The following is a 57671-nucleotide window of genomic DNA, read 5'->3' on the forward strand; positions in this document are numbered from 1 at the left end:
AAAATACGGAAGCAAAAATAGCGGACATTGGTGTTCTTGCTCCTGCTTGGTGATTAACACCAGACCTTGTAAACGATCCTGAACCAGCATAACTCGAGAAAAAACTAGCCACCATATTTGATAAACCCTGACCTATAAACTCTTGATTTCCGTCAATTTTTTGATGTGTATGTAACGCTATAGCTCTGCCAATAGCAACAGCTTCAATTAAACCTAACAAGGCTAAAACCATTGCGCCAGAACTCAATAACTTTATATTATTTAAAGTAAAATTTGGGACTTGAAATGGAGGTAAATTTGAAGGTATATTTCCAACAGTTTCAATTCCATTTGTATCACCTCCTAAAAAAATTGCCAAAGCACTCCCTAAAACCATTGCTAATAACATGTAATATCTTGACAAAGGTTTTATAAATAACTTAATTATTAATGCAATTAGCAACGTTCCTGTTGCTACAATAAATACATACCAATTGGTATCAGAAATATGGCTTGCAATGTATGATACAATCTCAACAATTGAGCTTCCTTGAGGGATTTCTATTCCAAAAACATGCTTTAACTGTTTAAAAGCTATGAGTATTCCTGCGCCAGCTGTAAAGCCAATGATTACAGAATGTGATACAAAATTTACCAATTTTCCCATTCGTAATAAACCCATTACAAACTGAAAAAAACCTGCAAGGAACGTTAACACTAATGCTAAAGACACAAAACCTTCTAAGTCCGTTTCTGGATTTACAAACTTTATTAATGTAGAATATACAACTATTGAAATAGCTGTGGTTGGTCCAGAAATTAAATGGTACGAAGATCCAAATAATGCTGCAATAATTGGAGTAATCATGGCTGTGTAAAAACCATAAATTGGTGGCAAACCAGCAATCATAGCAAATGCAACAGCTTGTGGAATAACGATTATAGTTCCTGTTATACCTGCTATTATATCGTCCTTTAGTGTGTGTTTTGCAGTTGGCAACCAAGTAAGAAATGGAAAAACTTTCTTAAGCATATATTAATTTATATTAATTATTTTCTAAAAAACACAATTCCCGCAAAAGCGGGAATGTTGTTTAATTTACTTTTCTTCTTTTGGGATGTAATAACATCCTCCTTCAGATTTGTCTGGTGTAAAGGCTCTATTAAACCATAATGGTCTTCTTTCTCCATTTGGTCCAGGAGCTGGTCTTGTCATAGCCAACCACTCTTTATATACTTCGTGAGATTTATTAGTATCTACGTAAATATCGCCATATTTTTCATCTTTTCCTGGTACTTCGATTCTAACACGTTGATGCCAACAATGCATACCACTAATTGGGTCAGGATGTACAGCGTGTGTGATATTTTGGTGTACACCTCCATCTTTCCAGAAAATTCGTTTAGAATCACTATCGCTAGATTCAAAAGGTTTTACTCCAGAAATAGTGTTCATTTTCCAACCTCCATTTCCATCGTTTTCAATATTTACTGTATTGGTTGCCCAACGATTTCCTATTTTATCCTGTGGGCGTCTCCATCGTCCTATATGGTGTGAACAAGCCACAACTCCCGGTTTCATAGATTGTGTAACCCATACTTTATCGATAAAATAACCAATATCTGTATTCATTTTAACTAAATCTCCAGTTTTAAATCCCCATTTTGCAGCATCATCAGGATGCATCCAAATTGGGTTTCTATTTGAAATTTCTACTAGCCACTTAGCATTTCCAGAACGCGAGTGAATTAAAGTTGGCAACCTAAATGTTGGAACTAACACATATTCACCTTTAGATTTATCTAGTACTTCATTGTGAATATGACTTTTAATATAGGTAGGTGTTGCATATTCAGGCCATTTCCAATCTACCATGGTTTGCGAGTAAAACTCATTTTTACGAGATGGTGTTGGAAATCCCACACAAGCTTTTCCGTTAACCATTACACCAATAGCTTTACCATCTTTAGTAATGACATCGGTTTCTGGATCTACTTTAGAGCCTTTCAGCTGTTCTTCTGTCAATTCATTTTCGTTGACTTTATATGATTCTCCCTTTTCAATTTCGAAAGCTCCATATTTTTTCATGTATTCTAGTTCAGCAAACTGTCCTGTAAATCCATCAGCTTTAGCTGCTTCTGGTAAGCCTTTTACACGTTCAAAAATATACTGATAATATTCGTCTATAGTAATTTTTTCTCCAGGTCTATATGGCGATTCAAACGTTTTTCTAATTCCCATACTTCCGTCAGGATCTATTCTCCAGCTTAATTCAATCCAGAATTCGTCTTCTTCCCAAACTTCTCCTGGGTTAGCCTGATACGTGAATTCAACAGGTTTACCGTTGCGTCGTGCTGCTTCTCTTAAAACTGGCTGACGGAATGCTACCCATGTTCCTCCATGAGTTGCATAACTATTCAAGTCATGTCTTTCTGAAGCCAACCCCATTGGCAATACAAAATCTGCATAAAAAGCTGTTTCATTCCATGTAGGTGTTAAGGCTGCATGTATGCCGAATTTAGATTCATCTGCCAAGGTTTCCATCCACGTAAATCCGTCAGGATAAGTCCAAACTGGATTAAACACTCTTGAAAAATACACGTCCATTTTACCTCTTCCTTCCTTTAAGAAATGTGGTAATAACTGACTCATTTCAAAAAATGCTAAAGGATATTCTTTAGGAAAATGTAACTCGTTCCATTTTTTTTGAGGTGCTGGCGGATTAGGCTGTGTTGGCTTAAATTTATTCCATGAATTAGGCGATGTTCCTCCTTTTGCTCCAACTGCTCCAGTTAAAACTGTTAAGAAGTGTAACGCTCTAGCCACACACCAACCACCAAGGTTAGATGCACCAGCTGCTCTCCAGTTGTGTGATGCAAAGCGTTCGCCTGCTTCACCAATTTGACGAGCAATGTCTATAATCATATCTGCTTTTACACCTGATTCTTTCTCTGCAAATTCAGGAGTGAATTCCTTATATTCTTCAATCATTGCAGCTATATAATTCTCGAAAGTAATCTCTTTATCAGAATGTCTTGCTTTAAGGTATTCTTTCCAATTTGTCCAGTTTTCAAGATATTCTCTATTATATAAACCTTCCTGAAGAATAATTAAAGCCATTGCTAATAACACAGCTGCTTCTGTACCAGGATACGATGGTAACCAATAATCTGACATGGACGCTGTATTAGATAAACGAGGATCCATGGTAGCTAACTTAGCCCCTTTCATTTTTCCTTCAATAATACGTTGTGCATGTGGATTGAAATAATGTCCAGATTCTAAATGAGCTGACACCAATAAAATGAATTTTGCATTAGAATGGTCTGGTGATGGTCGGTCGTAACCGTACCACAAATTATAACCAAATCGTGCTCCAGATGAGCAAATATTAGTATGTGAGTTATGTCCATCTATTCCCCAACCTTGAAGAATCCAGTTCATAAATTTTTCGTGACCAGGTCGTCCTACATGATAAGCAATTTCGTTATGCCTATCTTCTTTTATCGCTTTTCTGATTCTAGCTGCAATGATATCTAAAACCTCATCCCAAGAAACGCGCTCCCATTCGCCATCCCCTCTTTTTCCTTTTCGTTTAAGTGGAAATAATATTCTATCAGGGTCTGTAATTTGATTAATAGTAGCTGGTCCTTTTGCACAATTTCGCCCTCTACTTCCTGGATGTTGTGGGTTTCCTTCAAACTTTTTTACTTCACCACTTTCTTTATCAATAAACGCTGTAAGACCACATGCGCTTTCACAATTAAAGCATGTTGTTGGTACAATTTGATACGTTGTTTTTTCCTTTTTAGGCCAAGCTTTAGGATTATATTCTACCCAATTATCCCATTTTTCAGGAGGTGGAAAATTCTCATACATTTGCGCAACTTCTTCATCAGAAAAATGTCGCATATCGTCTTGAAACTCTTGATAGTTTTCTTTGTGCAGGTTTGGAATTATTCCTAATTTTTCTGCTATATTCTCTATAAAAGATGGCTTTTTATATCCCATGATTTTTTCTTTTAAATTAAGCTAACGGAATGCGTTGTGGCGCTTCTACCCAAATTTTTTCGGTTATATATATTCCTATTAATACCAGAATTGCAGAAACAGTTAACATAGTTGCACTTGATGCAAAAAGTAATAACGCTAATGGTATTACATTTCCAACCAACACTACTCCAATCCAGAATAAGTTTTTATATCTACCTTTTATAATCATTTCTACAACTGTATGAGCTGCTGTACTAGGATGCGTAATTGTAAGCTCAGTAACCATAGAAAATAAATTTACTGCTAAAGAAACTATTAATGTTATTTTTAACATTGACATCCAATTTTCGTTACCGAAAATTAGTGATGCTAACACGAAAATAGCAACACCAGCCATAATACTGTGCACTAGCATATGTAATGGTAACGTTGGGCTTTGCCAAAAATCGCGACCTTTTGCTTGTGCGAATAAAAATGCTGTATAAATTGCTAATAATACACTAAAGACTGCTGTAACCCATAATAATGGTGTTTCAGGAATACCTAAATTAAACCATGTGTTAGCTCCCCAAAGGGTTATTAACAACCCAAATATTGTGATGGTATATCCACCTTTTACCAACCATGAATTCCATTGTGGACGTAACAGTACATTTAAAAACCTGTCTGGTCTGTCTAAATCCATTACTAAGAACAGTCCTGTTAGTGCTAAACCAACTAATGAAATTCCTGCTGACCATAATTTTGCTGTTGGTGACACATCGTATCCTAAAATAATTGCCAAGAATGGAATTAAAAATGCGCCTGCTGCTATTGCTTTAGTAAATACATATGCTGATACTTCCCAACCCCAAAGAATTCCTTTATCTGGTGTATCGTAAACACGTCTTGCTTTTCCACTTAGCACATCAATATAATTGGGGTTTTCGTTATCTTTTCTTTGATATGCTGCTTGCATTTCATTATCGATGCTCATTTGTAATAAATCGACATCATCATTTGTATGCAACATTTTTTCGGCAGCTTTTGCATAATGACCTACACCACGAGCTTGTGAATTCCATAAACCTGGTCCAGATTTAGCAGTTGCTTCTGGGTTTAGTGATGATTCGTCACCATCTATATAAAATAAATTAGGGTTAGTTCCTTTTTCTGGTTTACGTACTTTTACTGCTTGTCGTGCTAATAATTGAGAAATTTCGGTGTTAGGATTATGCATATCTCCAGCAATAATGGCATGTTCTGGACATACAGTAACACAAGCTGGCTCACGACCAACTTCTACTCTGTGCGCACAATAATTACATTTTGCTGCGGTATGTGTTTCTGGGTCGATATATAATGCATCATAAGGGCACCCTTGCATACATGATTTACAACCTATACAACGGTTGTTGTCAAAATCTACAATACCGTCTTCACGAATATATAATGCTTCAACTGGACAAATCTCCACACAAGGAGCATCTGTACAATGGTTACAACGCATTACGGAAAATATTCTTCTAGTATTTGGGAATTCTCCTTTTTCAACTTGTTTAACGTATGTTCTGTTAACTCCTACTGCGACATCATGTTCTGATTTACAGGCAGTGGTACAAGCGTGACAACCAATACATTTTCGGTTATCAATTATAAAGCCATACTTCATATTATTAAAAATTGGATAGTTTAGTGTTTAAGCTTACCTACCAAAGTTAACTAACTTTAAGTAAAATAACTGTAACAATGGTTACTTAACTATTCAATTTAAAATCATTTTAAGTTAGTGTGGTAACTTATGCTTAATAATGTGATACAATAAAACTCCAAGAAGGCCTCCAAAGATGACAATTAAAATAGACAGTACTCCTCTACCTAGCAATATAAACATTGGCCCTGGACATGCGCCTATTAAACCCCATCCTAAACCAAAAATAATACCTCCAATAATGGTTCTATAAAAGCCTTTTTTCTTTGGTTCTATTTCTATTTTATCTCCTAAGTAATTTTTAATGGTTCCTTTTTTAAAGAAGGAAAACAAAATAATTCCTAAAACTACTGCTGACCCAATAATTCCGTACATATGGAATGATTGAAATTTAAACATTTCGTAGATGCGATACCACGAAATAACTTCGGCTTTACTTAATATAATTCCGAAAAGAATACCTAAAATAATAAATCTAATATTTTTCATAATGTTCGAAATTAGAATAGTAATGGTAAAATTAGCCACGTCATGATTAATCCTCCAATAAAGAAACCTATAACAGCTATTAAAGAAGGGAGTTCTAGGTTACTTAAACCTGTAATTGCATGGCCTGAAGTACAACCTCCAGCATATCTAGCACCAAAGCCAACCAAAATACCAGCAATAACTAATATTGCACCACCTTTTAGGGATAGTAACGCATCAAGCCCAAATAATTCTTCTGGTAAATATTGTGCGCCTGCATTTTGGAAACCAATATCTGCTAAATCAGTAACTGTTTCAGGGTTTAGTAGTATTGCCTGGTCTGGAGTCATGAATTTAAAAGCTATAAAACCTCCTATAACTGTTCCTACAATAAACATAAGGTTCCAGCTATTTTTTTTCCAATCGAATGCAAAAAATTCATGTAGTTTTCCTGCACCACCCATGGCACAAATTGATTCAAGATTTGATGAGATTCCAAACTTCTTTCCAAAATAATAAAGAAAAAACATGATTAATGTTATGAGAGGTCCTCCAACATACCATGGCCAAGGTTCTAATATAAAATCCATTTTAAAATTTTTGTCAAAATAAGTAATTAAATATTTCTTAACGTAACAAATGTTACTGTAAAAAAAAAAAAAAAATAGAACTACAAATCGATTATTTTAATACTATTTCTATGTAGTTTTATTTTATTCTCTTTTTCAAGCTTTTTTAATAGTCTAGATACCACTACTCTTGATGTATGCAAATCTTGAGCAATTTCTTGATGTGTGGTTTTTATAAGGTCATCTCTATTAACCATAGCTTTATCTCTAAGATATTTATAGAGACGCTCATCCATCTTTAAAAACGCAATAGTATCTATAGCTTCTAGAAGTTCTTTCATTCGCTCATGATAGCTTTGAAGAATAAAGCTTTGCCAACTAGGGTATTTATGCATCCACTCTTGCATTTTTTCTATTGGAATCATTATGATTCTAGTATCTGTTTCTGCTACAGCTCTAATTTCGCTCTTGGTTTCCCCCATGCAACAGGTTATAGTCATAGCACATGTATCGCCTTGTTCAACAAAATACAGTATAAGGTCGTCTCCGTTTTCATCTTCACGCATTACTTTAATAGCACCACTTAATATTAACGGCATGCTTTTAATATTATCACCTATATCAATTAATGTAAACCCTTCAGGAACTTTTTTATAAGAACCAATCTCACTAATCTCTTTTAAAAGTGCATCTTCAAATAAATAGGAATAATGTCTTTGCAATCCTTCAATCATAAATACTAAACTTTAACTGTTAATCGTTTGTGTAAAAATAATAACAATCTACTTAATTATTGCTATGGAATAATTTTTGTTAAGGTAACTATAAATTATTATAAAGTATCGTTAATCTCTTTTTGGATTGAGAAAATAACAATCAAATATATATCTTTAACCCCAAGCATTATTTAATGCTAAAAAGCTATGAAATTTTATTTAACTATAATATTTATTTTTTGTTTTACACTAGCCGCCATGGCACAAGTTAATGATTATCAACGTGGTTTTACAATTAACCCTGTTGATAGTACTACGCAGGTTGATTTAAAATTATCATTTAAGCTTTCTCCTATAAAAGGGCTTACAAATAAGAATGTGAGATACACCTTAAATTATAACTCTTTACCTGAGTTAAACAAAAAAAAATATACGGTAGATATGACCCGAAAAAGTACTTTAACTGATAAAGAGTGGGTTATTACACAACGCTTTAATGAAGATAGAAGTAATTTAGATCAATTTGCCAAGGATTATTATTTAGGCGACTTAAAAACAAGATCGAGAACTGTTATCATTAGATGTCGTGACCATGAATATGTTGATGGCGATAAAATAAAGCTCATGGTTAATAATGCAGTTGTACATCCAAACCTAGTCTTAAGGGGTGATTTTTATAGTATAGATATCGATCTAAAAGATGGTTTTAATACCATTAATTTTATTGCTTTAAACGAAGGCGAGTCTTCGCCAAATACAGCACAGGTGCAAGTGCTTGATCCAGATGGAAATATTTTAGCCTCAAATAGATGGCTTATTAGAACTGGCTACAAAGCAAGTTTGGTAATAATAAAAGAGCAATAAAAATTTCTCATTTAATGCTTATATCTGTCCACATTGAAAATAGATAATTAATTTAGGTTTTCTAGCTCCTGAGTTAATACTAACTGTAACTCTTTAGACCATAAAATTGAATAATGACCATAATTATTCAATTCAATCATTTTACTTTGTGTGAAGGACTGATTAACCTCTCTTGCTCCTTCTACAGGCAATACTTTATCTGTTACTGAATGTACAATTAATGCCTTTTCTACATTGTTAAGCTGGCTACAATAGGTAATCATATTTAAATCATTAATATTTTCATTAACATCAGCTTCAATTTTAGTGCTTACTTTTTTAATAACCGCATTATTTAAATCAAACTTAAAAGCTATTTCTTTAATTCTGCTTTTAAAGTTATTAGGTGTAGTTACCAAGAGCCATAATTTAACGTCTATTTCTGGATATAGTTTTAAAACCCGTGCAACATTAACACTTCCAAAGGAATGGCTAATTACTAATTCTGGCATTTCTTTTTTAAACTCAAGAGTTAACATATTTGAAAACTCAAACATATTGGTTTTTCCTATTGAACTCTTACCATGTGATGGCGCATCAAAAGAAACAATCTTGTAATTGGCTTTTAATAAAATTGGTATTAAAGATGCGAAATTGCCTGTTTGTCCTTCCCATCCATGAACAAGAAAAACTGTTTTGTTCTTTTGATTTCCCCATTCGTAACGCATTAATAAAAAATTTTTATACGTAACAACTTCGGTTTTAGCTAAACTCATAACCTTCTCTTCGGAGTCTCTTAAGCTTCTAACTTTAGGTTGAGACATATACTTATAGACCTTATTAGCCACGATGTTTGGAAACAGATGTTGAATATATTTTACCATTTTTGTTTGCTAATTAAAATGCATTTTCATGCCTTCGTGAGACTCTATAAATCCAAGCTTTTTATAAAATTTTATAGCATCTGGTCTTTTTTTATCAGTGGTTAATTGTAACACATGAGCTTTTTTTTCTATTGCCCTGTTAATTGCCCACTCAAACATTTTGGTTCCTAAACCAGTTCCTCGTTGGTCTTTTTTAATCCTTACAGCTTCAATTTGAGCTCTAATGCCTCCTTGATAGGTTAAGTACTGAATAAATGATAATTGCATAGTACCAACAACCTCTAGCTTATCATTTTCAACAACGATAAGCTCTTGGTTGCTATCATTATTTATATTTTTAAACGCATCGTAGTATTTGCTTGGTAACGGAATTTTAAAATCTTCCCTTGTTTTACCTAGTTTATCATCAGCTATCATTTCTACAATTGCTGGAACATCGTTTTGTGTTGCTTGCCTGAATATCATAATAATTGTAATTGTTAGCTCTTTTTTATATTTTCTAAAAGTTCTTCTTTTAACTGAATAAAATCTACCCAATAAGATCTTCCTACCCAATACATACTTCCATCTTCTCTTGCCTTCCATTCTCCCCTCGAAAAAAATAGATATTTTCCATCGTGTGTCACATGTGCACCACTTTCCTGATGTTCTGTGTTTATCTTATCCCCCATATTCATTGCTGGTAGCCAAGAACCATCTCTCGCTCGAAAACTAATATAAATATCAGCTTGACCATAACCGTCTTCTCTTACAACATCCCAAATCAAATAGGATTCATCTGGAGCAATGTTGGGGTGTGCAATCCATGTTCCTGTATTAATTTCTTCGCCCATTTTTTGACGGGACTCATATTTGTCGTTTATGAGGCGTGAATAACTGATAGCACCAATGGTATCAGGTCTTTTAAATTGATCAAAGAAAAAAGTTCCCTTGTCAGAAACCGATATCCCCATGATATGCTTGTCTGTAAAAGGTGATCCCATACTTTTGAGTTCCGACCATCCAGTCTCAGTTCGATCCCTATATTTATTCCCATGGTAAATAATATTACCATCCATGGAGAATCTTGGAAATTCTATATGGGTCTCCGATTCGTTCCCCCAACTACCATTTTCATATCGAATAACAAAAAAAGTGCGTTTTTTATATTTTCCATTTTTCCTAGAAAAATAGAACTCTTTCATATCTGGTGAAAACGTGCCTTCTTCAAAAAGCCCATCTGGAGAAACAATTTCAGGAGCAAAAAGCTTAGGAATCAAACCTGGTGGCTTTTCGCCAAAATAAACAGTTTCTATAGTTGGTGAATCACTGTCTTTTACACTTTGTTTTTTAGTATTACACCCATTTAAAAATAGTGAGAATACAAGCATTAAAATATAATACGTGTTTTTCATTAGTTACTTATTGTGTTTACAATTTATAATTCCAAACCACCAGATGGCTCGTTCACTAAAAAGATCCACTAGATCTTTTTATACGTTCAGCCCTATTTGGGTCTGAGATTTTCAATAACCCGAGCATCCACCCAATAAGGGCTTCCTACCCAATAACTACTTCCATCTTCTCTAGCCTTTTTATCTCCTCTCCAAAAAAACAAATATTTCCCATCAGGTGTTACCCTTGGACGCTGTTCATAGGCTGCTGTGTTTATCTTATCTCCCATGTTAATTGCAGCTCCCCATGAACCATCCTTCTGACGAAAACTAACATAGATATCAGGAGTATTTTCACCTTCTTTCTCAGCATCCCACATTAAATAGGATTCATCCGGAGCTATAAAGGGATGAGCTTTATATAAGCCTGAGTTAATTTCGTTGTTCATTTTTTGAAGATCTTCATATTTGCCGTTTATAAGACGTGAATAACTCATATGACCTTTGCCATCTCTTTCTAAAAAATAAACGTAATAAGTTCTATTAGATGAGACTGTAAAACCCAAAATTGGAAGACCTTTGAAAGATTCAAGACTTTTGAACTCCAACCAATGAGGATCAAATCGCTCTCTATGTTTATCGATATCCGTTGACAAAACAGACGGCTCGCTCCATCTATTGTTTTTGTATTGCATAACAAGCAATGTGGTTTCTTTATATTTTCCACCAATCCTATTAAAATAGAACTCCTTCATGTCTGGTGTAAACGTAAATAGACTTTCTATATACTCATCTGTGGAAACAATACCAGGAGCAAATATTTCAGGTATTAAACCTGGTGTTTTTTGTCCAAAATAGCGATCTTCTAAATGTGGGAAGCTAAAGGCGTCTTCAATTTTTTCTTGAGCAAAGATAGTATTTAGTGAAATAACGAATGTCAGTATTAATAATTTAGTAGTTTTCATATTCTCTCCTTTTGTTAATATTATTGATAATGATAAATTGTATGAGTAGCCGCTAGCTCCTAATTTCATTCTCGATTCGCTCTTTTATTTGAATAAAATCTACCCAATAAATATCGCCATGTTCGTCGCCTCCTCTATGGAAAAATAAATACTTACCATCAGGCGATACACTTGCAGCCATTTCAGTTTGATCTGTATTTATTTTAGGTCCTAGGTTATAAGGTTTTGTCCATGTACCATTTTTATTAAAACTGATGTATAAATCGCTTTCACCAAACCCTAAGTCGCTTTTAAAATCATATATCATATAACTTTCGTCTGGTGCAATGTACGAATGGGCTATCCATTTGCCAGTAGAATTTATTTCATTCCCCATTCTATTGATACTTTTGTATTGACCATCTTCCATAACCGAGTTATAAATAACCCAATCTTCTGGGGCATCTCCTTTTTCACCAGTAGTGAAGTATAAATTACCATTTTCTGAAGACGTTAAGTACATTATTATAGATTTATCTACAAATGGCTTCTCCAACGGTATTGGTGTACTCCAGCCATTTGCTTCTCTCCTACTATACCATTGATAGAGACCTGGTGGCTTAAGTGTATCGTTAAGTGGTCTTATGCTTCCAAAATATAGCTTATCTCCTTTAGGACTGATATGAGGTTCGAAATCCCACCCTTCGGTTGCTGTAAAAAATGCTGGCTCTGGGTTTGACCACTTGCCATCAACTAACTTCATAGCATAAATTTCATTGTTCTCTTCTGGTTTTCTACGTGTAAAATATATTTCGTCCATTTCTGGAGTAAATGTAATGGCGAACTCGTAGCTATCAGTAGAAATAATCCCTTCCCCAAAAACCAAAGGCGTATCAGTTGGAATTTGGTCACCGAGTAAGGTGAGATTTGATTTTTTACTGTCTTGGCAAGACGTAATAAAGGCTAGAATAAAAGTAAGAATGAATAAGGTTTTTAGGTATTTCATATTCTATATTTTGAAGGTTTAAAAATTGTTGATTTTCTTTTTGTTTACAAAAACAGTAATTATTAATAGTGTAAAAGCAATTCCAAAACCCAATACACCTATGTTGATTCCCAATAGTGTTTTTTTACTTCCGTCTAAATAATATTCTTGTTTAAGAATTCTCAATTGTGATGCCCTCTTAAATGTGTTATCAATCCTTTTCTGAATTCTTCTTGACTACTTATAATTACATTGTACTTAATATACTCGTCAACAAAATCATCAGCAAAAATTGATAAAAATCCATCGACTTCCTTTGAATCACTGTTTGGTTATTGCATGGAGTTATAAGCGCTTATAAATGCCTCTGTTTTTTTAAGAAATTTTTGAGAAACTGTCTCTTATGCCGGAATGATATGTTGCTATAACTTATTATGTATTGTCTATTATGGCGTTTTTTTAATTATCTCTTACATTTTTCTATAATATTAGTTAATAAAGTATTTAAGAAAGCTTTATAATTTTCTGAATTATGCCCATTTGCTTTTACATAAATCGCTTCAGCTTCTTTATATTCAGACAAATCCCATCGAGTAATTAAGTTTTTATCTGGAATAAAAAGGTCATTGTCTTTTAAAAGTTGCTTGTATTCATTCGGAAATACTTTATAATATAGTCCCTCAAAAATTAATGACATAAATGGGTCTCTAGATGGCATTCTCCCATCATTATAACTTTTAGAAGATGAAGGAGAATTAAACATATTTCTAATAAGCAATAAAAATACCTGTCTGTAATGCTGAGAAGAATAGTTAAGAAGTTCTTGATATTTATCAGAACCATTTACAAAATAACAGTACACGCAATTTTGAACTAGGTTTTCTGCACTCTTAAACACATAATAATGTTCGTTAAACTCCTTTTCTATATTATTAGTTACCTGTCTTTCAATAAGCAACTCTATTCCATTTAATTGAGGGTAGAAGTCGTATGGATAGTTTGATGTTCCATCAGCCACCTTTTTTTCCATTCTTATTTGAGCCTTAGCAAAGCTAAAAACTAGAAAGCAAGAAATTAGTACTAACGTTTTTGTTTTCATTTAATTTTATTTATTAATTTTTTTAATTCCCCTTATATATTCCTTAAATTCTTAATTATGATGCCTGCGTAAATGAGTTATTAACCCTTTTTCGTCGTATTCAATTGACATAATTTGACTTGAAGTATGCTCTACAATTCTATCCATATGAAATGGCTTAACTTTAGCTTTAATAGTTACTTTTACAAAAGCCACATTTTTCCCTAACATAATATCATCAATAGATACTTTATGATAATATACCTTATTTTGAAGTTTGTCAATCATTCCCTTTCTGAACTCTTTTTTACTTGTAATGGTAACATTATACTTAACGTGTTCATCAACAAAATCATCAGCAAAAAAGGATAAGAATCGATCGACATCTTTTGAATTACTATTTGTTTGTTGCTTTGCACTATAAGCGTTTATAAAAGACTCTGTTTTTTTTAGCAATTTTTGAGAAACTACCTCTTGTGCCGAAATGGATAGTGTAAATAGCATGATGAAAGGAATGATTGCTTTGGATAACATAAATAATGATTTTTAAAATGAATTAACCTGCATTTAATAATTATAATTAGTTGATTTTAGGCTTTTGTTTAGTGGTTGTTAGGGTAAGTAATAGAAGTATAAATGCTATTCCAAATCCTAGTCCACCAATATTAATTCCTAAAAGTGTTTTTTCGCTTCCATCTAAATATTTCATTGAACCACCATAAAAATCTTGAAGTATGTAAGCCAATAAAAATCCTCCTGTGATTAGCAAACTTAAAATGACACTGATTTTGGTCTCTTTTTTAACCCAAACCAACCATAAACATAAAACACCAATGCTTGTGTTTGTAATAAGTTGCCATACTTCATGTATCCTTACATGTGGTGTCCAATCTGGATTAAATACATGAGTTGCATTTATTTCCAAAAAAGGAACTGCTATAGCGTAAAGAATAATACTAAATGTGATTATTGATTTTTTCATTTTTTTAATTCTTTTGGTATATTTTCTTTGTTGCCTTTTTTAGGTCAGCATTTGGCAAAAACTGATCTGCTATAGTTAAAATAGCATGTATGTTATCACGTAATCTGTCCAGTTTTATTTCTTCTAGACTCATAGACGTTTGTAACAAGTGAAGTGCCATATCTGCCAAAAGCAAACGTTGCTTTTCTAACCATTCATCATCATGTTTATTTGCAGGATGGTTTAAGTAACTAGTTTCAACTTTACCATGTAATTCCCAGCTTGTGTCTATTATTTTTTGTTGTTCTGCTTTTGTCATTTAATTGTGAATATTCATTAACGATATTCTAGTAGTTGAATATACTTTTTTTCTGAAAGTTCAGCTTTTTCAAATTCATTGATACTTTTATAGGCTTCAGAAAGCCTTTTATGAAGCGTTGCCGAATTAGGATAGTAATTTACTGATAGCTCTAGAAATTCAACCAGTTCTTTATAGCGTTTGTTACTTTTTAAACGACGTGATATACCAGATAGATTACCAACAAAATAGAAAGCATCTTCATTTGGAATAACATTGAATTCATAGCGTTTAGATAACTCATCATAAAACTGTTTTAAAGTTTTTGCAGGATTCTTTGCATTTCTAAACTCCTTATAAGGAATATTCCAAACATCTTTAGGGTAAATGGTTTCTAAACCATGTTGAATACCTGAAACAGCCATTCCATAATGATCTTCTTCTTCTAAAACTTCAATATTATATTTAAAATCTTTTAGATTTAGTTTCTTTAATGCTGTATTTAACGTTATATATGCCTCTGCTTCTTCTGGAGGTCTATTCAATAAATCTCTTGATGCTTTTCCTACATATAATGCGTTTCCTGAATGATTTCCAGATAACACTGAGGCTAAAATTTGTTCTTCAATAGATTTTCCGTTCTTTGTGTATTGTGCTAATTCAGATGCTAAAATTATATACCCCTTAAATAGTTTTGGATCATTCCAAAAAGCTTCTAATACAGGTCCAAATGTTGGAGACATTCCAATGATAGTACGATGTGAGTTTGCTCGATAGTTACTTTCAATAAATGGAAATACTTCATCCTTTAAAAACTTTACATGCTCTTTAGATTTACCTCCATAGCCTCCAAAAAATTCTCGACCATCTTTATTTTTTATAATAAGCGACATATCGTTTCTTTTACCTGTATTATTTACAATTCCAACAATAATACTTCGAGGCATATAATTTCTTTCTGCACGTATTTTTACTATTGACTGAGTTACATCAAACAAAAATTCGGCATCCAAAACATATATAACAGGATAATCATGAACACTATTATCATAATTTTTCGGAAGGGAAATAAGCAACTGCCTATCTTCATTTAGTACCGCTGACTTTATGAAAAGTTGCTTTCCAATGACGTAATCTGTATCTGCTACTTGAGCCATGCTATTACCTGTAAGCAAATAATAAATTAATATCCAGTATAATTTTATGTTTTTCATTTTTGACAATTGATTTATTGTGTTTTTACAGAATTATGCATCTATAGATTTTAAGCCCATAATCTAAAAGGGATTATATTCCAACATATTAAAACAATTATCCATTGTAAGGTGAATAGAATAGATAAAGTATCAATTACATAGGCTTTGTTTCTAACAGCTTTTATAAATCCAAAAATTATTGCTATTGGCAAAACACCAGTAACCAATGCTAACAAAATATTTTCAAATGTTAAATCCCCTAAGCTTAGAAAGGATTGATTCATAAGAAAAGGTAACGGTAAAAAAAGCAACATCATGGAAATAAAAGGAACAGTTAAAGCCTGTTTACCTGAAAATAATTGCTTTTTAATCAAAAAATAAAAGCCTCTAATAAGGATAATTATTACACCTAAAAGACCAAGAATTAAGTTTAGCCACATTAAAACTAGGTAAAGTACACTTACTTTTTCATAGGTCACTAGACCATCGCTAATAAGTTGTTTGTTGTTTTGCTCATATAAAACATGAGAAACCCTAACTCTATCTTGTTTTCTAAACAAGTTTTCACTAACTGGTAAAAGAGCATAACTGTTGTTTTGAATTGATTTGACAATTAGCTCATTATCTATTTTATTTACTTGTATTGAATTGAAGAGTAAATCTAAATAAGCAAATTTTTCAAATCTAACTGGGTTTAGTCTATAAAACCCTTCATAGACATCTATGTCACTATCTAAGCTAATATTTGATGTTGTTTTTAATTTTTTTTCGATTCCTAAATGTTCAATGAACACTTCGTTAAATTTTTGATAGTTTGCTGTTTCACTATCTGTATTAAAGCTGATAAAAAATGCTTTTTTCTCTTCAGGAAAAAGATAGAATATTGCCCTAAATCCAACTGTATTACCACGATGAAAGTACCCAACAACACCATACCTGTCTCTATAACTCAGTCCAAATTGATACCCAGAATTTAACCCTTCTTTATTAGATTCGATGGATACAGGTCTTCCCATTTGCTTTAATAATTCTGTTTTTACAAATGATTCTCCATTTATAGTTCCATCGCTCATTAAAAACTTTGCAAACAAAGCCATATCATTTGCAGTGGTTGTAAATTGTCCTGCAGGCCTTAAATACATTGGAATATTTTCTTGGGTTGTACCATCATCAAAATGTCCCATTATTAAATTTTCATCGGCATTTCTTCCTTTTTGACTAACAAATTTAAAGGTGCTATTGTTCATCCCTAAGGGCTTCAAAAGGTTGGTATTTAAATAATCTTCATACGACTCATGAGTGATTTTTTCAATAATTAAACCTAACATAGAATATCCCATATTAGAGTATGAAAATCTTGAACCTGGCTTTGTTCGAATTTTTAATACTGAAGGATCTTTAAGAAAGATTTTTTCAAGAGGTGAATTATAAGTTGGTTTTGTACTAAATACTTGCCAAAATCTAGCATCTTCTAAACCAGATGTATGATTTAATAAATCTCTAATCGTTACAGGGTTTGTATTCTTCCAAGGATTATCGAAGACAATATTGGGCAAAACTTTATTTACTGGCGAGTCAATATCAATCTTACCTTGACTTGATAATCGAAGCATACCAGTAGCAATAAGTACTTTTGCTAACGAACCAACTTGAACACTGTTTTTACTATTAATTAGTTTTTTTGAATTACTGTTTTTTAACCCTAGAGCTCCAGTTGTAATTATTTCATTATCAACAGTTGACCATACAGCACCTGTTAAATTTTCATCTATCAATATTCTTTTTAGCTTCTTTTCTAATAATTCTGACTTTTGTGCCATGGACATATTAGAAAAAAAGATGATAAAAAGTAAAAAAAGATATTTAATCATTTTTAAAGATTCATATTGATAGATAAAAATTTAAAATTACAAATAGAACGACACTTATTGTTTAGTAAACAGGTAAATATCCGCTACACCACTTTGCTCCAAGCCTAGTTGGTTTTTCTCAAGGTCAAAAATAAAGTTTGCTCCAATTTCCTCGTTAGTGAATTTATGATTTCCCTTATATATCAATGGTTCTTTCGGGAGCTCGTTTAATTGTGTGTACAAGATGTTATTTTCTTGGCTTATGGTAAATTTTCCGGATCCTTTTTCGGCTGCATATACTCCAACATACTTTTCAAGTTTGCTTGCTGTAATTTCAACACGCTCAAAATTGGGAAGCTCGAAAGGCTCATTAAAGTAACACTTTAATATATCTGTTAACAAATTATTTATGTTATAATCAATAGCATTGGATGAAATGGCAATGGCCAGTTTTTCCTGTGGAATGTATATGGAAATTGAATGAAAAGCATCTATATGTCCACCATGTCCAAACCCTTTTTTATCCTTATAGTTAAATGGCATTATACCCATGCCATGGTTATCCTTAACCGTGGTCATTATATCGAGCGTTTCATTAGAAACAATCTGCTCGTTAAAAAGTGCCTCAATAAAGGTGTTTAAATCGTTTGGATTCGAAACAATAGAACCACTTCCTAAAGCAATGGATAGGTTGGTTTCTGGGAATTCAGTCCATTTGTCCGAAAGGCTATATGAATAAGATTCATTATTACTTATAGTAATTTTTCCTCCCGAATACGTGTTTGTTAACCCTAACGGTTTAATGATTTTTTCTTGTAAAAGATCTACATAAGGCAAATTATATATCGTCTCCAAAATTTGGGATAATAAGAAATAATTTGAGTTACTATACTCGTTACTGCTATCTGGCTCAAAGTTGCTTTTGTAGCTGGTAATAATTTTTAGCATCTCTCCCCTAGATTTATGTTCGGTACGATAGTCAAAAAACGTTTTATCCTTCGTAAAGCTAGGGATACCGCTTCTATGGTTCAACAAATTGCCAACTGTTATTTTGCTCGCATTTTCAATTGCCGGGAAATACTTGTCTATAGTTTGATTGATGCTTAGCTTATTTTCATCTACAGCTTTAAAAACCATAGTTGCTGTAAACATTTTGGTGATTGACCCAACTCTGTATTTGGTTGCCCTTGTTGATGTTTTTTGATTGTCAATATCGTTATAACCCATTGTTTTTGAGTAGATAACATTTCCTTCATGTGAAAGGGACACTGTTCCCATAAACTTGTTGTTTTTATGGAGTACGTTAAAGAGTTCATCTAACTTATTAGAATAAGTTTTTTCATTAAAAGCTTTATCTGCTTTTTTTGAATTGCCTTCACTTTTATTGCCACAAGAACACAGTAAAGCTACAGTTATTAATAAGAGAATTGTTTTTTTCATTTTTTGATTGATTTTTGATTAATGATTTAATAATGCAAAATTATTATATAGAACCTTGCTATGCAAGGTACTTTGTATAAATTTAACTTTTTATTATAAAATTGTATTGTTTATATAAATAGCGTGAAGCTGCAAACCCCATGTTTTTATAATCGTGACCAACTTCTGGTATTATTTTAAGTTCCCAATTAAATGTTGTGTTTAGCTTTTTTGCCATTTCTTTAGCTTGTTCAAAAAAGTATGCTCCTCTCTCCAATCTATGATGCCCTTGTTGATTGGCGGTTTTAGATTCTAGAAAACTTCCTCTTGTTTCATTTTCATTATCAAGTTCTCCTAAAAAAACTACCAATTTTTTCTTAAAAGCATTTTTAAGAAAAACGTTATTAACTGGAGTATTTTTTAACCCAAAAGGAAAAGAGTTTTCAAAATTTGGCAACGTATAGAAACTTGCATTAGAAGCTAAAATATTCTTGGCTTTTGTGTGTTCTTGAAATAGTACAAATCTGTGTAAAATATGGCCTCCAGCTGAATGTCCAAAAAGATTATACGACGTTTGTTTTGATTGAAGCACATTAACAGCTACATCAAAAATACGGTCGAAATCATTGAAAAGCCACTCGTTTGCATTAGGGTTTAAATTGAACCTTAATTTATCTTCATTAAGCATAATTTTATTGGCCCCTTCTACTCTTTCAATACAATCGTACAGGTTAGAGTTTTTTATCACCCCTCCTAAATGGTATGCATCAAAATTGTAATGCTTTTCTGGGTACATTGGAGATAAAATTAGAATACTCTTTTTTTCTGATTCCTCTATCCAAGAATCTCTATAGGTATTACCATTTCTTCCTGCTCCAGGAATAACCAATAAGATTTCAGAATTAGCTGTAAAGTTTTCAGGCTTATGATAATACACTTGAATAGTGTTTTCTTTATTTCCTATGCCTCCTTCAATTAAAAAAGATCCTGAGCCAGTTTTAATTGTTACATCATTTAAAACTTGGCGTTCTTCTTTAATTATATTGTTATTCTTTATTAAGTCCATCTTGCAATGAGGACAAATTCCAGGTTCATAAAATGTTAATTCATCACATTTTAAATCACAAGGTGTACATACATAATTGCCTGTTCGGGAATTGCATGAAAATATTGTTATTGCAACCAATAACACAGTGTAAAACTGTATTTTTAATGATTGGAATCTTGATTTTAATGTTTTCATGATTACTGTTCTACAGCACATAAATACTAGTGCTTAATTATGGTTGTGGCTCAAAAATATAATGGAAGTTAGATTGAAATTGTTTCGAAAAGCAATAAAATTTGTTCGAAAAGGATTATTCTATATTTTTTCTTGTTTAGAATAACCCTTTATAGACAACCACCTCTACTTTTAATAACTTTTAGATGTGAATGATTTATGAATTATTTTCCACTCATCTTTAATTTTCAATAACAATAAATAATCAATGGCTATTCTATTACGGTCAGGCATTATAACCTGTACTTTGGCAAGACCTGCATTATTTTCATAATCCAATGATAAAATATTACCAATTCGGTTATTCTTTTTGCCTTCTTTAAAATTACCTATGTATTGCTTCCCTGATAAAACACTTAAATCTCCATTTTTTATATAATACAAATTGAAATCTTGATGAAATGCCCTTTTTAATTTTTGAGGTTCTCCGTTTGCTGTTCCATCTATGTAGTTTGACAAGGTTTCTTTAATTTCTTCTAACCCGTTTTTTTCAATAGATACCAAATCATCTATTTTTTCATAGTTTTTAAGATTTATAATCTTGTGTAATATTTTCCACTGTCCTTTTATTTTTAGAAGCAAAAGATAATCGGTTGCTATCCTTTTTGTGTCTGGAAAATATACTTCAACTTTTACAGAAGCGGCATCGTTTTCATGATCAATAGATACAATTCGTCCTTTTCTGTTATACTTTTTTCCTTTTTCAACTCTTTCAATATAGCCTTTCCCATCTATAACTCTTAATGTATCTCCCTGTACTATAAAAAGATTAAAATCTTGATGAAATGCCTCTCTTACTTTGTCGGGATTACCATTTGCTGTACCGTCTATATATTTCATTACAGTAGAATTAATTTGTTCTACTTCTGCTTGTGCATTTAGTTTTAATACTACAATAAAGTTAAGTGCAAGACATACTATTAATACTTTTTTCATTTTATTTTTTAATTGATGATTAGAAATTTGATTCTCTTTTAATTTTAAAGTTTTGTTGTTTATGAACAAAACTAATCTTCATCATCAATGTTGATTTGTTCAAAACGAATAACAATTTGTTCGAAACGGATTTTTAAGCTTAACTTGTTTTAAGGTTTAAGTTTGGCAAAAACACACAAGCTACACCAATTAAGGGAAGAAACGAGCACAATTGATACACAAAATAAATAGACGTATAATCTGCCAACAATCCAATTAAAGCTGAACCAATAGCAGCTACCCCAAAAGCAAAACCATAAAACATACCCGAAATTACGCCAAGTTTTGTAGGTAATAATTCTTGAGCATACGACATAATTGCTGGAAAAGCAGATGCCATTATCAACCCAATAATTATCATAAAAACATCGGTATAAAAAAGACCTACATAAGGCAATAATAAAATAAAAGGTGTTGCTCCTAACACAGAAAACCAGATAACATATAATCGTCCAAATTTATCGCCTAATGGACCACCAATAATGGTTCCCAACATGTATGCGAATAAATAAATAAAAAGATGCACTTGAGCTTGTTCTATGGAAAGATTAAATTTTTCAATTAAATAAAAACTGTAATAATTAGATAGACTCGCTGCATATATAAATTTTGAAAATATAATTACTAATAATATGCTTAAAATCAATTTTATTTTCTTTTTTGAAAAATCAACATTTGCTACAGGAGTAATACTCTTTTTTGAATAATTATCTTCTAAATATTTTTTGTACCACTTAGCAACTTGCTTTAATGCAAAAAACCCAAAAACTAATGGCAGTAAAAACATACTGATTAGTTTTTGAGAGTTGGGAAGTACAAATAGAGCAACCAATAAAGGCGCTATTGCTGTTCCCAAGTTACCTCCAATTTGAAATATTGATTGTGCTACTCCAATTTTTCCTCCAGAAGCTAAATTAGCAATCCTACTAGATTCTGGGTGAAAAACTGCTGATCCTATTCCAATTAAGATACAAGACATAGTTATTGAGCTAAAGCTATTTGCAAAAGACAAAAATAAAATCCCTAAGGCAGACATAAGTAACCCGTAAATTTGTGCATAAATTTTAGGTTTTTTGTCTGTATAATAACCTACCAAAGGTTGTAAAATGGAAGCACTAAATTGGAAAGCAAATGTAATTAAGCCAATTTGCACGAATGAAAGCTGGTAATTCTCTTTTAACAATGGATAAACTGAAGGAATAATACCTTGAATTAAATCGTTTATAAGATGAGAAAAACTTATAAAATATAGAATATAAAAGGTTGTTTTAGAATTATTGCTTTCCATGAGTAATAATCTTAATTAAATACCCTTCGTTTCCAAACAACTTCTGCTACAACAGATTTACCACCTTGCGTGGTATTTGTTACAATGTATTTAAGCACATCATTATTATAACTATAGGTTCTTTTTTGAACTTTGTTTTCCCAATTTGGAAAAGAAGCATGTAAAACATTAAATGAAATAGTTTTAGTGCCAGTATCAATAAAATAGTAGCCGTAATGTGCATTAAAACCCTTTACTATTTCAGCATTTTCTTCTGGTGTGCTTGTATTTTTATTACCTGAAGCTATTAAGGGTCTATTTTTCTTTAATATTTGAATAGCATAATTGCCATGTTCATCAAAAATGAGCAACCCATCAGGCTGCTCTCCATAAGGTTGAACTTTAGTTCCGTTTTGATATATGTTAGTGATTGACACCAATGACCATGAACCAATAAAACTATCAGTTTTTTTGACATTGTTTGTTTGAGCAAAACTTATTAAACTAAACAACATTACATTTAAAACAATTATTTTTTTCATCTCTACAATTTTTAAATTTTAATAATGCAGCAAAGTTCATTATAAATTGTAAATTTGTAAAACGCTATTTTTCGATATCATTAATCGATAAAACCGATTAGAAAATGGAACTAAGACAGCTAAAATATTTTATAAAAGCAAAAGAATTATTAAACTTTACAGCAGCCGCAGCTACTTTAAACATTAGTCAAAGCACCTTATCTCAACAAATAAAGCAATTAGAAATAGAGCTTGATGTTCCGTTATTTGAACGTATTGGAAAAAGAATAAAACTTACCGAAGCTGGAGATTTATTTTATAAATATGCGTTACAAAGCGTTAATAGTGCCAATAGTGGTTTTAATTTATTAAGAGATTTTAAAAATATTGAGACTGGAGAGTTAAAAATTGGTTCAACCTATGGATTGAGGCACGTGCTAACAAAATCTGTTAAACAGTTTGTAGAATTATATCCAAAGATTAAGATAAGCATTGTTTTTGGCACATCTGAAGCATTGATTGAAAAACTTGATAATTTTGAATTAGATTTTATTCTGTCGTTTCAAGAATATGAAACAGATAAAGCACATCGATACCAACTTTTATTTACCTCTGAAATGGTTTTAATTGGTGCTACAAACTCTAAATTAAAAGAGGTCAAGAATATAAAAATGAAAAATCTTGTGCACTTCTCTTTAGCTTTACCTTCAAGCGGATTTAATACACGGAAATATATAGATAAAGTTTGCAATAAAAAGAATTTAAGTCTGAATAGCTCTTTAGAAATTAATGATATACCAATGCTTTTAGATTTAGTTAAAACTGGTAAATACTATACTATCTTAGCTAAAACGACTATTCAAGATATAAACTCAATAATATCTGTACCAATAATACAACCTTCTATGAAACGAAAAGGGATGATAATTTCTTTGAATGAAGTCTATGAAAAAAAAGCTGTTAAAGCATTTTACAAAATTATTTATGATATTATAAATACCTCTGTCTAATATTTTTATAAAAACTTAATACTCACATTTTCTTTAATTAACAGCTTTTTTTTACTTTAGGTTTAATTGATATCTATGTACGTTAACCGTTTTTTATTTAGCTAATAATGGCTACTTCGGACTAACCAATTCAAATTTTCTTTCGACTACATCTTTTCCAAATGCATTGGTAGGCAATTCTTCTGTAAGTAAAAAACCGTGTTTATTATATATTGCCGCTGCTGCATCCAGTTCATCAGTAGTCCATAAATATGATGATGTATAAGTATTTTCTTTATAGAAATTCATATAAAAATTCATTAGTGTTTTCCCAAGACCTATGCCTCTATATTCTTTCTCTAAATAGAAATATCTTAACTGTGCGCTTTTATTTATTCTATGTTGAAGAAATAGGCTCCCAACTATTTTCCCATTATGTTCACAAAACCATACCCTATCTTTTGTTGAGTCGTAATTTTGGTAAAATTCACAAATGCCTTTAGCTACATACATCTCAAAAGAAACACCATGGTTGTATTCTTTTGCATACACAGCACCATGTCTATGAATTATATACCCAAGGTCACCGGGTTTTATATCTGTTCTAATAGTAATATCTTGTAGTGTAGTAACTGCTTTATTTGTCATTTTTTTATTTTAAGTGAATAATTATTCTATCTGCTATTTTTTTAGCCGATGTAACTTGAGATAGGTCTTCATATAATTCTCCGTTTTTCCCTGAATAATGACCATGACCAACGAGGTTCATTAGCTTATACGCATTTGAGTCAAAATCATTAGAAGAAATTTGAGCCTCATAAATTAATGAGGGTTGTCCAACTTGTCCAGAACCAGAATAAATTTTGTCGTTAGGATATCTATCTTTTGTATAATATTCATTCCAATCGTACGATTGATTTAATTCAACGAGTATTTTATAATTCCCTTTGGTTATTTCACTTTTTGAATTAATAATAAAGTTACCTGTTGGTGTTGCTCCAGAATATGCATCTATATCACTAGAATTCCCTAAAGGCATGTAAAGTCCGTCTGCTGCTTTAATACCACGCTTATGAGACCAATAAGGCAACGCTTCTGGACGTCTAACCGTTGCTGACTCCCAAGTACCATTTACTTTTTTACCAAAATCAAACTTGCTTGAAGAAATGACTCTCGAAATATATAAGGTTTGAATATAGTTTCCTTGAGCGTCTTCTATCCAAATGGCAAATAATGGGTATTGGAAGGCTTCTCCTTTTTTTAATTCAACACTAATTGTATGTTTTCCAATAGCTCTTTTTATATCTATGACTTCATAATCAAAATTTACTTCTTTTTTACCAAGTTGTTGGTTGCGAATTTGATTGCCAAATTCATAGAATGCACTAAACCCTGGTACTTGAAAGTATAAACTAACAACAACCAAAATAGCTATACTAAAAATTAAAGGTGCTTGTAGTTTTTTAAATTTGCTTTGCCTTTTTCCTGAAATATAATTAGTTAATGGTAATTTATTATTTATTAAATGAAAAATCATTCCTAAAACAAACAGCATACTAAAAAAAGTATGTAATGATGCAATGCCTTTATTAAACGGCATTAAATACATTAATACACCTGACCCAATAAGAATTACTAATACAACAATTAAAATATTACCTAATAATCTTCTATCCATTACAATTAATTTAAATATTAATTAGCATTAACTTTTGGATTCCATACTCCACTTGTAGCTGTTTCTTTAACATACTCTGAAAAATCTATAGGCTTTCTATTTAAAACCTTCTCAATATCATTGGTAATCTCTGAGTTTTTTGGGTCTCCAAGTACTTCTGAAAACAAGTATTCAATCAACCAGACATAATCTGCTGGTACACCTTGCTGCTTCATAACATTTACATAAGCTGGTAACGCTATTGGTGTAAAAACAATGTCTCGACCTGTGGTAGTAGCTATTTCTTCTACAACATCTTTAAAAGTTAATAACCTTGGGCCTGTTAATTGATAAATTTGTTCATTATGTTTATCATTTACCATTACTTCAACAACCACATCGGCAATATCCTGAGTATCTACATAAGGTACTTTTGCCTCAGCTTGTGGTAAAGCTACAAAGCCTTCTAATATTGGTTCTAAAAAGAAACTCTCGCTAAAATTTTGATTGAACCAGCTTGCACGAACGATTGTATAATCTAGCCCTGAATGAATGATAACTTGTTCACAAAGCTCTGCTTCTCTTTCACCTTTTCCAGATAACAACACTAACTTTTTTACTTTGCTTTTTTTAGCAAGCTTTGTTAATTCTTCAATAGCTTCTAATGCACCTGGAACAGCCAAATCTGGTTGAAAAGTTATATATACTTTATCCATTCCTCGTAATGCTTTTGGCCATGTTTTAGGTGCATCCCAATCAAATGGTGGTGTGGCTGATCTTGAACCAATTCTTACATTATGACCTAAATCGTTTAATTTAGAGGCTACTTTCCTACCTGTTTTTCCAGTGCCTCCAATGATTAAAATATTGCTTTTATTTTCCATTTTTATATTTTATTACTTGTTTTAAATATTATTTTTTGTTATTTGTAAAACACTAATTATCAGAATAATAAATGATGTTGCAGAAGAAATTGTTCTAACTAAATGAAGACGATTCCATTTTATTTCAAAATTATTTCTTAAAGTTTTTAAGTCGTAAACACTTGCATTAGCTAACTCTGTTTTATCTAACATTTCGTTTAATGGAACATTACCAAAAATTGTTACTAGCAAAACACCAAATACGTAGATTATTGCAGCTAATATTAAAAGCCATAATACTGAGCTAGGTTCATTTTTAAAAACATATAAATTAAAGAGACTTAAAAAGAAAGGTCCAAAGAACACAATAAAAAATAATGGATTCAATATTGTTCTGTTCATTTGCTGAAAAGATGCCAAATATTCAAAGTCATTTAGTCTCCCTATTCCTGATGTAATACTATTTGACCAAGTAAAACATAATCCTGCGGATAACCCAGTTAATAGTACAAGAGCGATAATTCCTATATGTTGAATAGTTATATCCATATTTTTATTTTTTTTGTGAAATTGTGTGTATATATATACTAAAGTACCAGTACAAAGCAGCTATCATTAAGAATTCAAAAGCAATAATCCAGAAACTTAAAGAAGTAAAAAAATGATAATGATTTCCTCCATTAGGTATTATAAATACTGGAACAGTTATTAACGCATCTAAAACTGCAGCTGTTAACAGCATAGTTAGTCCAACCTTAAGTCCATGAGCTTTGTTGTTGCTTTTGTAATAATAAGAACACCCTAGCCATACTAATGGCATAACCACAACAAATAATACAATATTTGCTTGGGTGTCGGCATTCTCTAAAACAGGAACATAGTAAGATGTCATATAAAAAAGTATAGCAACAATCCAAATCGCTATACCAATTAAAATGGCTCGTTTTGTTTTCATGTCTTTTTAATTTAAAAGTTACATGACAAAACTATTTATATAAAGAACGTTTGGGTTGTTTTAAAAGAATTAAGATTTGTTCGAGAAGTAGTTTACTTGATTTGGCTTGGTCTATACCCAAATTTTTTTGCAAAGGCGTTGGAAAACGAACTTAAGCTATCGTAACCAACATGCCATGCAGCTTCTTGTACAGTTGCTTCTTGGTTTCGTATCATATTATGTGCCTTAGTGAGGCGCTCGTTTTGAAGGTATTTAAAAACTGGTACACCAAACAGTTCCTTAAAGTCTTTTTTAAGTTTAAAAGTATTGAGTCCTATTTCCTTTGAAAGTTCTGTTAAAGATGGAGGAGTATCTAAATTTTCGGAAAGAATTGCTTTTGCTTTAATTAATTTTTCGCGCTCTGACGTTTTTATTTTTTCAGTTTTCATTGTTGCCAACTGACCAAAAAAGTGAGATAACAATCCTGTAACCTGACTTCTAAAAAACATCATCTTAGTTTTTCCTTCATACTGAATGTTAAATATGGAGTCAACTATATTTTGCATTTCTGGTGTCATGTAAAATGCTGGTCCTTCAACATAATGATCGGAAGGGTTTACCAATTCGTTAAGCATTTCCCCAAACAGTTCACCTTCATCATTTGGCAATGCTTCAATAGCACTAATAGATGTTGCCACTACTAAACATTCTAATGGTTTTTCACTATCGATAGTGTGAACAAATTCAACGTTTTCATCGGCATAAAAAGATAAAGCTAAGCCTTTGGTATAATTAAAAGCTTTGCTTTTACTTCCGTATTTTACTGTTAAGTCAACATTTCCTGAGCCATAAAAAGCTACTGCTATAATAGGTTCATCAAAAAAACAAGAATCAATAGTTACTTCACTTGCTTTAGCTTCTTCAACTAAAATGATAAAATCATTAATATTAATAACATCTCTAGTCATGATCTTGTTTTAAATTTACTCACAAAAGTAAAATTATAGTTTTCTACTTTTTAAAATAATCATGGTTATAATGTATATAATCACAATTGCAAATGGTATTGCTACAAATTTATGTTCTGGTAACATATACCAAAGTAATAATATAGAAACCGTTCTTAAAACCGCATGGAATATACCAACCCAATGCTTAATAATCCATGAAAAAGGAATCCACATGGTTCCGGTTAAAATACCAACGGTTAAAGGTAATGAAGAATAGTCTAAAATAAAAAAAGGTATGGCAATTGAATAGATTAAAACCGATTGCAATACTGTAAATAGAAACAAACCATCAAATACATTTTTTGGTTTATCTTTATCAACAAATCGTTCTCCAGTAAATTTTGAAATAAATATAGCTAAATACGCAATACTTCCTGTTCCTAAAAACAATACCCAAACGGTTGTTCTCACAGGAAAAAAAAGTCCAGATAATCCAATAATTAACCAAACTGCTAAACCTGCAATAGGTGTTGCTAGAAATGGTCTTTTTGTAAACTCTGTTCGTTGCTCTTCTAGTGTTCTTTTAATTTCCTCCATTATTTATTATTTATCAAACCATAATACATTAAATCTATAATCTTACCTGATGTAGTTTTATAATCCATTCTTATGATTCCTTCTAATTCAAAACCACACTTTTCCGCAAGGGTTTGTGCTGCTTTATTAGAGTGATGGGTGCGCAGGTATATTTTTTTAAATTTAAAGTGATTAAAACTATAATCCAGAAAGGTTTTTATAGCTTTTGTAGTGATGCCCTTACCTGAAATTTTTTTATCTGTAAAACAACCTATTTCAGTTTTAGGGATGGTCCAATCTATGTTTTTAAGGTCAATAAACGCCATCAATTTATTTGTTGTATTATCAACCACAACAAAGGCAAAATACTGCTTTGATTCTTGCTTTTTAATTACTTCTTTTAAAAATACTCTTGTAGCTTCAATATTTTTGGTTTTTGAAACTATTCCTGCAAAAAAATCGTTAAGCCGCTCTCTATTTGTTTCAATTAAATTAAAAAATTCATCCAAGTCTTCTAAAACAAGTGGTCGTATTATGTAATTTTCAAATTCTAACATCCTATTTATAAGTGGTGTACAAAATATATTCATTGAATTAAATTATAAAAATCCTCCTCAAATGTTTTATAAGTTTCTTCGTACCTATTATTGCTCAAAATTAATAAGTATTCATTACTATCTGGCAAATAAATTGCAGAAGTTTTATACCCTGACCAGCTTCCGTTATGATATACCCACTTTCCTTTGCTTTGTGTCTCATATATTGCAAAACCATAACCATATTTTGGTGAAATAGTATCTACCGAAAACATTTGTGTTTTACCCTGTTTAGTTATTAAGATATTGTTGCGTAAGGCTTTTTTCCATTTTTCTAAATCTAGTATTGATGCATAAATGCCACGATCTCCAATAACACCATTTAACCATTTTATATGTTTATGGTTCTTGTCATTTTCAACTTTTTGATAGTTCTTTCTTTTCTTATTGTAGGTATAACCTTTGGCTGTATTGTTTAAAGATGCTGTGTGTTTTTCAATATTAAATACTCTTGCTGTCTTCATTCCAGCTGGTTTAAAAATGTTATTTGTAACATACGTTTTATAAGATTGCTTGCTTGCAGTTTCTATGATTAGCGCTAAAACTACATAACCTGTATTGTCATAGTCGTATTTACTTCCTGGAGCAAACATTAAATCTGGTTTAAGTTTTGCCAATACATTTAATACATCTTGGTTGGTCGCCATTTTTTTTCTGTTCCATATTTTTTTATCGTAAAATAGTTTTTGATAATCGGGAAGCCCAGATTGATGACGCAACAAATGCTCAATTGTAATGTTTTTATAAGGAAATTTAGGAATGACTTTACTAACCTTAGTTTTATAATCAATAAGCCCTTTTTCTACTAATTGCACTATTGCTAAAGCTGTAAACTGCTTTGACAATGAAGCTAATTCAAAAACAGTAGAATCGTTAAGTGGCTTTTTTGATGAAAAATCACTAAAACCATAATTTCCAGTAAATACAATAGAATTATTTTTAGAATAAAGCACATTTCCATTAAAACCTTTAGAAGCATGTACTAAAGCCAAACTGTCTATTTGCTTAGCTATTTGAGCATTTACTATAATTGAAAACAAAGCGAAACTTATACATAGATACTTTGTTTTTAGTGTTTGATTAATAGTTTTTTTCATGATATAAATAATTTTACAAATTAATTTGTACTTAATTGTTCTCGCTTTATAAGGTTTCCATTTATAATGATGCCGCTTATATTATCATATGCTTCAATAGTTTTCAATGGTTTTTTATCAAGTATTATAAGGTTTGCTTGCAATTTTCTTTTTTTTATGGCTTCTATGGCATTCACTTTTTAATATTATTTAACTGGTCAATTTTTAACTATTTATATATTCTATACAATATTTAATTGGATTGTTTTTTCTAAGCATAGCGTTTACACCGCAATACTTTTCTTGTGATAATTCTATAGCCTTTTTTGCTTTTTCCTTATCAATGTTAGCTCCATAAAGTTTGTATATAATTCTTATATACGAATATACTTTTGGGTGTTCGTCTGTAAGATCTGCTTCTATGTCTATTTCAAAGTTTGTAAAATCTACGCGCATTTTGTTTAGAAGAGATACAACATCCATTCCTGTACAACCAGCTAACGCTGAAAGAAGTAGTTTTTTGGGACTTGGTCCAGAATCGTTTCCTAAGGGTTGTTTAGCATCTATTATAAATTTATGGCTGTCTATTTCACTTTCAAAAGCCATACTATCTTTCCAAATTGTTTTTACTTGATGTTTCATAATGTGATAGTTTTAGAATTGCTTATGTTTTTAATAATGGTTTCTAACTCATTTATTTTTTGATTTAAAGGCTGTGTTATTTTTTCAATATCTTCAGCTGTAAAACGTTGTTTTATATGTTGTCTGCAATTCATATCCCAAGCTTTTACCTTAAAGATTATGGCTCTTTCAACTCGTGCTTTATAAAAATTATCAGTAAGTAACTCTATAATGTTTCTATCATTGGAAATTTTAGCAGTTCCCCAAATTTTTATTCTGGATTGACTTGGGTAATGCATTAAAAAAATGGTAGCTTTATCATTCTCACTTAAATTACCTACAGATATGTATTGCATATTTCCAGAGAAATCTGCAAAGCCCAAATGTTCATCATCTATGGCCTTTAAAAATCCTTTATCTCCTCCACGGTGTTGTATATAGGGTTGTCCCTCGCTATTGGAAGTTCCAAAATAAAACGAATCAATTTTACTTAAAAACGCTTTTAAATCTGGTGTTACCTCTGTATTCCATGCTCCATATTTTTCCATTCTGGAGTAATTGTTACGAGAGCCTTTTTCTTTTTGAATTTTTTTTACAGAAGGTGTAAATACTATGTCGCTAGGATATTTCATTTGTCTTTTAATAATTTATATGTTTTTGAAAGGTTAAGGCATTCGTTTTCCATAACACCTCCTATTATTTCGGGTGCTTCTTTCCATGTAGGAATACTATTAGTCTCCAATATTTTAAAGCTTGAACTAAAGCCTCCAACGTATTTTGATTTTATACCATAAACAATAGTTTTAATACTGTGATGTCTTATAACATAAGAACACATTATACATGGCTCATGAGTTGTGTAAAGAGTAGCCTCGTTTAATGACTGATGATTAATTAAAGCGTCTTTAATGGCTTCAATCTCTGCATGTTTAGTTACATCGTTTGAGGATTTTCCTGCTTCTTTACCAATGCCAATAATAGTATTGTTTTTTACAACTATCGATCCAACTGGCGGATTACCACTAAGCATTGCCTCTTTACCTAAGTCAATACACTTTTTCATGAACTGTATATGTGTTCTCATATTATTCTCGCTATTAATTTACTTTACCTTTATAGTTTTTACTTGAGGGATACTAGCATGAATTAAAAATATCAATGGGACTGCAAATGCTAAATGCCTAAAAATGGTTATTAAAGGCATCATTGGAGACAACTTTGTTCCTGCAATACCTGCTCCTAAAAGTGGGAACATAAAAAGCCATACAACAACTATGGTTTGGCATATCATAAAAACAATTGGCCGCAACCATTTTGGTCCCCAAAGTGAAGGTGCTATTCCTGCAAACAATATTGCTAAGAATACTCCATTACTATAATGAACTAAAACACCATAGACTAAACCTAATCCAGTTTTTTCTCCTAAAATACTAGGAATATCCCACCATTTACCTGTAAAAAATAATCCTGCGATATCAAAAAAAACTGTTCCAATAATACCTGCTATTATTGCGTATTTCCAATTGATAGTTTTCATCTGTTCATGTATTAAACTCTATTAATACTTGAGGTTTGTCTTTTAAAATGCCTCCTCACTCTTTTACTTGCATTGGCTATTTCAAGTTTTCGATAGTTAAATGCATTTTTGTTGATTGTAATTGATGTTTTCATGTTTCTTGTTTTTTTATTTAGTCCTTGCTAAAGCTTCCCAATACCCAATAAAAGCTGTTGGTTTTCTATATTTTCTTTTAACTCTTCCAAAGCTGTTATCCCTGACAATTTTTAAAAAAGATGAAGCTGTTGTATTTGGATTATTTGTTTTCATAATTATTCTTTCATGATTATTAATGAGGCAAAGGTTGCTCACTAAAACATAATTAGCTTGTTGTCAAAGAATAAAGATTTGTTCGAGAAGGAATCCCTTTTTAAATTATGAAGTATAAAACTCGAACAAATCAAACCAACTAACTAAAAATTTATCTTTATAGCTCTTATTGTTGTATTGTTTTTTTAATTACCATTTAAATTTTCTTTGTGCTTCGTTTATTTTAACATCGTTGGCACTCATATCTCTTACTCTCATTAATCCATCATCATCAAATTCCCAATGTTCATTTCCATGAGTTCTATACCATTGATTTTGGTTTTGATCTAACCATTCGTATTCAAACCTAACAGATATTCTATTGTCGGTGAAAGACCATAAATACTTTTTTAGTTTATAGTTTTGTTCTGATTCCCATTTTTTTTCTAAAAATTCTTTAATGGCCTTTCTTCCAGTAAAAAATTGATCTCTATTTCGCCATTTCGAGTCTATAGAATATGCCATAGATACTTTTTCGGGATTCATGCTATTCCAAGCATCTTCTGCTGCTTGGACCTTAGCTTTGGCTGTTTCCAATGTAAAAGGAGGTGCTAATTTTTTCATGCTTACTATTTATGTACAGACAGGTCTGTTTGTTATTAATTAAAAAAATTAAGCTAATAATTTAGCACAGGCATTTTTTGCTACTTTTATAGGCCATTCATCTTTTTGTATTTGAGATAAAATAATAGCTCCTTCAATAAGTATTAAAACTTCGTCTCCTAATTGTTCGGCTTCAATGTCTGTGTATTCGTTTTCATCTTTTAATAGCTTATGAATCCAATCTCTAACATCGTTTTTATGATGCACAGCTTGATTTCTAACTTTTTCATGACTATCAGGTAAATCTGTAATAATATTTTGCCATCCACAGCCTCTAAAATTCACCTCTTTTAGCCATTCCATTAAGTAATCAAAACATCCTATTACCTTACCTTTTGGTGTATTTTGAATAGACACACATTCCTTTAGTTTTCCCATCCACATAGTGTGTCTTGCAGTTAAGTAAGCTACAGCGATATCTTCCTTAGATCTAAAGTGTTGATACATGCTTGCTTTTGCTACTCCAGCTTCTGATATAATTTGATTTATACCTGTTTGATTATATCCTTGGTTATAAAACAAATCTGAGGCTGTTGCAATTATTCTTTCTCTTACTCCTAATTTTTTCATACAGCAAATATATAATGAAATATTTAAAAACAGACAAGTCTGTATCTTTTTAATTTTTTATTAACATTTAGTTTTTTAAAAAAAAGTTTACTATAATCCTTAAGCGGAAAAATTGTTGTTGGATTTGGTGTTTTCATAGTACTAAAATATGCATTTATTTACAATCCTTATTAAGTGCCTAAACCAACACAACACCAGCATAAAAATCGCCTGCTCCATTACTACGTATATCTATATCCATTTGCTTATTTTGGTTTGAGCACCTCTATGAATTGTGCATCTACCCAGAATATATCTGCTTTGTCACCACCATAAGATCTATGAAAGAAAAAGTACTTTCCATCTGGTGATACACTTCCATAAGCATCTTCAAACTCGGTGTTTATTTTGTCACCCAAGTTAATTGAAGGTTCCCATGAATCATCCTCTTGACGAAAAGAAATGTACAAGTCAGAACTACCATATCCGTTTTCTCTTTGATCATCCCATATAATATAAGATTCGTCTGGAGCAATAAAAGGATGTGCGTTCCAATTACCAATGTCTTTAATTTCTACAGTTTTAGGTTTTTCATAGATGCCATTTATTAGTCTTGAATAACGAAGAGGACCTGTTTCGCTGGCTTCATCAAAATAATACGTTCCATTAGATGACGCTGTAAGACACATAATGCGAAAGTCTTTGAAAGGCGCATCAAGATGTTTCACCTCAGACCATCCAGAAGTGGTTCTTTGCCTATATGTTTTCCCTAAGTGCATCGTTTTGCCATCTGGCGAAATAAATGGCTCTCCTGATTTTGGCGCTATAATAGATTCTGTCCATCGGTCATTTTTGTATTGAACAACAACCAAGGTGTTATTTTTATAATCGCCTCCTCTTCTACGGAAATAAAACTCTTCTAGATTAGGTGCAAATGTTACTTCTGCTTCTCTATACTCTGTTTGAATAATATCTGGAGCAAATAATTCTGGGATTAAACCTGGAGGATTCTGGCTAAGATACGTTTCTTTTTTACTTAATGAGTCGTTAGTTTTTGTAGTATTTTCACTGATCTTACAAGCAATAAAAGAACATGCAAATACAATTATTAAAAAAATATTTTTTTTATTTTATTATTCGTTTTTAGTTAGTATTATGTTTTCTATTTTATTAAAATTTGTTGCATTTGGTACATGTTTAGAGCCTTCTAACAATATGACTTCTTCTAAAGAAGGAAATATCCGCTTTGCTCTTTTTATCATTTTTTTTCCTGGAAACATAATGTCTTTTACACAAGCAAAAATGGTGATTGGGGCTTTTATACTTTTTGCGCTATCCCTACTTATTATTGGTAACGGTGAAAAATCCATATCGCAATGCTGAAACGTAGCCGACATGTATGTTAGAGCAAAGTCATCATATTCAGAAAAAAGCGCATTCATTACTTTTTTAATATATGCTTGATTATTTGTTTTAATGAATTTTTTTAACGGTAAAAACATTTTGAATAAACCTACTAGAGGATTCCCATTAACAATATACACAGGTGCTATTAAGAATGCTTGCTTTATAGGTGTTTCATTAAACTCCAATGCTTTTAGACTAATAAAACCGCCAAATGAAAAACCTACGAGGGTTACTTCTTTGAGTCTTAGTTTTATAATGACTTCTATAAGCCATTTTCCATAATCTAAAGATTTCATATCTAATCTATTCTCAGCGCTTTTGTTAGGTTGTGCCAATACATCTATGGTATATACACAGTATTTTGAAGATAAGCTTGGAAACGATTCTAAAATTTGTGATGCACAACCTCCTGTGCCATGAATAAGCATAAGTGGTGGAAGTTTAGGGTCTCCTGTAATAACAAGATTAGTAGCTCCAAATTTTGTTTCGATTAGCTTTTCTGAATAATCAATACCCAGTGCTTTTAGTTTTTGATTGTAAAGTTTAAGGATTGTTTCCTTGCCCTCTTGTGTTTTAAAAAACATATAGTGTTCGTTTTTTGATTGATGATGATTTATGGATTGATGATTGCCAAATTGCCTATTTTATGGCCTGTTTCTAGGTATTTATGGGCGTCTGCTATATTCTCTAACTTGTAAGTTTTATCTATAATAGTAATTAGTTTCCCTTTTTTAAAAAATGTGGTTAACTCTGTTAGCAACCCTTTCAATTCTTCTTGCTTCCTGATGCCTGTGGCTGAAAACTTTACTTTTTTTGGCATTATAATAGAGCGCCATAATACCTTAAAACTTAACACAGGCGTTATAAAAACACCTTGATTGTACAATACCTTTTCACATTTTCTATAGGATGATTTACCAACCGAATCGTAAATTACATCATAGAAGTCTCCTTGCTTTGTAAAATCCTGCATCTTATAATCTATGACATGATCTGCTCCTAACGATGTTACTAAATCTATATTTTTGGTACTACAAACTCCAGTGACCTTTGCTCCCATTACTTTTGCTAGTTGCACTGCAGCTGTCCCTAAGCTACCTGAGGCTCCATTTACTAAAATATACTGCCCTTTTTTTAAGTTGCCAATATCTTTTAAAAAGCTATACGAGGTTAAAAATCCGTCACAAATTGGTGCTGCTTGCTCATGGGTTATGTTGTTTGGTTTTTTTTCGATAATACCATCCTCAGGCACACATATATATTCAGCATTAGTACCATTACTAAATAGTTTTTCTCCAAAAACTTCATCAGCTACTTTAAATTTTGTGATTTGTGAACCTATAGCCTCTACAACACCTGAAAACCCAGTACCCAAACTAGTGTTTTTAGGTTTTAAAAGTCCTAAAAACAATCTGCCAAACTTAGGTTTTCCTTGACGCATCATCGTTTCTGCCCTAGTTACTGATGATGCTTTAATTTTTACCAATACTTCATTAGGCTTTGGTGTTGGTTTTTTTATATCAATAACCTGAATAACATCTGGTGAACCATATTGTGTATAAACTGCCGCTTTCATAGTTGCTATTATTTACTGCAAAGTTGAAGATTATTGAGGTTTTAAACGTTCGAGTTTATAAAATAGAACTTATTAACAGATAATACGTGTAAACTATATATTCTCTTTAACTGCTTTCCTCCAATAGTAAATACCAAAGGCAAAAGTTACAATTGCAAACATAATTCCGTTTTCTCCCAACCAATGCTCACTTCCTTCAACTTGCTCCGTTAACGGTGGTAATATTTTCTGCACATACACATTACTAACAGCATGAAAAATAACAGCTGGCCACAAACTGTTGGACTTAAACGTATAATATGTCATAATAAATGACATAGAAATTATAACAATAAAGAACGTTATAAATTCCAATAGCACATTATTACTATAATAAACCAATAGCGGCCAATGCCATGCAGCCCAAATAATTCCGCTAAAAACAGACACGCCAGCAAAGGAAAGTACCTTTCTCAATTCATAGATAAAAAACCCTCGCCACCCAATTTCTTCGCCTAAGGTGGTTGCTGAGGCCCTTATTACTTCTACAGTGCCCAATAAAATAACACCTATAATGGTTATTGCCGTTGGATTTAAGGTCCCTATCCCAAACAAGCCAAGTTCTTTTCCCCAATCAGTGATGGTTTCGCTATTTGCTATATTTCCAAATCCTAATGCCCAAATAAGCACATAGGTAATAATGCCATATAAGGCAGGGATAACATACGACATTCGTATATATTTCCATTTTCCCCACTGCCAATTTAAAGATGATATTTTACGCCTTCTTAGTTTTAATGTAATAAATGCCGCTATTGCAGGACACCACATAATGGCTCCAACATAGATCCGTGAAGGATATAAGTTAACAATGGCATAATGTAAAGGAGATGTAAGGGCTATTATGAGTGCAAGAAATAAAAAAATTGATTTCCAAGCGTCTTTTTTATTTGGTATTGAATTACTCATAAAGTATTGTTTTAATTTATATTACACATATTGCAAACTCCTGTACATCAAAAATACTTGAAAGCTAAATAGCAAAGGTTCTATTTTCTAAATCAGAACTATTTTCAATTATGAAAAAAATCGTGATAAATGAATGTTGGTTTGAACAAACCAAATAGAAAATTAGCGAGTTGCAATGCTTAGGGATTTATAAAAAGCCTATAACTAACAATAAACAAAATCATTCAAGGTTAACAATAATTGTATTCATACTAGTCATTACCTAGCAATTCGTTTAATACTTTTTTAGATCCTTCACTACCTAATTCAACCGCTTTTGTATAACTCTTTATGGCATCTTGTTTTTGATTGTATTTTAAATACGCTTCACCCAATGAGTCCCATAAATTACCATCTTGAGGAAATAATTTTACATTAAGTTTAAACAGTTCTAATGCCCACCCAGGTTGGTCTTCTTTTTTTAACCTGCTGTATCCTAACCTGTTTAAAACAGCATGGTCACTGAACTCATTCTTAAGTTCTTTCTTTAAAAAATCTGGTAATTTTTCTGCATTTGTAGATGGATTGGTTTTCATGAATGCATGTATTAACTCATAAATATTTCTAGGAATTGGAGTTGCATTATAATTGGTGTCAAAAATCATCTTACCAATTTTTCTAGCCACGTTTTCTGATTCTGGTCCTAAAAACGCATTTGTAATGTATATAACGACCACATCATCGTCTGTAAATCTTACAAAATCTGCAAAATACAATCCGTTACTACCATTATGAGCAACTATTTTGGTGTCTCTATTACTTTTGGATATGGCCCATCCATAACCATAATACGATGTCATGTTATCATTTTCAGTCACATACGCGGTTTCTTGTATGTCTCTAGTTTTTGATGTTAACACAACGTTGTTTTTTAAAGCAACATGCCATTTGTATAAATCTTCAATAGTAGAGTGAATGTCGCCTTTGCCTATGCTATACCAATGATTGTCATTATAAGGTAGATGCTGTTGGGTTGTTCCCCAATCTGTCCATTTTTCATCATCTCTGTTATAATAGTATCCATGTGCGAGCCGCTCTGTATTAAAGGTGATGCTTTTATACCCTGTGCTTGTCATCTGTGCAGGTTCAAATAAATATTCCTTTAGAAAAGTATTATAGGTTTGTCCTGAAACCGACTCCAATATAACCGTTAACATAATGTAATTGGCATTTGCATATTGGTAGGTTGTGCCAGGTTTAGACTGCAATGTGGACTCGAAAAATTCTTTTAAAAACTGCTCCTTGCTGGCTTCATTGTATCTAAAACCTCCTGTTCTATTAGAAATTCCAGACGTGTGTGTTAGTAATTGATGAATGGTAATATCCTTTTTATCACTAGGTGTCTGAGTAAAATATGAACTGATTTTATCGGATGTTTTTATTTTACCTTGCTCCACAAGTTTTAAAACAGCGGATGCAGTAAATTGTTTGGTTATAGAACCAATATTAAAAACGGTTGCTGGGGAGTTAGGTATTTTATTTTCCCTATCTGCCCAACCGTATCCTTTAGATAAAATAACCGCTCCCTTTTTAGCAACTAAAACAACTCCAGAAAAGCCATTTGTTACACTTGCTTCTAAATAAGAGTCTATCTTATTGAAAAGTTTTTTATCGGTATTTTGAGAAAAAGCGCTTAACGTTGAAAACGCTATGAAAGTAAAAAATACTATTTTAATTGATGATTTCATTTTTTGATTGATTGATGTTAAATAAGTCTGTGTATTGTATAAAATGTTACAGTTTTTTAAATTATTGTCTTTAAACAATATACATATTTTAAAATTAGATTTTAGGATTTATTGTTGGTTGAACCATATTCTAAAGCTGCACCTATAGCAATTCCTAAAACAAACCACAATTGTATATTTGAGGTTACATAACCTACAATAGTCCCTAGTATAATTCCTATGCCTAATCTGACTCCCTTTTTATTTTTTTTTGTTTTCATTTTTTCCATTGTTGATATTATTAATTGATTTATGATAAAATTACAATAGCTACATATATTAAAAGTCCTATTTTATAAATCCGAACGACTTAATTGATATGCTCTAAAACCCAGCTCGAAATTTCTTTTAATGCTATTGGGGAAAATGTCTGTTCAATCTTTCTATACTCATCCATCTTTCCTGTGTCGCATTCTTGAAAAAAGTGGTTTAAGTTTTCTAATTCAAGTATTTTGTAATCTTTGTTGCCACCTTTAATCAAAGCTTGACGTATGCCATTTTGATTTATTTTGGCATTCACTTGCGTGTCTTTACTTCCATTTAAAGACAACACAGGAATTTGCAATTTTTCGATTTCATCAGCTGGGTTGTACTGTAAAAAATAACGAGACCAAGGTTTTATACTTGTGTTTACCTGATTATCTATAAACGCATTGATATTTTTTTCAGGCACGTTTAAATCTTTTAAAATGGGTCTTAAAAAATCATTATAGTGTGCTGTCAATTCTGTTTTAATTTCTTGTTCACTTTTATTAGAAGTAACAATAGCGATGGCTTTTCTTGCGTTTCCCTCATATGCTTTCTCATCTTTCACTGGAAACTGACGTAATGTTTTAGACTGCATTACCGATAATTCTGTCCCTGAAATTCCAGTAGAAGCAAGCAACACCATATAAGCAACATCGTTAGAGTTATTAGCTGCTAAGGGTGCAATAATACCACCTTCACTATGACCAATTAACCCAATATTCTTTTTATCTATATCTTTTCTAGTTTTTAAATAGGCGATGGCGCTCATTACATCTTTAGAAAAATCCTCTGTGGTTGCACTACCAAAGTCTCCTGTAGATGCTCCTTGACCACGATCATCAAAGCGCAATACACCAATGCCTTGTTTGGTTAGGTGATCTGCCAACACTAAAAAGGGCTTGTGTCCCATAAAGGTTTCATCTCGGTCTTGTGGACCACTTCCGCTAATTAAAATGACTACTGGAAATGTCCCGTTTTTATTGGGTAAGGTTAAGGTACCAGCTAAGGTTATATTGGCTTCCTTATTTGGGAATACAACCTCTTCTTCATAATAAGGATAAGGTTTTACAGGTTCTTGAGGTCTGCGTTGGTCTGCTATCTCCACAGCACCTTTTTTTAAATTTAGTGCCATTTCTATGCCTCCTTCTTTATACATTCCTTCAAATTGTTGCAATTCATTATTGAAGTCTGCCACATAAGACATCCCAACGTTTGAACCATCAATTTGTAACGTTCCGTTTGTAAATGTAGTTGCTGAAGGTTTTATACCCGAAATCCTAAAGGTAGGTACGTTCATTACCGCTGAATAGTTAGCACCTTCTTGTTTGATGTTAAACACAAACGTGATTTCCTTATCGCTTCTTTTGGCTTTTCCGCTCCAATCTCCTGAAATATTTTGAGAAAATAAGCTTACTATGGATAGTATAAATACAATTGTAAATGTTGAAATAGTTTTCATTTTAGGTTGTTTTTTTCTTGTCGAAAATGATTCGACTATTAAATTTTAAATAATATGGATTTGTTTGTAATTAAATAATGAATAGGATTACTCCTCTAATTCCTTTAGTATATCGTTAGCTGAATCTGCTGCTTTTTTATATTTTTTTAATACCCATACAGAGAAAATATATAAAACACCAATACCTGAAGGAACTAGCCAGTTGAGTTTTTCTGTCATTGTAAAAACATCGATGCCTTTCATAATTTTTCCAAATGTAATGACAGCAAGTATCAATACTATAAAGCTCGTATAAAAGCTTGTTTTTTGCAGACGCATAAACTTAGCTTTTTCTTTGGCGTAATTTACTAACGACTCTTTATAAGTGCTTTTGGAAACATCTATAGCCTTCATCTTTTTAATTGATTTTAATGAAAGTATAGGCAATAGTAAACAAGCAACTATTGTGAGTACTCCAGTAAGTTGTAAATACCAAACATCTAGTAAGTTAAAATTACTTATCAGGTAAATAACAGCAGCAAAACATATAAACGCACTTATGGTTTCTGGTATAGAGATACTACGCATTCTATTGTCATAACGTTCTTTAGTCATATCGAGAATTAGTTGGTCGGTCAATATTTTTTGTTGGTCAACTTTTTGACTCATATCTTCCCAAAGGGATTTCATTTCTTCTAGTTCCATTCTTGTTTTATTTCTTAATTTGAGATTTTAATTTTTGTTTAATTCTAGCTAAACGTGTTCCAATATTGGTTTTAGTAAACCCAGTAATTGCAGCTATGTCATCATAGTTTTTTCCTTCTAAATGAAGCAGTATGATTCCTTTTTCCACAATACTGAGTTTTTTTATTTGCGCATATAAAAATGTAATTCGCTCTTCCATCACGGTATCAACTGGATCTATTTTATTAAAAAGAACATTGTCTATAGATACTCGCGTTCCTTTTCTTTTTTCTTTTTTTAAATTGCTAATAGCCGTATTTAATGCAACACGATACATCCAAGTACTAATTTTTGAATTGGCTTTAAAAGAAGGGTACGATTTCCAAAGTTGATATACTATGTCTTGATATACATCTTTTTGATCTTCGGCACTATTGGTATAAAGCCTTGCAACTTTATAAATAATACCTTCGTTCTCCTTTATATGTTGAATAAATTCCTCTTTTGTATGCATTTAAAGATTAATTACATGCTATTAGTATTTGAAGTACTCAAAAAATCACAAAATAATGGTTTTTATTTTTAAAACCTATTTAAAATACTGATTATCAATGATTTATTTTATTTTTAAAAAACTAAAAACTAATACGCAAACAGTTTATTGTATTGATAATTCAATTTTATGAGGTAAAATTAATTGTAAACTCTAGAACAAAAATCCCATTTTATAAATCAGAACTAGTTCTTTCAGTTAGATTTAGATTTAAGGAAAGCATTAGGCGTTATGCCCTCTATTTTCTTGAAGAAGGTATTAAACACCGTTTTAGAATTAAAACCACTATCGTAAGCTACAGCCATAATGGTTAAGCCTTTATTTTCATCTAAAAGAACACGCTCTTTAAATTCCATAACCCTAAAGGTATTGACATATTCAGAGAAGTTTTTTTGAAAGCCTAGGTTTAATAATTGCGACACGTAATTGGTAGGCAGTTCGAGATAAGATGCCAAATCCTTTAGTGATAAATCAGGATTTAAGTACAATTTATAATCCATCATGATCTGTTCTAATTCTTTACTATACTTTTTAATTTCGCTAGGATCCAGTAAGGCTTGTTTGTACTTTTTTTTCTGCTTGTAATTTACATTATCTGTAATTGCCTTAAGCATAATGTCTTTAAAGCGTTTGTGGTTTTTTATTGGCTTTATAATGGGCTCAACATTTAACAATATAACTAAAGGCAAATGGTTTTTAAAAGCCTGTTCTACAAAATCTATTGCTTTATCGTAGTTACCCAATAATACGTTTACTAAAATTAAAAAGTTAAACGCCTTATCTATGTTATTTGATTGCAAATAGGTTTCAAGCTCAACCATTTTTTCATGGCATTTTTCAATAGCATTTGTTTTGGCATAGCACATTGCCAATCCACCCAATTGGGTTAAATCGCTTACCGGAACCCCCTTTAAACTTTTATAGTAATTAATGGCTGCTTCGTGTTTCCCTGTGAACAACAAACATTCGCCAATATATAATGGCGGAAAAGGTAAATCAGGATTTAACTCTAAAGCCTTTTGTAAGTATGGTATGGCTTTGTCATACTGTTCCTGTAGATAAAACAAAAACCCTCTATAATGATGATTCATAGCCGAAAAAGGGTCTAACTGTAAGGCTTTATCTAAATAATTATGCGCCGAATCCAATTTACCTTCAACCGTTAAATAATTGGAAATAGTCAAGTAAATATCATCGGCTGGTTGTATCTCTAAAGCATTATTTGCGTGTTCGTACGCTTTTTTTATATCCCAGTGTTGCCAGCATGCTATCCACGATAAATTTAATTGAACCCTAGATGAATTTAAATCGATTGCAATTGCCTTTTCAAGAAAAGGCTGTGCTTTCGTAAAGGCTTCATGAGCAGGCAACAAGCCTAATGTGCCCATATAGGCATAGCTTTGGTTAATATCTAAATATGGGTTGATGAAGTTAGGCACTTTTTCAATAACCGCTTTTAAAATAGCAATGCCTTTAAGTGAGTTATCAACATCCAACTTCATGATGTAATACCTCCCTTTTAGATAGTCTCTGTAAATAGGTATTGGTACATCAATAGGATCTACCAGCTTTTCTTCTATTTCAAGATGCCCAATATGCTCACGTAATTTTTCAGCAATAAAAAGGCTCACCTCATCTTGCACTTTAAAAATATCGTCAGGATTTCTATCAAACGTTTCGGACCAAAAGTGAAAATCGTCCAGCGTATCAATCATCTGTACCGTAATACGCATTGTATTTTTAGACACCCTTACACTGCCTTCAATAAAGGTCGCTACGTTTAGCTTTTCCCTTACCTCTTTGGCTGTTACCTTTTTGTTTTTAAAGTAAAACGACGAGGTACGCGAGGTTACCAATAACTCCTTAATTTTTGCAAGTGCATTGATAATTTCTTCGGTCAATCCATCACAAAAGTATTCGTTCTCTATACTAGAACTCATATTGACAAACGGAAGCACTGCTATGGATTTTGGTGAAAGTTGCAAGAATTAAATGTTATTTAATAGTATGACGCAATACTGACTTTTTTGTTTCAACGTTAAATATATAACTTCAATAAATCTTAACCAAAGTCAATGAAATTAAAATGATACCACCCTACTTTTGTTTTTATAATATGGACAGATGAAACGAATCGCAAAAACTTCCGGTATTGCTTATCTAATGATTTTTATAGCTGGGTTTTACGCCAATTTTTATGCCGTAGAAAGCTTGATTGACTTAGAGAATGCTAATGCGACCATTGCAAATTTAACTCAAAACTCATCGCAGTTTATGTATGGCATTATTGGGTTTGTTGTGATGTTGGTTTTTGATTTGTTATTAGTGTGGTCTTTACACATATTGCTAAAAAAAGTAAACAAGAACATCTCATTAACAGCTTCTACCCTACGGTTTATTAATGTGCTGTTTTTTTGTGCAGCACTTTTAAACTTATTTGAAGTATATCAAATAATGCATGACCAGAACTTAAACATACAAGCTATTGAAACGCAGCAAAACATCATGTCTCTGTTAAAAAACTTTAATCAAATATGGATTATCGGTTTAATGATTTTTGGAGTGCATCTCGCATTTTTAGGCTATTTAATTTTTAAATCCAATAACATTCCCAAATCTATAGGACTATTGTTATTTATTGCAGCATTAGGTTATGTAATTGATGGGATTGCAAATTTTATGATGCCTAACTATGCTGATTATAAAGACATTTTTGCCATAATCGTTATTATGCCAGCAGTTATTGGAGAGTTTTCTTTTACTATTTGGCTGTTGATTAAAGGGTTTAAAAAACAATTGGCATGATAAAATGCAAAAACCATGTAACCAAACCATAATCTTTACAGTCGTAATCATAATCAGGTTGGTTTTCTTAAGGTATCTTAAGATTATTAATAAGCTAACCAACTAATTTTGATTAAATAACAAGAACATCAAATTAAAAATCAATCAAAAAAACCGAAATCATGAAATTAATATTCTTAAAACAAAGCCTATCTTTTATCATCATCGCTTTGGTGATGCAATACACATATTCTCAAACTTTAGAGACTCAAATAGATAGTATCATAACCATCGTTTTTAATGATAAGGAAGGTCCTGGAGGGGTGTTTTTGGTTGCAAAACACGGAAAACCTATTTACAAAAAAGCTTTTGGCAAAGCCAATATGGAGCTAGGTGTTAACATGACCCCTGAAAACGTTTTTCAAATAGGGTCTATGACCAAGCAGTTTACATCTCTAGGTATTTTAATGCTTCAGGAACAAAACAAACTAGATGTTAATGATGCTATTGTTAAGTATATCCCTGACTATCCTAATGGTGAACACATTACCATTCATCACTTACTAACGCATACGTCTGGAATTAAAGATTTCACTAAAATGAAATCGATTATGAGTATTGCAAGAAAAGACTTGACACCTAAAGAGTTGGTAGATTTTTTTAAAGACGAACCTATAGACTTTCAACCTGGTGAAAAATTTGCTTATAACAATTCTGGTTATGTAGTATTAGGATATATTATAGAATTGGTTTCTGGAACCACTTATGAAGAATTTATAGAGCAGAATATTTTTAAAGCCATTGGAATGAATGATTCTCGCTATGCCAATGATAGAGAGATTGTTAAAAATAGAGCTTATGGTTACCATAATAGAGGAGCGTTTACAAACAAAATGTATGTGAGTTTAAGTATTCCGTATGCTTCTGGTTCTTTAATGTCAACGGTTGACGATATGTTGAAATGGCAAGAAGCTATTAATAATAATCTGTTAGTTTCTCAAAGTACAATTGATAAAGTATTTAGTAAAAATACATTAAACAATGGAGAGCAATTTACCTATGGGTATGGTTGGCATTTAAAGAATATTGATGAAGTACCAACAAGAGAACATGGTGGAAGCATTTTTGGTTTTAAATCGATGGGCGTTTATGTACCGAGTTTAGATATTTATGTAGTGGGCTTTAGCAATTGCGATTGTAATTCGCCAACTATAACTACAAAAAACATAGCAAAATTAATGATTGATACATTCAAAAAAAATTAAACATAAATTTAGAAGGTTATGTAAAAAAAGAAATGATGTACACTACTAAAAGGTCTTGTAGGTGTTAAGGTTATAATATAACTTAAAAAAACAGTGACTTCTTTTCGAACAAAGGTTTATCCGTTTGAAACAAAGAATATTTTTATCAATAACATAATTTTGTAACACACTAATGTTGTAATGTACTTATGGTACATCAATCAAAAATCAATCAAAATCATGAAAAAAATTTTATTTGCTACGGTTTTCTTTCTTCAATTGGTGTTAGGAACTACTATTGCAGTTGCTCAAAACACAACAACCAATAAACTAAAAACAAGAATTGACACCTACTTAACCAACAATGTCACCAACGGGTATTCGGCATCCGTATTGGTTGCAAAAAAAGGGAACATTATTTTATCGAAAGGTTATGGCTGGTCTGATCGGCAAAAAAAAATCCTCAATACACCCACAACCGTTTTTAATATAGGCTCTGTAACCAAGCAATTTACAGCTGCTGCCATTTTAAAGTTGATAGAACAAGGAAAACTAAACCTATCAGATAAAATAAGTGCATTTTATAAAGAGGTTCCTACTGATAAAAAAGATATTTCCATACATCAATTACTCACGCATACCTCAGGCGTTTCTGTAAGAACAGGTGGCTTTAGGTATGATGAAGCAAGTAAAGACCAGTTTTTAAAAGTGTTTTTTGAAGCTAAATTATGGGCTAAACCAGGAACAAAGCACCAATATGCGAATGCTAATTATATTTTACTTGCTGATATCATCGAAAAAGTGTCCAATAAAGATTATACTGCCTTTTTAAAGGAAACTTTTTGGGAACCACTTAAAATGAACCATACAGGCTATAAAAGCATTGCTTTTAACAGTGAGCAACTTGCTCATGGATTTTACTTTAATTATACCGATGGCATTTGGAAAGATTGGGGCACTACTCAAGAACACTTACCCAGTAACAACAACCATTGGTATAGTATAGGAAAAGGAGATATCCACGCAACGGTACAGGACCTTTATACATGGCACAGAGCGTTGCAAAACAACTCGGTGTTAAGTGCTAAATCCAAGGAACTATTAGAAACACCACATGTGGCTGAAAATGAATCAGGAAGTTCGCATTATGCGTACGGTTGGGCTACATTTAAAACCAAATCAGGTAAAAAAGTAGTGTGGCACAATGGTAGTAATGGTATTTATTTTTCAAACTTTGTACGCTTTACAGAAGATGATACTGTGATTATAGTATTATCAAACACTATTTTAAATAGTGATTCTGAGAATGTTGCCTGGGAAATTGGAAAAATGATATCTGACCCTGATTATACGCCTGAGCCTGTAACTAAGTTATCCTACGAGTTGGTTTATGATTTTATGAATAGTAATACACCTGATAAAGTAGAAAAACTGCCAGATTTTTTAAACGAACATTTGCGTACAAAATTTAGTGATAAAGCTGTTTTTAACCGAATTGGATTTAAACGTATAGCAAAAGAAAAAGAGCCATCTTGGGGATTGGAACTGCTAAAATTAAATACACAGCTATTTCCAACCGATGGTAATTTATGGGACTCTTTAGGTGAAGGTTATTTAACATATAACATAAAAGATAAAGCTATAAATGCTTTTAAAAAGGCATTAGAATTACAACCAGAAGATAATTGTCATTGGTGCAAAAACGCAACAGAAAAACTAAAATTGCTTAAACAGTAAGTAGCAACTAAAAATACGTCTAACTAATATATACATAATTATGCCACATTTTGTAATCGATTGCTCAGAGCAGATCATCAAATTAAAGACACCAGAACATATCATGCAAAACGTGTATGATATAGCAAAATCAACCGGATTATTTACTGCTGAAGATATAAAAGTAAGAATTAATCCTTTTCAATACTATAATACAGGGAATACTAAAGATGATTTTATCCATGTGTTTGCTAACATCATGCAAGGTCGAAATACCGAACAAAAATCAAACCTATCAAAACAAATTGTAACAGAGCTAAAAGCCATGTTTCCTCAAGTGCCAATTATATCAATAAACATAAGGGATTTCGAAAAAGCAACCTATTGTAATAAAACTATGGTTTAAACCCATAAGCAAGCATAAAAAAATACTAAATCAATAGAACATATTATAAATAATGCTTACAAAATAGCTGAATCATCAGGAATTTATATGGCATTAGATAAAAAGAATTGGACTCTCCCTAATAAAAACATATAACAAATTCACAATGAAAAAAACTATCCTTATTAGCATAATCAGCTGCTTTTTTATGCTTTATACCAATGCTCAAAATAACGTAACAAATAATACTGTAGGCACCAACCACGTTATTAAATCGGAGGTACTAAACGAAGATAGAAAAATACAAATCTACCTTCCTCCAAATTATAAAGATTCAAAAGAAACGTACCCTGTACTCTATGTATTGGATGGTCAACGCTTTTTTTTGTACGCTGTAAGTTTAAGTCAGTCTTTTAAGCAGTTTCAATTAACACCCGAATTTATTATTGTTGGAATTAATACCGATTACCCTAAACGATTTCAGCAATTAGGAGACGGAAAGGAAAGCTTTATTGAGTTTATACGTACTGAGCTTAGACCCTATATTGACAATACCTTTAGAACCAATGATGAAACCTTATTTTTTGGGTGGGAATATGGTGCGAGCTTGGTGTTTAACACAATGCTATCTCACCCAACATTATTCGATGCCCATATTATGGCAAGTGCCTTCCCTATCATGGATGCCATAGACAAGTTATACGATGTTTCAACATTACCAACAAACCTCTACTTTTCTGTAAGCCCAGACGAGTATGATGTAAAACACAGTGCTGTTAAATTAGATTCTTTATTATCTCAAAAGAATATAAATAAATTGCAATGGCACCACTTAAAACTAGATATAGAGCAACACCGTTCAACAGGTTACCCAACCTTATATCATGGGCTTAGAAATTATTTTAAATACTATCAAGAACTACAACCCAATAATCTTAAAAAGTTTATCAACGCAGGAGGTTTAGACTATGCGTATCAATATACCAAAGAAAGAGCGAAGAGACATGGGTTTTCTCCAGAGCTCTCTTTGTGGTCTAAGTTTACCATTGTTAGAAGTGCCATGAGAGCAGACAATTTTTATCACTTTGAAACACTTTTAAATGCATTGAACAAACAAGAGTTAATCCAAGGCTTAATGAATGATAATAGAGACTATGCCATATCTAACTTTGCTGCATTTTATGAAAAAAACAACCGCTACAAAGAGGCGATTGAGCTATATGATCTTTTGTTAAAAAAACATCCAGATTCTGAAAGGCTTTTAAGCAGAAAAAGGGATGCAATGAATGCTTTAGAAAATTAAATAAATGAATCACAAAATAGATTATATAGATAAATTTGAATATAAAGACGTTGTAAATGTATGGGAAGCTTCTGTAAGAGCAACGCATCATTTTTTAAAAGAAGAAGATATTGCTTATTTTAAACCTTTAATTCTAAGTACCTATCTAGACGCTGTTGAATTAAGATGTTGTAGAGACAAAAATCTTAAAATACTAGGTTTTGTAGGTGTATCTGATGGAAATTTAGAAATGCTATTTATTCACCCAAAGCATAGAGGCAAAAGCATCGGTAAATCCTTATTGGATTATGCTGTCAACCATTTAAATATAACCAAAGTTGATGTGAATGAACAGAATGAACAAGCTGTTGGATTTTACAAACATTGTGGCTTTGAAATCATTGGGCGATCTAAATTAGATGCTACTGGGAAGCCTTATCCAATTTTACACATGAAATTAATAACATAAAGACTAACAATGAACTCAAAAGAAATCATACTATTAAACTTTTCTGAAATTAGAAGACGTAGCATAAAGTTATGGCGTGGGATCCCTAGTGAATATCTTAATTGGAAACCGGATGAAGATGCCTTTTCTATTATTGAAATGATTAGGCACGTTTTGGAAGGCGAACACCTTTTTCATAAAATAATCGAGAATAGAGGCAATCTAGGGGATTACCAATCACCTTGGAATGAATTACCATATTTAGATGTAGAAAGCGAACTAAAGTTTTCTGAAACATACCGAGCAGATTTTTTAGAGATGATAAGCCAACTAAAAGACACCGATTTAGAAACTATAAGGATAGAGCGAAAAGAAGTCAATCAAAGTAAAACACTGGGAGACTACCTAAACCGAATTGCCTATCACGAATCTGTCCATACAGGACAATTACTGGACTATTTAAGAACAATTGGTGTTGAACGTCCGCAAATATGGGACTAAGCTAAATAAACATATTTATTGGCTATATCTTAAAACAGCAGTAGTTTTGAACTATACAAAAAGACTTTGAAAACTTTAAAATAATAACAAGATATGGAAATTAGAGAATCTCATAAAAGTGAATACACCATTTCAACAGATAAAAATAAATTGGATATTTCTGGTATCCATGAATTTCTTTCAAATGAAACCGACTGGAGTAAAGGAATACCACTAGATACATTGAAAGTATCTATTGAAAACTCTCTTAATTTTGGACTTTACTACAAAGGTAAACAAATAGGATATGCTCGAATAATTTCAGACTATTCAACTATTGCATATCTAGGAGATGTTTTCGTTCTAAAAGAATACAGAGGGAATGGATTAAGTAAATGGCTGATAAATGAAATAATTGAACATCCTAATCTTCAAGGATTAAGACGTTGGATTTTATTAACAGATACTGCTGAATGGCTTTATAAAAAATTTGGATTTAATCAGTTGCTTAACCCTGAATCTTACATGGAGAAACATAATCCGAATGTTTATCTAAATAAAGGAGTATGAAAATATTCTATAAACTTGATATAACTTTCACAAATATGGGACTAAACTAAGCAAGTTATATTTGCTTGCTATATCTAAAACTTGGTCTGAAAAGAGATGCTTATAATTCAATACTACTGTCCACAGTTTTTGGCTCTATAGATCTAAACCTATATTAATTGGGTCTATTAATAGAAATGAGAAAATGAGTAAAGTTTTTTAATAACAAGTGGGAAATACTTAACTTTAAAGAAAGTATAAACATCACCTTGAAATTGGAGTACTCTCATAAACTCATTATCGATAATGTAAGTAGGTTTATTGATTTAACCGAGCTTGAAAAACAGAAGTATATTTCTTTGCTTACAGAAATAAAAGTAAAGAAGAAAGCATTTTTAATGCAGGCAGGAGACATTACGAGGTTTGAGTACTTCATTACCAAAGGATGCTTAAAAGTATATACTTTAGATGTAGATGGTGCACCACATATTTCTATGTTTGCGGTTGAAGATTATTGGACAGGTGACATGGCAAGTTTTATAACCAAACAACCATCACGTTATTTTATTAAAGCTATTGAAGACTCAGAGTTATTAGGTATCTCTAGGGCTAATTATGATTTACTGTTTCAAGAAATACCAAAATTTGAACGGTTTTATCGCATATTATATCAAAAATCGCTTATAAGCTACATTAGGCGTTCTAACTATGGTATATCCTTAACGGCAGAAGAAAGATATATCGAGTTCAAAAAGAAATATCCACATATTGTCAATAGAATTACCCAAAAAGACTTAGCAGGTTATATTGGCATTACGCCAGAGTTTATGAGCAAAATTATCTCTAAAGTCAATAGAATGTAAAAGTCTTAAACTAGTTCATTTTTTTTCATGTGTTCCTATCGGAATTTTGAAGCATGAAAAAAACAATACTCTTCACATCGTTTTTAACAATTGGGTTTGTCAACTATTTGCAAGCGCAATTTACACAAGTAGAACTGTTTTCTGGTTTTGATAAAACAGATTTCACATTATACTCTAGTTATACAATTAATAAGAGTAAAGCTCTTAGCATCAACACCCTTGCTTTCTTTCAAAAATTTAGGGATGAACAAAACCAAGTCTTTGACGAAGCAGGTGTACAACCAACTTTACTCTGGAACCTTAATAAGCATATTGCCATTGGGCCATCTTTATATTACAACAGTTTTTCTGGATATTCTGAGCGTTTGTCAGCAACGTTCACACTAAAAAGTCCACGGTTACTATTTGTCATTATTCCTACCGTAGCCCATTCTGAACAAAAAAATGCTAGTTATGCCGAAGTCGTTGCACAGTTTCAAATCAACACACCCATCAACAACAAGGTATCTCTTTGGATAAACGGACAGTTTTTAACGGTTTGGGACGAGTTTAAAACGCATTCAAGGAGTTTTCAGCAATTGCGTACAGGAGTATCATTCAATGGTCATCAATTGGGCATTGGTTTAGATTTTGACCAGTATGGCCCTAACCCTATAGAACAAACATCTTTCGGTGTGTATTACCGAAACACCTTATAAACAATTTTAAATCTTAAATAGTATGAAAAATTTAGTAAAAACACTTTTAGCGACACATCCAAATATTGGATTTAGCATTGCACGATTAACACTTGGTTTAGTAATATTTCCGCATGGTGCACAAAAATTACTAGGACTATTTGGAGGCTATGGTTATACGGCAACCATGGAATCATTTACAACGCAAATGAGCTTACCTAGTATTATAGCATTTTCAATAATAATGATTGAGTTTTTTGGCTCTATTTCATTAATTCTAGGATTCTTTAGTAGGTTTTGGGCATTGTCACTTACAGGAATGTTTATGGGCATTATTTATACCACGCAGTTAGAACATGGTTTTTTTATGAATTGGTTTGGTAATCAGGCTGGTGAAGGCTACGAATATTCGCTTCTAATTATCGGTCTTGCCATAACCATATTAGTAAATGGTAGTGGAAAATGGTCAATAGATAATTTAATCTCTAAAAAGCAATAATCATGAGAAAAATAATCACAATAGCAGGGAGCAATAGTCAAAAATCTATCAACAAAAGTTTAATAAGCTATACCACTAATTTATTAGAAAAAGCAGACATTATTTCAATTGATTTAAATGATTATGTATTGCCAATTTATGGAGCCGATTTTGAAGTAGAAAATGGTATTCCAACTGCAATAAAAAGACTAAACGAGTTATTTGATACTGCCGATGGATTTATAGTATCTTTGGCAGAACATAATGGGTCTTATGCAGCGGTATTTAAAAATACTATAGACTGGTTATCTCGTGTAAATATGAAAATATGGAGAGAGAAACCTATGCTTTTAATGGCGGCCTCACCAGGAGAAAGAGGTGGTACAACTGTATTACAATCTGCAAGTGCCTACTTTCCATTTATGGGAGCTAATATTACAGATAGGTTTTCATTGCCTTCTTTTTATGATAATTTCAATAACGGTGAGATTAATGATGAACGTTTAAAAAAGGACATTCATACCAAGGTCAATAAATTTCAAATAACAATTAAATAAAAACCATCATATCACATTTTATAATAGACTGTTTAAAGTAAATTATAACAGTACTAAAAGCAATATTCAATTTTTCAAAAGATTAGTTCTTAACTAAAGTCAATGAAATTCATTTTATAAGCCTATAAATTTGCTTGTAAAATGTTAAAAAATCAAAATGAATGAAAGCCATGAATTTGATAACAGTTATAAAAACTTTATGTCATAAAAACTAATACTTGGAATTATTAAAGAAAAGAAAAATATGAAATACTTTATGTTATTGGCTCTTGTTATATCAAATCAGTTTTATGCACAAAACAAGATAGAACATTTTGATGTTGACTCGAAGTATCTACAAGAAACCCGAACAGTTTCTATTGCATTACCTAAAAATTATGAGCAATCTGCAAAAAGATATCCTTTAATCTTAACATTAGATCAAGGTTTGTTGTTCCATACTACAACGGCAATCGCAAATCATTTAAGTAGCTCATCACGTATGCCTGAATCTATTGTGGTTACTCTAAGTGCAGGAAGCAAGCACCGTAACTATTACGCTCCTAATCTATATAATAACCATCGAGACCGTCTATATAATTATGGAGACCATCAAGAAGAGCTTTTAAATTTTATTGAGTATGAATTGTTGCCCTTAATAGAGGAACAATTTAGGGTTGCTAAGTTTAGGATGCTAGTTGGGTTTTCACCATCATCGGTATTCTCGCTTTATACAGCATTGGTCAAACCCAATTTATTCCAAGCCTATATTTGTTTAGCCGCTGGAAATATAATTGGAGATGGTTATGCTAAAGATGAACGACTTATAGAAGCTTTGGAAAAGTTGTACAATGTTCAACAGCCAACACAACAATACCTTTACATTGTATCTGGAAGCAAAGATGCAGAAGGTCAGCCTTACATACATACAAACATTAAAGATTTCAATGCTAAATTATCAAAACATCATTCATCTGGTATGTATGCAAAAGCTGAGCTTATTGAAGGAGAGGGACATACCGATGTGGTTCTTCCTGGATTGATTTCCGCTTTCAATTTTATCTTTCCAAAAGAAAAATGGATAGTGGATTATTTGAATTTGATTGAAGAAAATGGCACAGCAAAAGAAAACATAGTAAAGTTTTACAATAATTTGTCAAAGGTATATGGTTTTCAGGTTTATCCAAATGCAGACCGATTATATAGTATGAGCTGTTTAAAAAACATAGGCAGACGATTATTAGGGACTAATAAGACCTCAGAAGCCATTGAACTTTATGAGTATTGGACAACATTATATCCACAATCTCATTTGGCATATTACTATTTAGGAATGTCCTATGAAAAACATAATGATTTGGATAATGCCATTAAGGCATATAACAAATCATATGCATTGGCTATGTCTCAAAACAGTAGTGAGGCTGAACAATACAAAAATGCTTTGAAAAACCTTAAACAGTAACAAAAAATAATTAACGAAAAAACATGAAACTAAAATCTATCGTCCTAATAGCGCTATTATTTAGTAGCCTTAATATAATTCAAGCACAGGAAAACAATTTAAATACTCATAAAGATTCGCTAAACCATGCACTAAACCAATATTATAAACTTAACCTAAAAGTATTTCAACAAAACTCAACCATAGAAGACATTGACAATATCTTTGCCCTATTTACAGACGATTTCACTTATGTGCACCCAAAATATGGTGGTGTTTATACAAGAGAAGATCTTTACAATGGCTACAAGCGCAATCAAAGTAATGGTGGTTACGACGGAAGTGTTATTGATATAAAAATCGAGAATAGTATTTATGGCTTAAATGCCATTACAGTAAGCAAACGCTTTATTAAAAAGGAAGACGGTAAAACGGTTAAAGGTGATGCGCAAATGGCTCTTTTTGAATTTAAGAATGGAAAGATTTTTATGATTAAAGAATATTGGTAGAATACGTACCTGTAAAATGATAACCATAAGAAAAGCAAGCCAGAAAGATGCAAAAGCGTTGTTCGGTTTAATTAAGGAACTTGCTAAATATGAAGGTCAACTACAATACCTTAAAACAGATTTAAATCAAATAACTGATTCAGGTTTTTCAAATGTTAAGCCTCCAAAATTCGAAGCTATCGTAGCAGAACACAAAAGTGTTTTAATAGGTTATGTTACTTATACATGGAACTATTCTATTTGGAATGGAAGTAAATATATGGCTATTGATGACGTGTTTGTATGCAAACAATTTAGAGGAAACAATATAGGACTAAAATTGCTGCAGTATGCAAAAGACATTTGTACTTCAAACAATATTGAACTCATAAAATGGGAAGTTGAAAGTAATAACGAAAAAGCGATTCGTTTTTATAAAAAATTAGGAGCTGAAATACATAATAAATCAATGGTAAAATGGCATATAACATAAAAAATAATGAAACTCATACCTAATATAAATTTAACTATTATAAAGACATACTCTGTGTTTCTTTTAACTATACCACTTTTTGCACAAGCTAAATATGATGTCAAAAAAGTAAATGAGAACGTCTATATTTTAACGGAACTATGGGAAGGTAATGCCAATGGAAATCTAGGTGTGGTTATAGGTAATGACCAAATGTTACTTATTAATTCTATGATGATGAATAGTGCATCATCTCTAGAACAGGAAATCCAGAAAATTACAGACTTGCCAATAACATACGTTATTAATAGTGATTCAGATCCATATAACCATCATGCCAATACCTATTTTGCAGATAAAGGTGCCACTATAGTATCGCATTACAATATGAAGTATTCAACAGCATATCACGACATCCTTTTTAAAGATTCTATATCTATTCCTATAGGAGATGAGGTGGTTACTGCATACCATACACCATCACATACCCTTGATCACATTGATGTTCATTTAGAAAAAAGCAATGTGTTGTTTATGAGCGATGGTTTTAAAACCAATTGGCTAACCTATACAGGTCCAAACGGATTAGAAGGTGTTGTGATAGGAATAGATAAGGCGATTTCATTGAGCGATG

The 57671-nt window shown here is 31.8% G+C and carries 67 protein-coding genes (2 of these 67 running past the window's edge); 18 read left to right on the top strand and 49 right to left on the bottom strand.

Annotated elements, in window-relative coordinates; genetic code table 11:
• From E5167_RS08605 to E5167_RS08630, 6 genes are all read right to left on the bottom strand, one after another.
• On the bottom strand, positions 1–1012 hold the 5' portion of the coding sequence (locus tag E5167_RS08605; RefSeq protein WP_136843085.1) for a SulP family inorganic anion transporter. Its footprint begins 707 nt before the window's first position; the window shows 1012 of its 1719 coding nt (coding positions 1–1012); the start codon lies at positions 1010–1012; its stop codon lies off the left edge, out of view.
• A 66-nt stretch (positions 1013–1078) separates the two neighbouring features.
• The gene (locus E5167_RS08610) at positions 1079–3991 is read right to left on the bottom strand and encodes a molybdopterin-dependent oxidoreductase (protein ID WP_136843087.1); all 2913 of its coding nucleotides are present in this window, start codon (positions 3989–3991) and stop codon (positions 1079–1081) included.
• A 16-nt stretch (positions 3992–4007) separates the two neighbouring features.
• Positions 4008–5624, bottom strand: a complete 1617-nt coding sequence (gene nrfD / locus E5167_RS08615; protein WP_136843090.1) for an NrfD/PsrC family molybdoenzyme membrane anchor subunit — start codon at positions 5622–5624, stop codon at positions 4008–4010.
• Between the two features lie 114 nt (positions 5625–5738).
• Positions 5739–6152, bottom strand: a complete 414-nt coding sequence (locus tag E5167_RS08620) for a DUF6691 family protein (RefSeq protein ID WP_136843092.1) — start codon at positions 6150–6152, stop codon at positions 5739–5741.
• A gap of 11 nt (positions 6153–6163) precedes the next feature.
• Entirely contained in the window at positions 6164–6721 is a 558-nt protein-coding gene (locus E5167_RS08625; protein WP_136843094.1) for a YeeE/YedE family protein, read from the bottom strand.
• 80 nt (positions 6722–6801) lie between these two features.
• The gene (locus tag E5167_RS08630) at positions 6802–7434 is read right to left on the bottom strand and encodes a Crp/Fnr family transcriptional regulator (protein WP_136843096.1); all 633 of its coding nucleotides are present in this window, start codon (positions 7432–7434) and stop codon (positions 6802–6804) included.
• Positions 7435–7674: 240 nt separating this feature from the next.
• Here E5167_RS08630 and E5167_RS08635 point away from each other — a divergent pair, with 240 nt between their 5' ends.
• A complete protein-coding gene (locus tag E5167_RS08635; RefSeq protein ID WP_136843098.1) occupies positions 7675–8280 on the top strand; it encodes a hypothetical protein in 606 nt (201 codons plus the stop codon).
• A 47-nt stretch (positions 8281–8327) separates the two neighbouring features.
• On the opposite strand, the gene E5167_RS08640 is transcribed toward E5167_RS08635, so the two are convergent.
• From E5167_RS08640 to E5167_RS08720, 16 genes are all read right to left on the bottom strand, one after another.
• Positions 8328–9143 carry an alpha/beta hydrolase gene (locus E5167_RS08640; RefSeq protein ID WP_136843100.1) on the bottom strand — a complete coding sequence of 272 codons (816 nt, stop codon included), beginning with the start codon at positions 9141–9143 and terminating at the stop codon, positions 8328–8330.
• A 9-nt stretch (positions 9144–9152) separates the two neighbouring features.
• Positions 9153–9608 (bottom strand): GNAT family N-acetyltransferase, encoded by a 456-nt coding sequence (locus E5167_RS08645; RefSeq protein ID WP_136843102.1) that lies wholly within the window; start codon positions 9606–9608, stop codon positions 9153–9155.
• 14 nt (positions 9609–9622) lie between these two features.
• Positions 9623–10537 (bottom strand): hypothetical protein, encoded by a 915-nt coding sequence (locus E5167_RS08650; protein WP_136843104.1) that lies wholly within the window; start codon positions 10535–10537, stop codon positions 9623–9625.
• 92 nt (positions 10538–10629) lie between these two features.
• Positions 10630–11550 (bottom strand): TolB-like translocation protein, encoded by a 921-nt coding sequence (locus E5167_RS08655; RefSeq protein ID WP_211242139.1) that lies wholly within the window; start codon positions 11548–11550, stop codon positions 10630–10632.
• Positions 11534–12466, bottom strand: coding sequence for a TolB family protein (locus tag E5167_RS08660; RefSeq protein ID WP_136843106.1), 933 nt, complete (start codon positions 12464–12466; stop codon positions 11534–11536). The genes E5167_RS08655 and E5167_RS08660 overlap by 17 nt, the downstream gene beginning before the upstream one ends.
• A 442-nt stretch (positions 12467–12908) precedes the next feature.
• Positions 12909–13544, bottom strand: coding sequence for a hypothetical protein (locus E5167_RS08665; protein ID WP_136843108.1), 636 nt, complete (start codon positions 13542–13544; stop codon positions 12909–12911).
• 51 nt (positions 13545–13595) lie between these two features.
• Positions 13596–14057, bottom strand: coding sequence for a nuclear transport factor 2 family protein (locus E5167_RS08670; RefSeq protein WP_136843110.1), 462 nt, complete (start codon positions 14055–14057; stop codon positions 13596–13598).
• 46 nt (positions 14058–14103) lie between these two features.
• Entirely contained in the window at positions 14104–14505 is a 402-nt protein-coding gene (locus E5167_RS08675; protein ID WP_136843113.1) for a hypothetical protein, read from the bottom strand.
• Positions 14506–14509: 4 nt separating this feature from the next.
• The gene (locus E5167_RS08680; protein WP_136843115.1) at positions 14510–14803 is read right to left on the bottom strand and encodes a hypothetical protein; all 294 of its coding nucleotides are present in this window, start codon (positions 14801–14803) and stop codon (positions 14510–14512) included.
• 17 nt (positions 14804–14820) lie between these two features.
• On the bottom strand, positions 14821–15996 hold the full coding sequence (locus tag E5167_RS08685) for an alpha/beta hydrolase (RefSeq protein WP_136843117.1): 1176 nt from the start codon (positions 15994–15996) through the stop codon (positions 14821–14823).
• 50 nt (positions 15997–16046) lie between these two features.
• The gene (locus E5167_RS08690) at positions 16047–17798 is read right to left on the bottom strand and encodes a serine hydrolase domain-containing protein (protein WP_169301404.1); all 1752 of its coding nucleotides are present in this window, start codon (positions 17796–17798) and stop codon (positions 16047–16049) included.
• Between the two features lie 105 nt (positions 17799–17903).
• A complete protein-coding gene (locus E5167_RS08695) occupies positions 17904–19268 on the bottom strand; it encodes a serine hydrolase domain-containing protein (RefSeq protein WP_136843121.1) in 1365 nt (454 codons plus the stop codon).
• Positions 19269–19350: 82 nt separating this feature from the next.
• Positions 19351–20490 carry a hypothetical protein gene (locus E5167_RS08700; RefSeq protein ID WP_211242140.1) on the bottom strand — a complete coding sequence of 380 codons (1140 nt, stop codon included), beginning with the start codon at positions 20488–20490 and terminating at the stop codon, positions 19351–19353.
• A 171-nt stretch (positions 20491–20661) separates the two neighbouring features.
• The gene (locus E5167_RS15540; RefSeq protein WP_239021966.1) at positions 20662–21465 is read right to left on the bottom strand and encodes a nuclear transport factor 2 family protein; all 804 of its coding nucleotides are present in this window, start codon (positions 21463–21465) and stop codon (positions 20662–20664) included.
• A gap of 139 nt (positions 21466–21604) precedes the next feature.
• On the bottom strand, positions 21605–22792 hold the full coding sequence (locus E5167_RS08715) for an MFS transporter (protein WP_136843123.1): 1188 nt from the start codon (positions 22790–22792) through the stop codon (positions 21605–21607).
• Positions 22793–22803: 11 nt separating this feature from the next.
• Complete coding sequence (locus tag E5167_RS08720) at positions 22804–23313, bottom strand: lipocalin-like domain-containing protein (RefSeq protein WP_136843125.1); 510 nt, start codon at positions 23311–23313, stop codon at positions 22804–22806.
• Positions 23314–23417: 104 nt separating this feature from the next.
• Between E5167_RS08720 and E5167_RS08725 the strand changes: the two genes are divergently transcribed.
• On the top strand, positions 23418–24302 hold the full coding sequence (locus E5167_RS08725) for a LysR family transcriptional regulator (protein ID WP_136843127.1): 885 nt from the start codon (positions 23418–23420) through the stop codon (positions 24300–24302).
• A 111-nt stretch (positions 24303–24413) separates the two neighbouring features.
• Here the strand turns inward: E5167_RS08725 and E5167_RS08730 are convergent, their stop codons facing one another.
• The 27 genes from E5167_RS08730 to E5167_RS08845 form a co-directional block, all read right to left on the bottom strand.
• Positions 24414–24929, bottom strand: coding sequence for a GNAT family N-acetyltransferase (locus E5167_RS08730; protein ID WP_136843129.1), 516 nt, complete (start codon positions 24927–24929; stop codon positions 24414–24416).
• A gap of 4 nt (positions 24930–24933) precedes the next feature.
• Positions 24934–25959: a hypothetical protein gene (locus E5167_RS08735; RefSeq protein WP_136843131.1), complete on the bottom strand. Its 1026-nt coding sequence runs from the start codon at positions 25957–25959 to the stop codon at positions 24934–24936.
• Between the two features lie 17 nt (positions 25960–25976).
• The gene (locus E5167_RS08740; RefSeq protein ID WP_136843133.1) at positions 25977–26822 is read right to left on the bottom strand and encodes an NmrA family NAD(P)-binding protein; all 846 of its coding nucleotides are present in this window, start codon (positions 26820–26822) and stop codon (positions 25977–25979) included.
• Between the two features lie 21 nt (positions 26823–26843).
• Positions 26844–27350: an anthrone oxygenase family protein gene (locus E5167_RS08745; RefSeq protein WP_136843135.1), complete on the bottom strand. Its 507-nt coding sequence runs from the start codon at positions 27348–27350 to the stop codon at positions 26844–26846.
• A 4-nt stretch (positions 27351–27354) separates the two neighbouring features.
• Complete coding sequence (locus tag E5167_RS08750) at positions 27355–27756, bottom strand: DUF5367 family protein (protein ID WP_136843136.1); 402 nt, start codon at positions 27754–27756, stop codon at positions 27355–27357.
• A 92-nt stretch (positions 27757–27848) separates the two neighbouring features.
• A complete protein-coding gene (locus E5167_RS08755; RefSeq protein WP_136843138.1) occupies positions 27849–28703 on the bottom strand; it encodes a helix-turn-helix domain-containing protein in 855 nt (284 codons plus the stop codon).
• 33 nt (positions 28704–28736) lie between these two features.
• On the bottom strand, positions 28737–29282 hold the full coding sequence (locus E5167_RS08760; protein WP_136843140.1) for a DUF7010 family protein: 546 nt from the start codon (positions 29280–29282) through the stop codon (positions 28737–28739).
• On the bottom strand, positions 29282–29851 hold the full coding sequence (locus tag E5167_RS08765; protein ID WP_136843142.1) for a GNAT family N-acetyltransferase: 570 nt from the start codon (positions 29849–29851) through the stop codon (positions 29282–29284). Before E5167_RS08765 ends, E5167_RS08760 begins: the two co-directional genes overlap by 1 nt.
• Entirely contained in the window at positions 29848–30954 is a 1107-nt protein-coding gene (locus E5167_RS08770; RefSeq protein WP_136843144.1) for a serine hydrolase domain-containing protein, read from the bottom strand. The genes E5167_RS08765 and E5167_RS08770 overlap by 4 nt, the downstream gene beginning before the upstream one ends.
• A gap of 204 nt (positions 30955–31158) precedes the next feature.
• Positions 31159–31575, bottom strand: a complete 417-nt coding sequence (locus E5167_RS08775) for an OsmC family protein (RefSeq protein ID WP_136843146.1) — start codon at positions 31573–31575, stop codon at positions 31159–31161.
• Positions 31572–32186 (bottom strand): pyridoxamine 5'-phosphate oxidase family protein, encoded by a 615-nt coding sequence (locus E5167_RS08780; protein ID WP_136843148.1) that lies wholly within the window; start codon positions 32184–32186, stop codon positions 31572–31574. The genes E5167_RS08775 and E5167_RS08780 overlap by 4 nt, the downstream gene beginning before the upstream one ends.
• Complete coding sequence (locus E5167_RS08785) at positions 32183–32638, bottom strand: nucleoside deaminase (protein ID WP_136843150.1); 456 nt, start codon at positions 32636–32638, stop codon at positions 32183–32185. The genes E5167_RS08780 and E5167_RS08785 overlap by 4 nt, the downstream gene beginning before the upstream one ends.
• Before the next feature lie 18 nt (positions 32639–32656).
• Complete coding sequence (locus E5167_RS08790) at positions 32657–33091, bottom strand: DUF2938 domain-containing protein (RefSeq protein ID WP_136843152.1); 435 nt, start codon at positions 33089–33091, stop codon at positions 32657–32659.
• 11 nt (positions 33092–33102) lie between these two features.
• Positions 33103–33225, bottom strand: a complete 123-nt coding sequence (locus tag E5167_RS15565) for a hypothetical protein (RefSeq protein WP_262709581.1) — start codon at positions 33223–33225, stop codon at positions 33103–33105.
• A gap of 13 nt (positions 33226–33238) precedes the next feature.
• Entirely contained in the window at positions 33239–33379 is a 141-nt protein-coding gene (locus E5167_RS15405; RefSeq protein WP_169301405.1) for a hypothetical protein, read from the bottom strand.
• A gap of 189 nt (positions 33380–33568) precedes the next feature.
• Positions 33569–33982: a nuclear transport factor 2 family protein gene (locus E5167_RS08795; protein ID WP_136843154.1), complete on the bottom strand. Its 414-nt coding sequence runs from the start codon at positions 33980–33982 to the stop codon at positions 33569–33571.
• Positions 33983–34030: 48 nt separating this feature from the next.
• Complete coding sequence (locus E5167_RS08800) at positions 34031–34591, bottom strand: TetR/AcrR family transcriptional regulator (protein WP_136843156.1); 561 nt, start codon at positions 34589–34591, stop codon at positions 34031–34033.
• Positions 34592–34836: 245 nt separating this feature from the next.
• Positions 34837–35442, bottom strand: a complete 606-nt coding sequence (locus tag E5167_RS08805) for a TolB-like translocation protein (protein ID WP_211242141.1) — start codon at positions 35440–35442, stop codon at positions 34837–34839.
• A 261-nt stretch (positions 35443–35703) separates the two neighbouring features.
• The gene (locus E5167_RS08810; RefSeq protein ID WP_136843160.1) at positions 35704–36561 is read right to left on the bottom strand and encodes an alpha/beta fold hydrolase; all 858 of its coding nucleotides are present in this window, start codon (positions 36559–36561) and stop codon (positions 35704–35706) included.
• A gap of 29 nt (positions 36562–36590) precedes the next feature.
• Entirely contained in the window at positions 36591–37553 is a 963-nt protein-coding gene (locus E5167_RS08815; RefSeq protein WP_136843161.1) for an NAD(P)-dependent alcohol dehydrogenase, read from the bottom strand.
• Positions 37554–37646: 93 nt separating this feature from the next.
• On the bottom strand, positions 37647–38501 hold the full coding sequence (locus E5167_RS08820) for a CPBP family intramembrane glutamic endopeptidase (protein WP_136843164.1): 855 nt from the start codon (positions 38499–38501) through the stop codon (positions 37647–37649).
• 251 nt (positions 38502–38752) lie between these two features.
• Positions 38753–40228, bottom strand: a complete 1476-nt coding sequence (locus E5167_RS08825; RefSeq protein WP_136843166.1) for a serine hydrolase domain-containing protein — start codon at positions 40226–40228, stop codon at positions 38753–38755.
• Between the two features lie 101 nt (positions 40229–40329).
• Positions 40330–40488 carry a hypothetical protein gene (locus tag E5167_RS15410; RefSeq protein WP_169301399.1) on the bottom strand — a complete coding sequence of 53 codons (159 nt, stop codon included), beginning with the start codon at positions 40486–40488 and terminating at the stop codon, positions 40330–40332.
• Between the two features lie 89 nt (positions 40489–40577).
• On the bottom strand, positions 40578–41975 hold the full coding sequence (locus E5167_RS08830) for an alpha/beta hydrolase family protein (protein WP_136843168.1): 1398 nt from the start codon (positions 41973–41975) through the stop codon (positions 40578–40580).
• Positions 41976–42062: 87 nt separating this feature from the next.
• The gene (locus tag E5167_RS08835; RefSeq protein ID WP_136843169.1) at positions 42063–42659 is read right to left on the bottom strand and encodes a hypothetical protein; all 597 of its coding nucleotides are present in this window, start codon (positions 42657–42659) and stop codon (positions 42063–42065) included.
• Between the two features lie 7 nt (positions 42660–42666).
• Positions 42667–43152: an RNA polymerase sigma factor gene (locus tag E5167_RS08840; protein WP_136843171.1), complete on the bottom strand. Its 486-nt coding sequence runs from the start codon at positions 43150–43152 to the stop codon at positions 42667–42669.
• A gap of 233 nt (positions 43153–43385) precedes the next feature.
• Positions 43386–45176, bottom strand: coding sequence for a tetratricopeptide repeat protein (locus E5167_RS08845; RefSeq protein ID WP_136843173.1), 1791 nt, complete (start codon positions 45174–45176; stop codon positions 43386–43388).
• A gap of 139 nt (positions 45177–45315) precedes the next feature.
• On the opposite strand from E5167_RS08845, the gene E5167_RS08850 reads away from it, so the two are divergent.
• From E5167_RS08850 to E5167_RS08925, 16 genes are all read left to right on the top strand, one after another.
• Entirely contained in the window at positions 45316–45996 is a 681-nt protein-coding gene (locus tag E5167_RS08850; protein WP_136843175.1) for a DUF4386 domain-containing protein, read from the top strand.
• A gap of 161 nt (positions 45997–46157) precedes the next feature.
• Entirely contained in the window at positions 46158–47240 is a 1083-nt protein-coding gene (locus E5167_RS08855) for a serine hydrolase domain-containing protein (protein WP_136843177.1), read from the top strand.
• Positions 47241–47459: 219 nt separating this feature from the next.
• The gene (locus E5167_RS08860; protein WP_136843179.1) at positions 47460–48956 is read left to right on the top strand and encodes a serine hydrolase domain-containing protein; all 1497 of its coding nucleotides are present in this window, start codon (positions 47460–47462) and stop codon (positions 48954–48956) included.
• A gap of 40 nt (positions 48957–48996) precedes the next feature.
• On the top strand, positions 48997–49341 hold the full coding sequence (locus tag E5167_RS08865) for a 5-carboxymethyl-2-hydroxymuconate Delta-isomerase (protein WP_136843181.1): 345 nt from the start codon (positions 48997–48999) through the stop codon (positions 49339–49341).
• A 145-nt stretch (positions 49342–49486) separates the two neighbouring features.
• A complete protein-coding gene (locus tag E5167_RS08870) occupies positions 49487–50623 on the top strand; it encodes an alpha/beta hydrolase-fold protein (protein ID WP_136843182.1) in 1137 nt (378 codons plus the stop codon).
• A 4-nt stretch (positions 50624–50627) separates the two neighbouring features.
• Complete coding sequence (locus tag E5167_RS08875) at positions 50628–51071, top strand: GNAT family N-acetyltransferase (RefSeq protein ID WP_136843184.1); 444 nt, start codon at positions 50628–50630, stop codon at positions 51069–51071.
• A gap of 9 nt (positions 51072–51080) precedes the next feature.
• Positions 51081–51551, top strand: a complete 471-nt coding sequence (locus E5167_RS08880; protein WP_136843186.1) for a DinB family protein — start codon at positions 51081–51083, stop codon at positions 51549–51551.
• A 93-nt stretch (positions 51552–51644) separates the two neighbouring features.
• Positions 51645–52100, top strand: coding sequence for a GNAT family N-acetyltransferase (locus tag E5167_RS08885; protein ID WP_136843189.1), 456 nt, complete (start codon positions 51645–51647; stop codon positions 52098–52100).
• Between the two features lie 254 nt (positions 52101–52354).
• A complete protein-coding gene (locus tag E5167_RS08890) occupies positions 52355–52942 on the top strand; it encodes a Crp/Fnr family transcriptional regulator (RefSeq protein ID WP_239021967.1) in 588 nt (195 codons plus the stop codon).
• A gap of 53 nt (positions 52943–52995) precedes the next feature.
• Positions 52996–53640 (top strand): hypothetical protein, encoded by a 645-nt coding sequence (locus tag E5167_RS08895; RefSeq protein ID WP_136843193.1) that lies wholly within the window; start codon positions 52996–52998, stop codon positions 53638–53640.
• A gap of 22 nt (positions 53641–53662) precedes the next feature.
• Entirely contained in the window at positions 53663–54118 is a 456-nt protein-coding gene (locus tag E5167_RS08900; protein ID WP_136843195.1) for a DoxX family protein, read from the top strand.
• Positions 54119–54120: 2 nt separating this feature from the next.
• The gene (locus E5167_RS08905; RefSeq protein WP_136843197.1) at positions 54121–54654 is read left to right on the top strand and encodes an NADPH-dependent FMN reductase; all 534 of its coding nucleotides are present in this window, start codon (positions 54121–54123) and stop codon (positions 54652–54654) included.
• Between the two features lie 244 nt (positions 54655–54898).
• Positions 54899–56098, top strand: a complete 1200-nt coding sequence (locus E5167_RS08910) for an alpha/beta hydrolase-fold protein (RefSeq protein ID WP_136843199.1) — start codon at positions 54899–54901, stop codon at positions 56096–56098.
• 23 nt (positions 56099–56121) lie between these two features.
• The gene (locus E5167_RS08915; RefSeq protein WP_136843201.1) at positions 56122–56586 is read left to right on the top strand and encodes a nuclear transport factor 2 family protein; all 465 of its coding nucleotides are present in this window, start codon (positions 56122–56124) and stop codon (positions 56584–56586) included.
• 16 nt (positions 56587–56602) lie between these two features.
• Positions 56603–57058: a GNAT family N-acetyltransferase gene (locus tag E5167_RS08920; RefSeq protein WP_136843203.1), complete on the top strand. Its 456-nt coding sequence runs from the start codon at positions 56603–56605 to the stop codon at positions 57056–57058.
• 6 nt (positions 57059–57064) lie between these two features.
• Positions 57065–57671: the 5' portion of a DUF3471 domain-containing protein gene (locus E5167_RS08925; protein ID WP_136843205.1), read on the top strand. 578 nt of this gene lie beyond the right edge of the window; the window shows 607 of its 1185 coding nt (coding positions 1–607); it begins with the start codon at positions 57065–57067; the stop codon falls past the right edge of the window.

The organism is Pontimicrobium aquaticum (assembly GCF_005047595.1).
In the GTDB taxonomy this organism is placed as follows: Bacteria; Bacteroidota; Bacteroidia; order Flavobacteriales; family Flavobacteriaceae; genus Pontimicrobium; species Pontimicrobium aquaticum.

What these genes read in the sequence shown, in the direction of transcription:
- E5167_RS08650 (WP_136843104.1), bottom strand. Translation starts at nt 10,537, where the DNA reads ATGAAAAACACGTATTATATTTTAATGCTTGTATTCTCACTATTTTTA.
- E5167_RS08620 (WP_136843092.1), bottom strand. Translation starts at nt 6,152, where the DNA reads ATGAAAAATATTAGATTTATTATTTTAGGTATTCTTTTCGGAATTATA.
- E5167_RS08700 (WP_211242140.1), bottom strand. Translation starts at nt 20,490, where the DNA reads ATGAAAACATTAAAATCAAGATTCCAATCATTAAAAATACAGTTTTAC.
- E5167_RS08625 (WP_136843094.1), bottom strand. Translation starts at nt 6,721, where the DNA reads ATGGATTTTATATTAGAACCTTGGCCATGGTATGTTGGAGGACCTCTC.
- E5167_RS08870 (WP_136843182.1), top strand. Translation starts at nt 49,487, where the DNA reads ATGAAAAAAACTATCCTTATTAGCATAATCAGCTGCTTTTTTATGCTT.
- E5167_RS08685 (WP_136843117.1), bottom strand. Translation starts at nt 15,996, where the DNA reads ATGAAAAACATAAAATTATACTGGATATTAATTTATTATTTGCTTACA.
- E5167_RS08645 (WP_136843102.1), bottom strand. Translation starts at nt 9,608, where the DNA reads ATGATATTCAGGCAAGCAACACAAAACGATGTTCCAGCAATTGTAGAA.
- E5167_RS08920 (WP_136843203.1), top strand. Translation starts at nt 56,603, where the DNA reads ATGATAACCATAAGAAAAGCAAGCCAGAAAGATGCAAAAGCGTTGTTC.
- E5167_RS08680 (WP_136843115.1), bottom strand. Translation starts at nt 14,803, where the DNA reads ATGACAAAAGCAGAACAACAAAAAATAATAGACACAAGCTGGGAATTA.
- E5167_RS08740 (WP_136843133.1), bottom strand. Translation starts at nt 26,822, where the DNA reads ATGGAAAATAAAAGCAATATTTTAATCATTGGAGGCACTGGAAAAACA.
- E5167_RS08840 (WP_136843171.1), bottom strand. Translation starts at nt 43,152, where the DNA reads ATGCATACAAAAGAGGAATTTATTCAACATATAAAGGAGAACGAAGGT.
- E5167_RS08725 (WP_136843127.1), top strand. Translation starts at nt 23,418, where the DNA reads ATGGAACTAAGACAGCTAAAATATTTTATAAAAGCAAAAGAATTATTA.
- E5167_RS15540 (WP_239021966.1), bottom strand. Translation starts at nt 21,465, where the DNA reads ATGAAAAAAGTATTAATAGTATGTCTTGCACTTAACTTTATTGTAGTA.
- E5167_RS08655 (WP_211242139.1), bottom strand. Translation starts at nt 11,550, where the DNA reads ATGAAATTAGGAGCTAGCGGCTACTCATACAATTTATCATTATCAATA.
- E5167_RS08910 (WP_136843199.1), top strand. Translation starts at nt 54,899, where the DNA reads ATGAAATACTTTATGTTATTGGCTCTTGTTATATCAAATCAGTTTTAT.
- E5167_RS08915 (WP_136843201.1), top strand. Translation starts at nt 56,122, where the DNA reads ATGAAACTAAAATCTATCGTCCTAATAGCGCTATTATTTAGTAGCCTT.
- E5167_RS15410 (WP_169301399.1), bottom strand. Translation starts at nt 40,488, where the DNA reads ATGAAAACAAAAAAAAATAAAAAGGGAGTCAGATTAGGCATAGGAATT.
- E5167_RS08830 (WP_136843168.1), bottom strand. Translation starts at nt 41,975, where the DNA reads ATGAAAACTATTTCAACATTTACAATTGTATTTATACTATCCATAGTA.
- E5167_RS08865 (WP_136843181.1), top strand. Translation starts at nt 48,997, where the DNA reads ATGCCACATTTTGTAATCGATTGCTCAGAGCAGATCATCAAATTAAAG.
- E5167_RS08790 (WP_136843152.1), bottom strand. Translation starts at nt 33,091, where the DNA reads ATGAAAACTATCAATTGGAAATACGCAATAATAGCAGGTATTATTGGA.
- E5167_RS08660 (WP_136843106.1), bottom strand. Translation starts at nt 12,466, where the DNA reads ATGAAATACCTAAAAACCTTATTCATTCTTACTTTTATTCTAGCCTTT.
- E5167_RS08825 (WP_136843166.1), bottom strand. Translation starts at nt 40,228, where the DNA reads ATGAAATCATCAATTAAAATAGTATTTTTTACTTTCATAGCGTTTTCA.
- E5167_RS08780 (WP_136843148.1), bottom strand. Translation starts at nt 32,186, where the DNA reads ATGAAATATCCTAGCGACATAGTATTTACACCTTCTGTAAAAAAAATT.
- E5167_RS15405 (WP_169301405.1), bottom strand. Translation starts at nt 33,379, where the DNA reads ATGAAAACAAATAATCCAAATACAACAGCTTCATCTTTTTTAAAAATT.
- nrfD (WP_136843090.1), bottom strand. Translation starts at nt 5,624, where the DNA reads ATGAAGTATGGCTTTATAATTGATAACCGAAAATGTATTGGTTGTCAC.
- E5167_RS08715 (WP_136843123.1), bottom strand. Translation starts at nt 22,792, where the DNA reads ATGGAAAGCAATAATTCTAAAACAACCTTTTATATTCTATATTTTATA.
- E5167_RS08880 (WP_136843186.1), top strand. Translation starts at nt 51,081, where the DNA reads ATGAACTCAAAAGAAATCATACTATTAAACTTTTCTGAAATTAGAAGA.
- E5167_RS08670 (WP_136843110.1), bottom strand. Translation starts at nt 14,057, where the DNA reads ATGTTATCCAAAGCAATCATTCCTTTCATCATGCTATTTACACTATCC.
- E5167_RS08640 (WP_136843100.1), bottom strand. Translation starts at nt 9,143, where the DNA reads ATGGTAAAATATATTCAACATCTGTTTCCAAACATCGTGGCTAATAAG.
- E5167_RS08885 (WP_136843189.1), top strand. Translation starts at nt 51,645, where the DNA reads ATGGAAATTAGAGAATCTCATAAAAGTGAATACACCATTTCAACAGAT.
- E5167_RS08860 (WP_136843179.1), top strand. Translation starts at nt 47,460, where the DNA reads ATGAAAAAAATTTTATTTGCTACGGTTTTCTTTCTTCAATTGGTGTTA.
- E5167_RS08690 (WP_169301404.1), bottom strand. Translation starts at nt 17,798, where the DNA reads ATGGCACAAAAGTCAGAATTATTAGAAAAGAAGCTAAAAAGAATATTG.
- E5167_RS08810 (WP_136843160.1), bottom strand. Translation starts at nt 36,561, where the DNA reads ATGTTTTTTAAAACACAAGAGGGCAAGGAAACAATCCTTAAACTTTAC.
- E5167_RS08815 (WP_136843161.1), bottom strand. Translation starts at nt 37,553, where the DNA reads ATGAAAGCGGCAGTTTATACACAATATGGTTCACCAGATGTTATTCAG.
- E5167_RS08720 (WP_136843125.1), bottom strand. Translation starts at nt 23,313, where the DNA reads ATGAAAAAAATAATTGTTTTAAATGTAATGTTGTTTAGTTTAATAAGT.
- E5167_RS08785 (WP_136843150.1), bottom strand. Translation starts at nt 32,638, where the DNA reads ATGAGAACACATATACAGTTCATGAAAAAGTGTATTGACTTAGGTAAA.
- E5167_RS08905 (WP_136843197.1), top strand. Translation starts at nt 54,121, where the DNA reads ATGAGAAAAATAATCACAATAGCAGGGAGCAATAGTCAAAAATCTATC.
- E5167_RS08835 (WP_136843169.1), bottom strand. Translation starts at nt 42,659, where the DNA reads ATGGAACTAGAAGAAATGAAATCCCTTTGGGAAGATATGAGTCAAAAA.
- E5167_RS08760 (WP_136843140.1), bottom strand. Translation starts at nt 29,282, where the DNA reads ATGGAGGAAATTAAAAGAACACTAGAAGAGCAACGAACAGAGTTTACA.
- E5167_RS08900 (WP_136843195.1), top strand. Translation starts at nt 53,663, where the DNA reads ATGAAAAATTTAGTAAAAACACTTTTAGCGACACATCCAAATATTGGA.
- E5167_RS08855 (WP_136843177.1), top strand. Translation starts at nt 46,158, where the DNA reads ATGAAATTAATATTCTTAAAACAAAGCCTATCTTTTATCATCATCGCT.
- E5167_RS08820 (WP_136843164.1), bottom strand. Translation starts at nt 38,501, where the DNA reads ATGAGTAATTCAATACCAAATAAAAAAGACGCTTGGAAATCAATTTTT.
- E5167_RS08745 (WP_136843135.1), bottom strand. Translation starts at nt 27,350, where the DNA reads ATGGATATAACTATTCAACATATAGGAATTATCGCTCTTGTACTATTA.
- E5167_RS08630 (WP_136843096.1), bottom strand. Translation starts at nt 7,434, where the DNA reads ATGATTGAAGGATTGCAAAGACATTATTCCTATTTATTTGAAGATGCA.
- E5167_RS08675 (WP_136843113.1), bottom strand. Translation starts at nt 14,505, where the DNA reads ATGAAAAAATCAATAATCACATTTAGTATTATTCTTTACGCTATAGCA.
- E5167_RS08800 (WP_136843156.1), bottom strand. Translation starts at nt 34,591, where the DNA reads ATGAAAAAATTAGGAGTAAGAGAAAGAATAATTGCAACAGCCTCAGAT.
- E5167_RS15565 (WP_262709581.1), bottom strand. Translation starts at nt 33,225, where the DNA reads ATGAAAACATCAATTACAATCAACAAAAATGCATTTAACTATCGAAAA.
- E5167_RS08850 (WP_136843175.1), top strand. Translation starts at nt 45,316, where the DNA reads ATGAAACGAATCGCAAAAACTTCCGGTATTGCTTATCTAATGATTTTT.
- E5167_RS08665 (WP_136843108.1), bottom strand. Translation starts at nt 13,544, where the DNA reads ATGAAAACAAAAACGTTAGTACTAATTTCTTGCTTTCTAGTTTTTAGC.
- E5167_RS08875 (WP_136843184.1), top strand. Translation starts at nt 50,628, where the DNA reads ATGAATCACAAAATAGATTATATAGATAAATTTGAATATAAAGACGTT.
- E5167_RS08735 (WP_136843131.1), bottom strand. Translation starts at nt 25,959, where the DNA reads ATGGATAGAAGATTATTAGGTAATATTTTAATTGTTGTATTAGTAATT.
- E5167_RS08730 (WP_136843129.1), bottom strand. Translation starts at nt 24,929, where the DNA reads ATGACAAATAAAGCAGTTACTACACTACAAGATATTACTATTAGAACA.
- E5167_RS08635 (WP_136843098.1), top strand. Translation starts at nt 7,675, where the DNA reads ATGGCACAAGTTAATGATTATCAACGTGGTTTTACAATTAACCCTGTT.
- E5167_RS08765 (WP_136843142.1), bottom strand. Translation starts at nt 29,851, where the DNA reads ATGAATATATTTTGTACACCACTTATAAATAGGATGTTAGAATTTGAA.
- E5167_RS08750 (WP_136843136.1), bottom strand. Translation starts at nt 27,756, where the DNA reads ATGAAAACAAAACGAGCCATTTTAATTGGTATAGCGATTTGGATTGTT.
- E5167_RS08770 (WP_136843144.1), bottom strand. Translation starts at nt 30,954, where the DNA reads ATGAAAAAAACTATTAATCAAACACTAAAAACAAAGTATCTATGTATA.
- E5167_RS08695 (WP_136843121.1), bottom strand. Translation starts at nt 19,268, where the DNA reads ATGAAAAAAACAATTCTCTTATTAATAACTGTAGCTTTACTGTGTTCT.
- E5167_RS08895 (WP_136843193.1), top strand. Translation starts at nt 52,996, where the DNA reads ATGAAAAAAACAATACTCTTCACATCGTTTTTAACAATTGGGTTTGTC.
- E5167_RS08610 (WP_136843087.1), bottom strand. Translation starts at nt 3,991, where the DNA reads ATGGGATATAAAAAGCCATCTTTTATAGAGAATATAGCAGAAAAATTA.
- E5167_RS08775 (WP_136843146.1), bottom strand. Translation starts at nt 31,575, where the DNA reads ATGAAACATCAAGTAAAAACAATTTGGAAAGATAGTATGGCTTTTGAA.
- E5167_RS08755 (WP_136843138.1), bottom strand. Translation starts at nt 28,703, where the DNA reads ATGACTAGAGATGTTATTAATATTAATGATTTTATCATTTTAGTTGAA.
- E5167_RS08795 (WP_136843154.1), bottom strand. Translation starts at nt 33,982, where the DNA reads ATGAAAAAATTAGCACCTCCTTTTACATTGGAAACAGCCAAAGCTAAG.